Source organism: Flavobacterium sp. (genome assembly GCF_044369455.1).
Classification (GTDB): Bacteria; Bacteroidota; Bacteroidia; order Flavobacteriales; family Flavobacteriaceae; genus Flavobacterium.
This window is the reverse complement of sequence record NZ_JBIPLW010000006.1, coordinates 57672-115053: the sequence shown is the minus strand read 5'-3', so window position 1 is coordinate 115053 and position 57382 is coordinate 57672. Positions and strand designations below refer to the sequence as shown.

Here is a 57382-nt window from a genome sequence, read left to right as displayed (position 1 = left end):
TATTCTATTGATGTTTAATCGAGGCTGCCCGTTTTTTAGCATTTCTTTTTCGGGTGGTGTGGCAAGAATAGCTCCAACGGTAAATAATCGATCTTGCACTTCGATCAAAACATTTTTGTATAGCTGATTTATTTCTTGGTCTCGAATTAGTCCAATGTGTGAATTCAGTTCATCGACTGTGCCATAACTTTCGATACGGATATGGTGTTTTGGTACCCGTGTTCCGCCAAAAAGTGCAGTAGTACCAGTGTCGCCTGTTTTAGTATATACTTTCATTTTGAATTTTAGATTGAAGATTAACGATTTTTGATTTCAGAATTTGTACAAAGGTAGCAAAAATACAAATGGCTGATTAACTAGCCCTGATGGGAGTGGCACCACGCCTGACGGCAGGCAGGCTAGTATAACGGACAGCGGGAACCTGCCTGACGGCAGGAAGGTAAAGATTACTGATAATGCCCAAGCCTATCGCTTCCAATCTTAATTTATAAATGATCCGGATTTGGATTGTCACTTTCAATCATGCCATCACGCAAACGGATGATTCGATGCGCATATTTGGCGATGTCTTCTTCGTGGGTTACTAGGATTACTGTATTACCATTTTTGTGGATATCGTTAAAAAGGTTCATGATTTCGATAGAAGTTTTACTATCTAAGTTTCCGGTTGGTTCATCGGCTAAAATGATGGAAGGCTTGTTGACTAAAGCTCTGGCAATGGCTACACGCTGGCGTTGTCCGCCCGAAAGTTGATTGGGTTGATGGTCCATTCTGTCGGCGAGGTTTACTTGGGTCAATACTTCTGTAGCGCGTTCACTTCTTTCGGTTTTAGAATATCCAGCATAAATCATAGGCAGCGCTACATTATCTAAGGCAGTTGTTCTCGGTAACAAGTTGAAAGTTTGAAACACAAAACCAATTTCTTTGTTCCTAATTTCGGCTAAATCATCGTCATGCATTTGACTCACGTCTTTTCCGTTCAATATATAACTTCCAGAAGTTGGTGTGTCTAAACAACCCAAAAGATTCATTAAGGTAGATTTTCCAGAGCCCGATGGTCCCATGAGTGCCACATATTCGCCTTTGTTGATTTGTAAATCGATGCCTTTTAGAACGTAAATTGTTTCTTCTCCAAGTTGGAAATTACGTTTTAGGTTTGATATGTTTATTAAAGGTTTTGGCATTGTATTTAAGATTAATGATTTTAGATTTCTGAACGAAAGATAAGTATAATTTTGATGTTCTTTGTTACAATATTTATACTCTTATCACAAAATGTTCTTTCTTTTGTTCCACTCTAAAAAAAACAATTCCCCATTGAAAAGTATCGATAGTTACAGTAACTTTCGGGTGCTGTTGAATTTTTTCCCAAGCTTCTTCCATTTCGATTGACCAATGAATATCATCAAAAATCCATACAGTTTCGTTGGTTATTGTTGGCAATAACATTTCGAAATAATCAAGAGTAGCTTGTTTGGAATGGTTGCCGTCAAAGTAGATAAGCTGGAAGCTGGAAGTTGGAAGTTGGAAGTTTTTAAGGTAACTTGAAAATTCAGTATTTATGCATTCAACATTTTTGAATATTGTCCCGAAACTTCTGGATTGTAATTGCAATTGACATTGATAAAGAGTATTTGGGCAACCTTCAAGTGAAGTTATTTTTGACGTTTTATTCCCGAGTGATAAAGCTGTTGTCGCCAATCCTAATGAAGTTCCGATTTCTAGAATGGTTGAAGGTTGAAAATAGTTAGTAATTCTGAATAATAATTCGGCTCGTTTTGGAGAAATCCCAGCTGTTTTGGCAATTTTAGCAATTTGTCTTTTGTTGCTTTTAAAAACCTTGGAACCTGCGCCAAAATCAGTAACTTCAATTGTATTTTTATTTTTTAAAAGGGAATTCCGGTAGTTTTTTAAAATAGTATATTCTGGATATTGCTTCTTGTCATAAAAACATTTGGTCACCAAATTAAACACAAACGGCGAATGTACTCCGTGTTCGTTTTTGGAGTTCCAAAGGAAGTTTAAATATGATTTTATTATTTTTAACATTAAGGAATTAAGTTTTTTCATTAAGTTTAGTTAAGCTTAATGATTCTTATCTTGCTTAACTTCTTAATGTTTAATTTAACTTTCCATTTTTGAAGAAAGTTCAAACCAACGTTCTTCTTTCACTTCCATTTTTTTGATGATAGCTTCCAATTCTTTGGCTTTTGCCGTTATATCAGCATCAGCCACTTTACCTTCGGCAAATAAATTTTCTATTTGTTTTTTCTCGTATTCTAAATCCTTGATTTCGCGTTCAATTTTGTTGAACTCTTTTTGTTCATTAAAATTTAAACCCGTTGAAGCGGTGTTGTTTTGTTTCCATTTTACTTTTTCGGTTGAAACATTAGATAATCCTTTTGGCTCAGCCGAATCTTCATAAGCTCTAAAATCAGAATAATTTCCGGGGAAATCTTCAATTTGTCCTTCGCCTCTAAAAATGAATAAATGATCTACAATCTTATCCATGAAATAGCGGTCGTGTGAAACAACTAATAAACATCCAGGATAATCCAATAGGAAACTTTCCAATACATTCAAAGTCACAATATCCAAGTCATTCGTTGGCTCATCCAGAATTAAAAAGTTGGGATTTTGTATTAAAACCGTACACAAATACAAGCGTTTTAACTCGCCACCACTCAATTTTTCTACAAAATCATATTGTTTTTTTGCATCAAATAAAAAGCGTTCCAATAATTGAGAAGCCGAAATAATTTTTCCTTTCGTTAACGGAATATATTCGCCATATTCTTTGATAATGTCAATCACTTTTTGTCCCGGTTTTGGATTGATACCACTTTGAGTGTAGTAACCAATTTTTATAGTATCACCAATAATTACTTTGCCCGATTCAGGAAGTATTGTTTTGGTCAAAATATTCAAAAAAGTCGATTTTCCAGTTCCGTTTTTACCAATAATACCAATGCGTTCACCACGTTGAAAGTCATAAGTAAAATTGTCAAGAATGACTTTGTCTTTAAATTTTTTATTGATTTTGTGTAGCTCAATAATTTTACTTCCCATGCGTTCCATATTGATTTCAAGCTCGACGACATTCTCTTTTCTGCGGCTTTCAGCAACGGCTTTTATTTGGTAAAAATCATCTTGCCTCGATTTTGATTTGGTGGTTCTTGCTTTGGGTTGGCGTCGCATCCACGCCAATTCTTTTACGAAAAGGTTTTGTGCTTTATCAATAGTCGAGTTTTCCATAGCAATGCGCTCTTCTTTTTTTTGCAAATAATAGGAGTAATTGCCTTTGTATTGGTACAGTTTTCCGTTGTCGAGTTCGATGATTTCGTTACATACACGTTCCAAAAAGAAACGGTCGTGTGTAACCATGAATAAAGTGATGTTTTCTTTAGCAAAATAACTTTCTAGCCATTCAATCATTTCTAAATCCAAATGGTTTGTTGGCTCGTCCAAAATCAATAAATCGGGTCGATTAATTAGAATTATTGCCAATGATAAACGCTTTTTCTGACCTCCAGAAAGACTTTTTACTTTCAGTTTTAAATCGTCGAGTTTAAGTTTTGATAAAATTTGCTTGAACTGCGTTTCAAAATCCCATGCATTGTAGCGATCCATTTCATCAAAAGCCAATTGGTATTTTTCCTCTTCCGAAGTTTCGGGATTGAGGTTTTCGAGCGCTTTTTCGTAGCGTTCAATCACATGCAGAATTTCGTTATCCGAAGCGAAAATACTTTCCTCAATTGTGAGTTCATCCTGCAGATTGCTTTTTTGTGACAAAAACGCCATTTTCAACCCTTTTCGCAGTACCACTTGTCCGGTATCGGGTTCGTCTTCGCCATTGATGATGTTCATGATACAGGTTTTTCCCGAACCATTTTTGGCTATGAAGGCAATTTTTTGGTCTTTGTTGATACCGAACGAAATGTTTTCAAACAACGTTCTTTCGCCAAAGGATTTTGATATATTTTCTACAGAAAGGTAATTCACGGGTAACAATTTTTTTGCAAAAGTAGAGTATATTTGTCAAATGCAACTATCCATAATCATCCTTAATTACAATGTACGCTACTTTTTAGAGCTATGTGTTTTGAGTGTGCAAAAAGCCATTCAAAACATCGATGCTGAAATTATTGTTGTTGATAATAATTCTTCCGATGATAGTTGCGATATGATGAAGCAACGTTTTCCGAACATCAAACTCATGGAAAACGCAGCAAACTTGGGCTTCCCAAAAGGAAACAATATCGGAGTGAAAGAAGCCAAAGGCGAATTTATTTGTATTCTAAATCCCGACACAGTAGTGGCAGAAGATACATTTCAAAAAGTGCTGGCTTTCGCCAAAAGTCAAACTGATTTAGGAATTGTAGGCTCCAAAATCATTGACGGAACCGGAAACTTTTTACCTGAAAGCAAACGCGGCATTCCGACACCTTGGATAGCTTTTACAAAAATATTTGGGTTGTACAAGTTATTTCCGAATTCATCGCTTTTTAATAAATATTATGCCCAGCATTTAGCTGAAAACCAAACTGGAAAAGTTGATATTCTTGTTGGCGCCTTTATGGTTATGAAACGTGAATTGTATAATGAACTTGGTGGTTTTGACGAAAACTGTTTTATGTATGCGGATGATATTGATTTGTCATACAGAGCGTTGTTACTGCAAAAGCACAACTATTATTTCCACGAAACGACTGTCATACATTACAAAGGAGAAAGCACTGTTAAGGATGCTACCTATATGAAACACTTCAGAGAGTTCATGAATTTTTTTTATGCTAAACATTTTAAACGGTCGCTGTTTTTTAATTTGATGGCTAGATTTGGCGCTTTTTATTTTTCGATAGTTAAACTTTTTCAAGCCAAAACCACAGTAAAAAAATCGCCAAGTAAGTATATCTTAATTTCTGAAAATGAAAGGGTAAGAGAAAAACTAGAGAGTAAACTTCAAAATAATATTGAAAGAACCATTTTAGAAAATGGAAAAATAGTATTTTCGCAATCGATTTCGAAGAAGGAAAATATAGAGGTAATTCTAGATACAAACTATCTGAGTTTTACCGATGCAATTTCTTTTTTCGAGACAAATAAAAACAAGTCGTTTACATTTAAACTGTTACCAATGCAAAGCAATTTCATCATTGGGAGCAATAGCAGTAACGATAGAGGAGAAGTAATTAATTTCTAGAAAAACACATTAATAGCTTTTTCTTTTATTAATTTTGCAGACGAATTGAAAAACACAACTTTAGTATATACATATGGCAAAGTTTGAATTGAAATTACCTAAAATGGGTGAAAGCGTAGCGGAAGCAACGATTACAAATTGGCTTAAAAAAGTAGGTGAAAAAATAGATGCCGATGAAGCTGTTTTAGAAATCGCTACCGACAAGGTTGATAGTGAAGTGCCAAGTGAAGTTTCCGGAGTTTTATCTGAGATTTTATTTCAGGTGAACGATGTGGTCAAAGTGGGTCAAACGATTGCTATTATTGAAACGAATGCCGAAGCTTCGGCAGGAAGTCCGTCAGTTGAAAGTAGTGCTGTCCCATCAAGCGCTTCCGAAGTTTCGGGAGACATGCCTGCTGTAACTGAAATTACTAAAACAGTAGAAACTGCCCAAGCTACGGTAGCTCCAGCCGCTTTTATTTCCGAGAAGTCGGAAATCAAATCATCCGATAGATTCTATTCGCCTTTAGTTAAAAATATTGCCACTGCAGAAGGAATTTCTCTAGGGGAATTGGAAACAATCACTGGTTCAGGAAAAGACGGAAGAGTTACTAAAGAAGATATTTTAAATTATATAAATAACAGGGGAAGTCAACCAGATGTTGCTGCTCCAGTTGCTGCTCAACAAGCAGTTGCTTCAGTAACTCCATCTACTCAAGCTGTTCCTGTTTCGGTAAACGGTGGTGACGAGATTATTGAAATGGACCGTATGCGTAAACTGATTTCAGGGTATATGGTCGCTTCGGTACAAACATCCGCACACGTACAATCATTTATTGAAGTTGATGTTACCAATATTGTCAAATGGAGAGATCGTGTTAAGGTAGCTTTTGAAAAGCGAGAAGGTGAAAAACTAACGTTTACACCAATATTTATGGAAGCTGTAGCCAAAGCAATTAAAGATTTCCCAGGTATAAATATTTCGGTTGATGGTGACTTTATTATTAAACGCAAAAATATTAACCTTGGAATGGCAGCGGCTTTACCCAACGGAAACCTAATTGTTCCTGTAATAAAAAATGCGGACCAGCTAAATTTGGTTGGAATGGCCAAAGCGGTAAACGATCTAGGAAACCGTGCAAAAGCCGGAAAGCTAAAACCAGATGATACCCAAGGCGGAACGTATACAGTTACAAACGTTGGAACATTTGGTTCTGTATTCGGAACACCAATCATCAATCAGCCGCAAGTTGGGATTCTAGCACTTGGTGCGATTCGAAAAGTACCCGCAGTTATTGAAACTCCCGATGGTGACTTTATTGGTATTCGTCAAAAAATGTTTTTGTCGCACTCGTATGATCACAGAGTGGTTGATGGTGCATTAGGAGGAAGCTTTGTAAAACGCGTAGCCGATTATCTGGAAGCATTTGATGTGAATAGAGAGTATTAGATTTAGAATAAAAATAATTCAAAAAAATACCTGCAATTTATTTTGTCAGGTATTTTTTTTTTTTTTTGCTTTGTAAAAATTTTCTGTTATGAAACACAATTTACTTTTTACCGTTATTTTTATTTTATTGCTACAGATTTGTTTTTCACAAACAGTTGTATTAGATCCAACTTTTGGAACTGGAGGAAAAGTTGTTAACTCCTCAATTACAAGTGGTCAGGTAATTCAATTACAAAGTGATGGGAAAATAGTTTCTTGTTATCTTTCCAATTATTCTACCTCGGGTAATATACGTTTGACAAGATTTAATATCGATGGGAGTATTGATACTTCTTTTGGAATTAATGGTTTTGTAAATTCAATTTTATATACTCAAGTTGGTGGATTTAATATGATTAAGATACTAAGTAATGATAAGATAATTATTACTGGGAGTTTATTTAATTTAGGAAATGGAGGTCATAATTTTGCAACAACAAGATATAATAGTGATGGAACCCTTGACACCTCATTTGGAGTAAATGGTTATGCTGTGACAGATTTCGGAGCTATTAATGGAGATTGGTCTAATACTATAGAAATTCAGAATGATGGTGCTCTATTAATCGGTGGTTATGTTGGTCAAAATGGCAATGATGCAGCTATTGTTAGATATTTGTCAAATGGTGTGTTAGACAATTCTTTTGGTATTAACGGTAAATTAACCTTTAATTTTGGAACAAATACAATCCCTTTTTCAAGTGGAATGTCAAGCGATTCCGTTGTTTCTATTAGGGTAAATACTATAGGAAAAGTAATTTTGGGTGTTTTTACTGACGTTAACGAATCGTTAGAAGGATATGCTAATTTTGGATTTATTTGCTTAAATCAAAATGGAACTATAGATACAAGTTTTGGGAATAATGGAGTAAAAGTGGTTGATTTTGGAGACAAGGATGAAATATCTAATATGCAATTAACTGCGGATAATAAAATTATTGCATCTGGATATCATGGGTATACAGTTGGAGGTAGTAATTACATAAATATACCATTAGTTAAACTTTTAGAGAATGGTAATTATGATAATAGTTTTGGAATTAATGGTAAAGTTATAACTAGTAAGGATGGAACCAATACTTATGATAGAGTTTTTGATTTAAAATTGCAAAATGATGGTAAAATAGTATGTTTTGGTGGAACACCAAATATTGAATTAACTCATGCTAATTTTTTATTAATACGATTTAATGAGAACGGTTCAATCGATACTACATTTAATACGAATGGATTTGTGACTGTCGATTTCAATTCCACAAATGATTATGGTTCAAGTTTTATAATTCAAAATGATGGAAAATTTTTGTGCGCAGGTTCTATTGATTTCAATATTGGTGCTTTGGCACGTTTTGAATATTCTAATTTGTCTAATTCCTACTTCGAAAACAAATCCTTTTCAGTCTTCCCAAATCCATTCTCACAATCCATTACAATAGAAAGCAAAGCGATAAATCTTCAAAATTCCACTATCGAACTCTACGACATCAGCGGCAGAAAACTTTCAGATTTTGCAATAGAAAGTAATAATTCTACTATCCAAATGGATGCAAATTTATCAAAAGGAAATTATTTTCTAAAAATTACTAATGAAGGTATAATGGAAACTATTAAGATTGTAAAGCAATAGTATGTTTTAGTTATTAAAACTTAACCCCGATTATTGAATCGGGGTTTTTGTTTCACTTTCTTTGGTTACATCTTCTTTTAAAGAAATAACTGTTTTATCTTTAAACCGGTATTCTCCTTTCTTATATATTTCTTCATTTGATAAAATGATTTCATACGTATAGACGCCTTTTGGCAAATCGAAAAAACATTCTTTACTGTCTTTTTGAATAACGAGTTCTTTTTTTATTTCATCACCATCATCTGATTGTTTAGTAATGATAAGCTTTATTTTGTCGTTCATTTTATTTTTGACACAAACACTTTCCACAGTTGGGCTATTTGGATTTTTCTTAGAGGAAGCAAAAATGGTTATCAATCCACCTACTAAGATTTCACTTCCTTTAACTATTGCAGTTAAATCGGATTGAGCATTTGAAATCATAGGTAAAAACAATAAATAAGCTAATACCGAATTAAATTTTGAAGTTACTTTACGTTTTGCAATTGGTTCCATGATGAAATAAATTAAGGTTACGTAAAGCTGTTCATATTTTTTTCTTTTTTAGATACTGTAAAGTTGCTTTAAGAATAAGATTATTCCTAAAAGTAAACTTATAAATTTTAAAATAGTTCTTTTATTATTTTTAGTAGACAACAATAAATATAATAACAAGACTTATAACACAATAAAGTTGTAATTGTCACGTTATTAGGATGTAATAAAAAACATCTAATAGTTTCTACATATGACTACAGGAACCAAAATTCGTTATCTCAGAGAGAAAAAAAGATTGTCTCAAGAAGAATTAGCCTATCTAGTAGGAGTGAGTCAAGTTACTATTGGGAATTGGGAACAAGGAAAAAGCATCAGACATGAGTTTTTAAAAAATCTGGCTAAGGCACTTGCGGTTTCTACTGATTTTTTATTAGAAGAAATGCAAAGCACAAACGGTGAATCGGAATCAAAAAATCAAATCGATGCAAACGATTTAGAAATCTATTTTAGAACTCCGAACAACTTTTTTGATGATTTAAATAAAAAAATGGATATAATTATCAGTCAATTCGGGAATTATAAATAAATTTTTTACGAAATATATTGTTTTTCAATCCTTTAGAATAAATCGTTTTTAGATAAAAAAAATAAAGTAATCGACCAACGTTAACTTCAATATTTTATATTTGCTGACTAACTATATGTAATGGAATTAAAATTAAACAGACCCATTTGCTTTTTTGATTTGGAAACTACAGGTATTGATGTTGCCAAAGATAGAATTGTCGAAATCTCTATATTTAAAGTATTTCCAAACGGAAATAAAGAAAGCAAAACGTGGTTGGTGAATCCTACCATTCCAATTCCAGCATTTGCCACAGCTGTTCACGGAATCACGAATGAAAAAGTGGCCAATGAACCAACATTTGCAGCGCTTTCAGGACAAATTCACAACATGATTAAAGACTCTGATTTGGCTGGATTTAATTCGGATCGATTTGACATTCCATTGCTAGCCGAGGAATTATTGCGTGCTGAAGTCGATTTTGATATGAAAAATAGGGTGTCGGTAGATGTGCAAACCATCTTTCACAAAAAGGAAGAAAGAACATTAAGCGCCGCCTATAAGTTTTATTGTAATGAAAGTCTGGAAAATGCGCACAGTGCCGAAGCAGATACCATGGCAACTTACGAAATTTTAAAAGCACAATTAGACCGTTACGAAGATTTAGATAACGATATGAAATCACTTTCTGAATTTACTACCCGAAAAAAAGCAGTCGATTTTGCAGGATTTATAGCATTAAATCCAGAGGAAAAGGAAATCTTTACTTTCGGTAAACACAAAGGCGCTTTGGTTGATGAAGTTTTTGATAAAGAACCTGGATATTTTGGCTGGATACAAAATGCTGATTTTCCATTATACACCAAGAAAGTTTTAACTGGAATCAAATTAAGAAAATTGAATACAAAATAGTTTGCAGTAATTTGTGTTTAGTAAACAGACTGATCACTAAAAACTGAATACTGAACACCTTAAAAATGAAGATCATCTGCATCGGAAGAAATTACGTGAATCACATTGCGGAGCTTAATAATGAGCGACCGGATGAACCTGTAATTTTCTTAAAACCAGATACGGCAATTTTACCTAAGAAAACACCTTTTGTGATACCTGAATTCAGTAATGAAATTCATTATGAAATTGAGATTTTGGTTAAAATAAACAAAGTTGGAAAATATATTGATGCCAAATTTGCGCACAAGTATTATGACGAAATAGGATTAGGAATAGATTTTACCGCAAGAGATGTTCAAAATAAACTGAAAGAAAAGGGATTGCCATGGGAAAAAGCGAAAGCATTTGACGGTTCAGCGATTATTGGTGACTTTCTTCCGAAAAATAATTTTAGTTCAACAGAAAATATTACTTTTGAATTAAAGAATAATGGTACAACTGTTCAAAAAGGGAATACAAGTCGCATGTTGTGGAAAATAGATGAAATAGTTTCCTATGTTTCGCAATATTTCACCTTAAAAAAAGGAGATGTCATTTTTACAGGAACTCCCGAAGGCGTTGCCAAGGTGAGTCCGAATGATGTTTTAGAAGGATTTATAGAAGATAAAAAAGTATTAAGATTACACATAAAATAATGGCAATAAACTACAACTTAGCAAAAGTTTACGCACTTTCAGACAATGATCCTGAGTTCGTAATGCAAATTATCACACTTTTTGTGACGGAACTTCCTGAAGATGTGAAACAAATAGATTTAGGTATCAAGACAAAAGATCATAAACTAGCATATGCTTATGCTCACAAAATAAAACCAAGTCTAGATTTACTGGGAATGACCGTGGCGCATCAAGAAATTCTCGAAGTAGAAGCTTGGACAAAAGCAGAAGGAAAGCGGAAAGAAATTGTGGATACTTTTGCAAGCGTTCAAAGTCAAATTGACAAAGCTATAAAAGAAATAAAGAAAGATTTCGATTTGTAAAACATTGTAACGAATGGTTCTGGAGCAATCTGTAATGGTAGTTCCCGCTTTTAGTTATAATTTCTTCGAGGATTCACAGAAAAAGTAAAGCATTCACCGAATATCCCTAACGTAATGTTTTCATTAAGAGGTAATCGTGGCTAATTAGTTGGCCATTTTCTTTCTGTAAACAAATAATATTACTTCATGAAAGCAACCATAGTAACCATTGGCGACGAAATTCTAATCGGGCAAATCGTTGATACTAATTCAGGTTACATAGCCAAAGCATTGGATAAAATTGGTGTTCAAACCCATGAAATGCTTTCTATTTCTGATGATAAAAATCACATTTTAGATACGTTTGCTTCCTTGCAAGACAAAGTCGATTTGGTTATCATTACGGGAGGTTTAGGACCAACAAAAGATGATATAACCAAGAAAACGTTTTGTGATTATTTTGAGGATGTCTATTTGAGAAATCAAGAAGTAGAAGATCATATCGTTGCTTTATTTGCTAAGTTAAATTTTACTCCAACCCAAGTAAATAAAGACCAAGCGTTATTGCCTTCAAAAGCACAAGTTTTAAAAAATAACTACGGAACGGCAGCTGGAATGTGGATGCAAAAAGGGAAGACAATTTTTGTCTCGATGCCTGGCGTTCCTTACGAAATGAAAGGTATTGTAAATGAAGCTTTAATTCCTAAAATTGTTTCCGAATTCAAAAGACCCTACATAGTTCACAAGACAATTCTAACCTATGGACAAGGAGAAAGCATGGTTGCAGAGCGAATAGAAGATTGGGAAAATCAACTTCCAGACTTTATAAAATTAGCCTATCTACCAAGCCCGGGAAGAGTGCGTTTGCGACTAACAGCTCGTGGAGAAAACGAAGAAGTTCTTAAAAAAGCGATTCAAGAAAATGTACAATCATTGACCAAAATATTAGGAGATATTATTGTTGGTTTTGATGAAGACGAAACAATTGAGGTAGTCATCGGGAGGTTATTGCAAAAAGCAGGAAAAACAATTGCCACTGCCGAAAGTTGTACAGGCGGAAAAATAGCTCAGATGTTAACTTCAGTTACGGGTGCTTCCAATTATTTTAGAGGAAGTGTAGTAAGTTATGCTACCGATACTAAGATTTCAGTGCTTGGAGTTGAGGCACAAACCATTGAAAAATTTTCAGTGGTGAGTGCTGAAGTTGCGGAGGAAATGGCTTTGGGAATTCAAAAACTAATGAAAACGGATTACGCAATTGCAACAACGGGAAATGCTGGACCAAATAAGGGAGACTCAGATACTGAGGTTGGGACTGTATTTATCGCTTTGGCAACTCCAAATGATGTTATAATTCAAGAATTTAATTTTGGCCAACCTCGTGAAAAAGTGATCGATAGAACAGCAAATAAAGCAATGGAACTATTGCAGAAAGAAATTTTGAAAAATACTTTTAGCTAAGATTTGAATGTTAATAAACTTGTTCAAAAAAATCATTCTTTTCTACCAATAAAAAACAAATAAAAAAAAACAAAAAATCTGCGAATATTTTTTTGTTACAATGATTTATTTTCCTTAAGTTTGCACCCTCGAATTGAATAACGATAAAAGATAAGTATAATGTCAAGAGTTTGTGACCTTACAGGTAAAAGAGCGATGGTAGGAAATAATGTTTCTCACGCTATGAACAAAACTAAGCGAAAATTTTCTGTTAACTTAGTTAAAAAACGTTTCTATCTTGCTGAAGAAGACAGATGGATTACTCTTAGAGTAGCTGCGTCTACAATTAAAACAATTAATAAAAAAGGTTTGGCTTCAGTATTGAAAGATGCAAAAGCGAACGGATTTATCAAATAATTCCAAACCGTAAAAAATAAAGCAAGATGGCAAAGAAAGGTAATAGAATACAAGTTATTTTAGAGTGTACTGAGCACAAAGGCACTGGTCTTCCAGGAACTTCTCGTTACATTACAAATAAAAATAAAAAAAATACTCCAGATAGATTAGAGATTAAAAAATTTAATCCAATTTTGAAGAGAATGACTGTTCACAAAGAAATTAAATAATTAGGAATTTTTATTTTTAAAAAAATTTCAAATAATCAAATATCCGTTAAGGACTTAAAGATATAAAACCATGGCAAAGAAAACCGTTGCAACATTACAAACAGCTTCAAAGAGATTAACCAAAGCTATTAAAATGGTTAAGTCACCGAAATCAGGTGCCTATACTTTTGTTGAAAGCATTATGACACCAGAAGAGGTAGATAGTTTCCTTCAAAAGAAATAATTCACAGAACTCTATATATCTAAGCTACTTTCATTCGGAAGTAGCTTTTTTATTTTTATATTTGTTCCGCCTGTAAGAAATTGAAAGGCAGTCCGTAAATTTTTGAATCTCCAAACCCAAACAAATGAGTTTTTTCAAAAGAATATTCTCCTCCGAAAAGAAGGACTCGAGCCTAAGCGAAGAGGCAAAACAAACCTTAGACAAAGGACTTGAAAAATCAAGTACTTCATTTTTATCTAAACTCACTAAAGCAGTAGCTGGTAAATCTAAAGTTGATGACGAAGTATTAGACAATCTAGAAGAAGTTTTGGTTTCATCTGATGTAGGTGTTAACACTACTTTGAAAATTATTCAAAGAATTGAGGAAAGAGTTGCCCAAGATAAGTATTTGGGAACCGAAGAACTTAATAGAATTCTTAGAGAAGAAATTGCGGGATTACTTTCTGAAACCAAGTCAGGCGAAGAAACCGAATTTACAATTCCAGAAAACAAAAAGCCATACGTAATAATGGTCGTAGGTGTCAATGGTGTCGGTAAAACGACTACGATAGGAAAATTAGCCAATCAATTTAAAAAAGCTGGTTATAAGGTTGTATTGGGCGCTGCTGATACTTTTCGTGCGGCAGCAATTGATCAATTGCAAATTTGGGCTGATAGAGTAGGTGTTCCTTTAGTCAAACAACAAATGGGTAGCGATCCTGCTTCGGTAGCATTTGACACGTTACAAAGCGCAGTTACTCAAAATGCAGATGTCGTAATTATTGATACTGCGGGTCGTTTGCATAACAAAGTGAATTTGATGAACGAATTGACCAAAGTAAAACGTGTCATGCAAAAAGTAGTAGAAGAGGCACCTAACGATGTTATGTTGGTTTTGGATGGCTCAACAGGTCAAAATGCTTTTGAACAGGCTAAACAATTTACAGCTGCTACAGAAGTAACTTCGTTGGCAGTTACTAAACTTGATGGAACCGCAAAAGGTGGCGTTGTCATTGGAATATCAGATCAGTTTCAAATTCCAGTTAAATATATTGGAGTTGGAGAAAAAATTGAAGATTTACAAGTTTTTAATAAATTTGAATTTGTAGATTCGTTTTTTAAATAAAATAATATGACTAAAGTTTTATCCTTTTTTAGAGAAGCATCCCCAATAAAATTAATCTTAATAAGTTTAATTATAGCTGCAATAAGCTATTTTATTCAAAAGCCATTACCTAATATTTTTATGGGTTTGCGACTCATTTCTTTCATTCTATTTGTTTATGGAACAATTCGATTGCTTAACAAAAAATAGACAAACACAGAATTTAAAATGAAAAAAATAAGGGTGTTGTGTTTTGTTCTTTTATTGATTTCTTGTCATACTAGCGTTAAAAAAGAAGATCTTAAAAAGCTGAATGGCTATTGGGAAATCAAACAGGTGACTTTAGCTGATGGTAGCACTAAAGATTACAAAATCAATGAGACAGTAGACTTTTTTGAAATTAAAAATAATAATGGTTTTCGTCAAAAAGTAATGCCTCAGTTTGACGGTAAATTCAAAACAAATGGTTTCAAAGAACTCATAAAAGTTATAGAAAAGGATAATGCTTTTTTCATTGAATACACTACGAAATACGGTAAATGGAAAGAAGAAATTATTGCTATTGAAGATTCCATTCTAGTGTTAAAAAACAAAGGAAATTTAGAATATACGTATAAAAAATTCAAACCATTCTCATTCAAATAATACAGATAATAGTTAGTATAAATGGCCAGACGAGTTAGCAACGAAGGTTCTATTGGAGATGTTTTAAAAGAGTTTATTGAAAAAAACAAGCTCCAAGAAGGCATGGATAAAATCGATGTTGCTGCAGCATGGAAAACGTTGATGGGCAATGGCGTGAATCGTTACACAAAAGAAGTTGTTTTAAAAGGAACAACACTTTATGTTTATTTGACTTCGGCAGTTGTACGGGAAGAATTGAGTTATGGTAAACAGAAGATTATCAAAATGATAAATGATGAAATTCGAAAAGAAGTAATAAAAGAGGTAATATTACGTTAAGTATTGATTTCTAAATTTTTAATATAGTCTTCATATTCATAAAAAAACACTTCAAACTGAGACATTGTTTTGTGAAAAAAGTCGAAAATCTCAGGCCAATACTTTTTATTGTTCAAGCTAACATCTAATTTTTCTATCCATATTCGGCTTATAATTTTACCGCTTTCGAGATAAAAATTGCGCTCCAAAATAGCTTCGGGAAGATACTCTTCAATCAGAATATTTTTTAGAGATTCTATTTTTTCAAAATAAATTTTACGTTTTTCTTCTTCTTTTGGTTCAATATCTAAGAATACTTGCGCTTTTTTATTGTCGATGTAAAATTTGAACGTAACGTCTTTTATCTTAGTGTCATACAACAACCATTTTCTAGGATAAGCCGAAGCAAATGCGGTCCAAAATTCTTTTTTTATCAGTAACGCTTCTTCCTTGCTGTACATTTTAATGTGCTTAAAATTTGAAAACTATGATTTTTGAGGTAACTTTATATTTTAAACTTTCTTCATGGACTTCAATGAGTTTCTAAAATATACTCCAAAAATACTAAATGTTGAGCTTCCAGCAACGAATGCACATTCGAAAATGGTTCCGCCCAACAGGGCTGAATTATTAAAGAATACCGACTTTGCTATAGTTTCCCCAAAAAAAGCGGCAGTAATGATGCTATTTTATCCAAAAAATTATCAAACGCATTTAGCACTAATCCTACGAACTAGCTACAACGGTGTGCATTCGTCTCAAATTGCATTTCCGGGTGGTAAAGTAGAAAATGATGATATTGATTTACAACACACAGCATTAAGAGAAACACATGAAGAAATTGGTATAGCTTCTAATTTAATTAATGTAGTTAGATCATTTACTGAAGTGTATATACCTCCAAGTAATTTTATGGTGTATCCTTTTATGGGTTATAGCACTAATGAATTGAAATTTACTTTACAAGTAGATGAAGTAGCTGGAATGGTTGAGTTTCCTTTAGTGGATTTTTTAGATGATAAAATATTGAAATCCAAAACAATGAAAACTTCATATGCTGGTAGCATTGATGTACCTGGTTTTCAAGTGAACGACCATTTTATTTGGGGAGCCACAGCGATGATTTTGAGCGAATTGAAAGATGCTATAAAAATGGTTTTATAAGTATAAGTTTTTGTAGATTTGACACCCGAAAACAATGAAATATTAAATTTTAATTATGGGTTTATTAAAAAGAAATCCTTTTGGTCATATACTCTTTATCAAAAAATGGTTGATTCGTATTTTTGGCATTGTAACACATCGAAGATACAGAGGATTTAACGAATTACATATAGAAGGCTCAGAAATTATAGCGTCTTTACCAGATAAAAATGTACTTTTTATTTCCAATCATCAAACCTATTTTGCAGATGTAGTTGCGATGTTTCATGTATTTAACGCCAGTCTATCAGGACGACATGATAGCATTAAAAACGTGGGTTATTTGTGGCAGCCGAAAATGAATATTTATTATGTTGCTGCAAGTGAAACAATGAAATCGGGATTGTTGCCTAGGATTTTAGCTTATGTGGGTTCTATTTCGGTAGAAAGAACTTGGCGTGCCGGTGGAAAAGATGTAGATGAAAAACGTGAAGTGAATCCAAATGACACAGAAAATATTAGAATTGCATTAGAAGATGGCTGGGTAATTACGTTTCCACAAGGAACTACAAAGTCGTTTAAACCCGTCCGAAAAGGTACTGCACATATTATCAAACAATACAAACCAATGGTTGTGCCTATTGTAATTGACGGATTTCGTCGTTCTTTTGACAAAAAAGGACTGCGCATGAAAAAGAAAAACATTCTACAATCTTTTATCATCAAAGAACCTTTGGTAATTGATTATGAAAACGAATCGATTGAGCAAATTGTCGAAAAAGTAGAATACGCCATTGAACAACATCCTTCGTTTTTAAAAGTAATTCCAGCCGAAGAAATTGAAGAGCAAGAACGATTGCATAAACTTCGTGAATGGAATGTGGCTAAAAAAGACACAGGCAAAGAGAAATTAAGTAGATAATTTCTCAATAGCGAATTATTTATTTTACTATTGGCTCAACTTTATATCCAGCTTTAGATAATAAATTTATTATTCCCATTTCACCACCCAGATGCGCAGCGCCTACACCAAAAAATGTAGGTTTGTTTTTGGCAATTGCTTCAATTTTCGCAATCCAATTACGGTTTCTATTATCGAGCATAATCTCACCAAATTTTGATGTAATTACATTGTCAGATTTTTTAGAGAAATTAATAATCGCTTCAATATCTTCGGATTTATAGACGCTAAGCATTTCATTAATTTCTGCTTTGTCACGTTTCAAATCACTTTTTGCCGTTTTGATTAATTCGTTCATTTGCACTTGATATGGAACTTGATCAAAAACATCCAATTGAAATGTAACGGTTTCTAAACCAATAACTTCTTCTTTTTGATCGGAGGCTATTTTCATTAATTCGGTTTCAACCGATTGCATTTCACAATCGAGCATTTTCGGATACAGCATAGCTGAAATCATAAATGGTTTCACAGTATTTATCATTTCGGCAGAAAAACCAAGGTTGGAAGTTATAAATGCATCCACTGTTTTATAATCTTCCTCTGACGCTAATTTTTTCATTGTTATGCCATCTTTCATCATTACTTGAGACATCATTTCTGTTTGCATATTCGGATCATCCATGTCAAGTTCAAGGCAAAGCTGGTTGGTTTTATCTAATGCTGTTTTTACCTTTTGAGGCAATGTTGCATCACATGATATATGAATAGTTCCATATATATAAGAAGGTTCCGAAAGTCCATTACCCGAAATTTTCCAAAGTAATGATTTTGAATTGTTTTGTGCTGTGATTAAATTGCTTAGCGAGATAGCAATTAATAGAATTATTTTTTTCATATTTTTATAAATCAATTTTCTTTAATTCTTTGTAATTTGTATTTAATTTCCTCAGTAAAATACCATATAATATCCGATAGAATAGCCAAAATAAACCCACAACGATAACGCAAGTTAGTACCATAACTCCAAGTGTAATTAGCAAAGTATGGTAATTGCTTTCATGCGATATTTTATCTTTTAATAATGCCATTTTTGGATTATAAACAAAAGCAATGGCAAAGCCTGCAATAAGGCTCAATACAATCATAGTTAAATTATACCAGACATAATATTGAACTATTTTTCGAGTTTTTAAGATGTCTTGCATTAATTGTTTGGTAGAAGATGTAGTTGAAATCTTAATGTAGTTTTTATAAAAACAATAGATAAAACAAAAAATTACAGCATAATTAAAAAGGGTCAATGCTTTTAAATAAACAATCGTATTTTCAGCGTGCTGTTTTTTCATATAATCATCAACATTATAGCAAACACTTATGGCTGTCCAGAATAACAACTCAATGATACTAATAATCAAAATCCATTTTACAATTGATGATGATTTAGTATGTAGCATTTTATAGATTTCTACTTCCGAAATTTGTTCGTTTTTGTAGGTGTCTTTTTGCCACGCTTTTTTTAATAAATCCAACTCTTCCATAATCCTTAAGGATTTAATATTTTTTTTAATTTCCCTTTTATTCTATTCATTTTCACACGGGCATTTACTTCGCTTATACCTAATGTTTCGGATATTTCAGTATAATCCTTATCTTCTAAATACAAGAACACAAGCGCTTTTTCAATGTCGTTTAACTGCTGTACTGCTTGATACATTAACTTAATTTGTTCCTCTTCTTCAAAGTTGTATTCGTCTTGAGGTAAAAAATGTTTTTGTCCTTCATAGCTTGTTGTAGCAACACTTCGGGTACTTTTTCTGTAAAGCGTAATCGCGGTATTTAATGCCACGCGATAGGCCCATGTAGAGAATTTAGAATCTCCTCTAAATTTCGGGAATGCTTTCCATAATTGAATGGTAATTTCTTGAAACAAATCTTTATGTGCATCTTCATCATTGGTATACAACCGACATATCTTGTGGATAATGTTCTGATTGTCCTTTAATTGTTTTACAAATATTTGTTCTAAGTTGTCACTCATAGCCGAGTTAGTAGAGAATGGATGGGTTTTGTTACATTTACAAAACTACATATTTTTAAATGCAATTTCAAGCTTCTTATTTTCTTATCTTTGCCGTTCAAAATTGACAAGTATTCAAGATGGAAATAGGATATTATAATACACTCAAGATAGCTCGCGAAACTAAAGTTGGACTTTTTTTAACCGATGGCAAGGATGATGTATTGCTTCCGTTAAAGTATGTTCCAAAGGAATACAATGTAGGCGATGAACTAATCGTATTTGTTTATCTTGACCATGAAGAACGACCTGTGGCAACCACCTTGGAACCTTATATTTTGATGGATGAATTTGGGTTACTTCGAGTGAATTATGTCAATCAATTTGGTGCTTTTTTAGATTGGGGTTTAGAAAAAGATTTGTTTGTTCCGTTCAAAGAACAAGCGAGACCAATGGAAAAAGGAAAACGCTATTTGGTTTTTGCCTATATGGATGAAAAAACAAATAGATTGATGGCTTCCAGCAAAACCAATCAGTTTTTGAAAAATGATGAACTTACTGTAGCTGTTGGCGATGAAGTAGATTTAATCATTTCACACATTACCGAAGTGGGAATTAATGTTATCATCAACGACATTCATAAAGGATTGCTATACAAAGACCAAGTCTATGATGAAATCCGAACTGGCGATAGAATGACGGGCTATATCAAAGCCATTCGCCCTGATAATAAGATAGATGTTACGCTACATAAATTTGGTTACCGAAATGTTGAGCCAAATGCAGAAAAAATACTTGATGAGCTTAGAGCCAGTAGAGGTTTTCTTCGATTAAATGACAACAGCGATCCAGAAGACATTAAAACCGTTTTAAAGATGAGTAAAAAAACATTTAAAAAAGCAATTGGAGCGCTTTACAAAGAAAAACGAATCGAAATTAAAGACGACGGAATTTACTTAGTAACCGAATAATTATTCTTGACATTCGGTTTCAGGAGGAAGTGGTTTTTCTATTTCGGTTTTCTTTTTATAAAAAACACTACTTACCATACTCAAAGTAGCATAAGGTCGGTTGGAATATTTATTTCCCAAACACACTACTGTTACCGTATCTTTTCTAACCGGAACGAAGGACGTATTATTGCCGTGCCACCAACCATTGTGGTACATCATTTTTTCTCCGTTGGGTGGTAAAAAACGCATGCGCATTCCCAATCCATAATCTTTAATGGGTTTTTTCACCTTGCCTGAACTATAGCCAAAATAGGCTTCTTGCATAAGTTCTGGATTTATGAAATCAGGTGAATAAGTTCCTAAATCAAATTTTACTATATCTCTCGGAGTGGAATAAATATTTTTGTCACCATATAAATTATCAAACTGATCCCAAGGAAAAATGGTATTTCCCCTATATGATTTAGATGCTGTTTCTCTGTCGGTAGCATAATTAAAAACATACGTATTAGTCATTCCCAAAGGTTTGAAAACCAATTCTTGCATGGCTCTTCGGTAGTTTAGACCTGTTGCTTTTTCTATGATTAACGCTAAAATTATATAGTTGGTATTGCAATAATCAAAATGAGTATCATTTGGAGTCACTAAACGGAATTTGTTTTGCACTAATAAATTTAAAACATCTTGATTACTCAGTATTTTACGTCGATCCCATCTTTTTTTCATTAATCCCGAAAAGTTGGCATAATGTTGCAAACCGCTTCTATGATTAAGTAATGTTCGGATCGTTGTGTTTTTATACGGAAAACTGGGAAGCCAATCGGTTACTTTTTGATCCAGCATAATGTTGTCTTGCTGAACCAATCTTAAAATTGCCGTAGATGTCAAAACTTTACTTACTGAAGCTAAGTGAATAGGAGTAGAAGCTGTTATTTTTTCTTTTGTTTTTGTATTTGCATATCCTCTATAATCTTCATAAAGCACACGTCCATTTTTAACAACAATAAAACCACCACTGTAATAAGGCGAATTAATAAATTTATTATAAAACGAATCAATCTTAAATCTTTTTTCAGTGATGTAGATATCAGACACCTTTCCCATTTTCAATGGAAAAGCAGATTTGATAAACAAACTATCTTCGGTTTTGGAGTTTGAAAAGCCATTTCTACTTGATCCAGTTTTTGGGCTGGAAAAGTAACATAATGTAGATAAAAAAATGGATAACAAGCTAAACTTCATAATCAATTAAAGTATACAATAATACCAATTATTACCCGAAATAAAACCCCATTATTCATAAAAGTTTTACACTATTTATCAAAAATAATAAACCTGACGAGTTACAATTTACAAGTCAGGTTTTGGGCAAAAAAAGTGGTTAATTTATTTTTTAGAAAGCTACTTTAATAGGAAGTGTATATAGTGTTCTCACTTTTTCACCATCCAAATATCCTGGAGACCATTTTATTTTTATTGCTCGTAAGACTCTGATTGCTTCTTTTTCTAATGCTTTATCGGAACTTCTCAAAACTCGGATATCAGTCATAGAACCATCTTTTTCAATTACAAAAGCCATAATTACACTAACGGAACTTGAACTGTTTTCGATTTCAGACTTTTCAATAGAATTGCCAACATATTCATAGAATTTTTTAATGCCACCCGGATATTCGGGTAATCTGTCTAATAGGTTTGTTGTGATGGTTTTATTTTCATCACGGCCATTATTGTTTGAAATTGTTGACGTTCCAGTAGTGCTTCCAGAAGTTGTTAACGTTAATCCAGTAGTGCTTGTTGCATTTGCATTAGTATCACTTGGATTTTCTTTTAACTCTTTGTTTGTTTTTATTACATCCAGATTATCCTCTGGTTTTACTAGAGTTACATTTTTTAAATCTTTTTTTTCGATATCCTTTTTTGTTTCTTCTTTTTTTAAAGGAGCAATTGCTTTTTCTTTTTCAGGTTCTTCATTTTTAGGTAGATTAAAATCTGAAAGCGTAATAATGGTTTCCTCATTTTCGAAAGATAGTACCGCAGGCTTCTCCCCAAAAGAAGAAAGCAACAACCAAAAACCAATTAATGAGAAAATAAATACAATGCCAATAATAAATGCTAACAATGAAGTTCGAGGGTTTTCTTGGCGTAATTGATACGCACCATACGCTTTGTTTTTGTCTTCAAAAACTAAATCGGTCCAATTTTTTTCATAAATACTAACGTTTGACATAATTCAATGGTTTAAAAGTTAAGTATCTATGTTACATACGCGAGGGGATTTTATTATATAACGACAGAAAGATCAGAAAAGTATATCTTTTGGAATTATTTTTTGAATAGAAAAGTGAAAAACCCTTAAAATAGGGGATTTTCTATACAAATTGTAACAAAAAAAATTACTATTTTTTGTTTACAATGATTTCTGCCAAAAGTTTTTTAGCGCGAAGTAATTTTATTTTAACGTTGCTTAAAGGCTCATTTAATTGCTCAGCAATTTCTTGATAACTCATTTCCTGAAAATAACGTAGCTGAATAACTTCTTGATAATGAGGTTTTAGTTCTTTTATAAACTGTAATAATAAAGATAAATTCTGTTCCGTAATTATCGCATCTTCAACAGTTGGTGATGTGTCGACAACATTATAAGCTTGCTGGTCTTCTTCATCGGTGATTTCCACAAAAATGGTAGACTTCTTTTTTCGAAGCATGTCAATATGTACATTTTTTGCAATAGCAATAAGCCAAGTGTTAAACTGAAATTCGGGATTGTAAGTCGCTATTTTATCAAAAGCTTTAGAGAATGTTTCAATGGTAATATCTTCCGAATCGGTTTCGTTTTCGGTTCGTTTGAGCATAAAACCGTATACGTCATTCCAATAATGGTCGAGCAAAAAAGTAAAAGCAACTTGATCGCCTTTTTTAGCACTTTCTATGTATGTGATTACTTCCAATGTACTGGTTTATTGAAAGTATTGGTAATGAAGATATTTAACTGTGTAAAAATTAAAATAATTTCTATGATTGGAAACCAGTACATTACGTCTTTTTCTTTCAGTTTTCCGGCTGCAAAACCCATAGTAATCCATGCAAAAATATAGCGAAAACCAATGATACTCAAAACCGCAATCCATTGAAATTGGAAAACTAACAATAGTATCGATAATAAAAGAAATAACAATTGCGAGACATAGAATATTGCCAATTGATTTTGATCAAAAAGTTTATAATGTTTGGCAGTCGAAACGTGACGCCGTTTTTGGGTAAACCAATCTTTAAAAGAAGTTTTTGGTTTAGAATACGTAAAACTATCAGGTAAATAGCATATTGTAGTGTTTTTTGCTTCTGCAGCTTGATTAATGAACAAATCGTCATCTCCAGATCGAATTTTCATATGGTCCATAAACCCACGAACCTTGAAAAATTCTTCTCTTTTGTACGCTAAGTTTCGACCAACTCCCATGTAGGGTTTACCTAGTTTTGCCCAAGAAAAATACTGAGTAGCACTTAATAATGTTTCGAAACGAATGATTTTATTTAAGAAAGAACCACCAATTTTTTCATAAGCTCCATATCCTAAAACAATGGTTTTTTCTTGGGTGAATTGAGAACTCATATTGGTTATCCATTCTTTTGAAGCAGGAATACAATCGGCATCTGTAAATAATAAATATTCGTATTTAGCGGCTTTAATGCCAAGGGTTAAGGCATATTTTTTATTTCCCCAAAAAGCTTCGTTATTTTCAACCTTTACTAGTTTAATATCGGAATGTAGTTTTTCAAATTCTTCGAAAACTTCTAATGTATTGTCGGCTGAAGCATCATCAATTAATACAATTTCAAATTGCGGATAATTTTGGTCAACAAGAAGTGGAATTAATTTTCGAACATTTTCTTCTTCATTTTTCGCACATACAATTACAGATATAGGAATTCTTTTAGGTGCGGCAGCTTGCGCTTTAGTAAATGAAAATTTACCAAAAACTACAATATAATAGATAAATTGAACAAAAACAACTGCAATAAACAAACAGAAAACGGATAATAACATAATGCTTTTTCAACTTTAAAAAGGTTTGCAAATGTAGTTATTCTTATAGCAATACGCAACTCAAAATTAACATTTTACTGTCGATTCTTTTTCATTTCCTTAGCTACTTCAATCGACTGATAATCATCGGATTTTTCGAGTTTTGAAATGATGTTTTTGTAGTTTTTATCATCCCGATTTTGAGATAATTTTTTCTTTGCTTCGATAGAAGTTATTGCTATTTCAAAGGAAACAATTCCTCTTGCTTGAAGCATCGTTTTTTTGGATAACGCTTCAACCCGAACTGGGTTCTCTGATTTAGCTTCGTATTTATTAACTAATCTTTTTAAAGCTTCTACGGTTTCGTCGTGCGTGTGGAGTTGTACTTTTCCATATACATGAACCGCAAGATAATTCCATGTTGGCACATTTTCATGATCATACCAAGAAGAAGAAATATACGAATGGGCACCCTGAAAAATTACTAATACTTCATCATTGGTTTTAAAACCTTCTGTTTGAGGGTTTTCTTTAGAGACATGTCCAACCAAAATTTGTCTTCCCTCTTTTTCTTCTAATAGCAACGGAATATGCGTTGCCCATAGCTTTCCTTCCGTTTGATTGACCAAAATTCCAAATCCATTTTGATGGATGAAATTTTGAATGTCTTCTTGGTTTTCGTTTTTATAGAGTTTTGGGATGTACATATAAGCGATACGTTAAAAGGGATAAGGCATACGTTTACTATAAGTTTTTAGAGAACTCATCCCTTTTCTCTAATTCCTTTTCACTCTTTCTAAATCACATTGACCTCTGCTTCAATAGCAATTCCAAATTCTTTTAAGATAGTATCTTGAATGTCTTTTGAAACATTTAAAATTTCTTGCCCAGTGGCATTACCATAATTGACCAACACCAATGCCTGATTTTTATGTATTCCGGCATCACCAAAACGCTTTCCTTTAAAACCCGCTCTTTCAATCAGCCAGCCTGCTGGAACTTTTACTTCTGTTGCCGAAACTACATAATGTGGCATTTCGGGATGTAATGCATGAATTTTATCGAAATCAACTTTTGATATTATTGGGTTTTTAAAAAAACTTCCGCTATTTCCCAATGCTGCCGGGTCGGGTAATTTGCTTTGTCGAATGGCAATTACGGCATTAGAAATATCTTTTAAGGTAGGAGTGATTACGTTTTGTTTATCTAATTCTTTAGTAATATCGCCGTAAGACGTATTGATTTTATGATTGCTTTTTGTTAATTTAAAAACAACAGAAGTAATGATGTATTGATCTTTAACTTCGTGCTTAAAAATACTTTCGCGATACCCAAAATGACACGCTTCTTTAGTAAATGTTTTCATTTCTTGAGTGGCAATATTCATAGCTTCACAAGAAGCAAAAGTATCTTTGATTTCGGTTCCATAAGCCCCAATATTCTGAACTGGAGTAGTACCAACATTGCCGGGAATAAGCGACATGTTTTCTAATCCGCCAAAATTTTGATTGATAGTCCATAGTACGAATTCGTGCCAATTTTCACCAGCCATACTTTCAACCCAAACAAAATCGTTATCTTCTTTTACCACTTTTTTGCCCTTTAAATCAATGTGAATGACTAATGCCTCAATATCTTGTGTTAACAGCATATTGCTTCCACCTCCTAGAATGAATTTAGGTTTAGCTAGATTTTCTTTTACTATGGTTTTTAATTCCTCTGTAGTTTTAACAGCAACAAATTGCTTGGCTTTGGCTTCGATACCAAAAGTATTGTATTTTTTTAGGGAGAAATTGTTAAGGATGTTCATTTTTTTAAAAACTATCTGACCACAAAAGTAATTCAAAAGAATTTTTAAACGAACTTGTTATAATAATTTTTTTGCCATTTATGAAGCATGAAAATTGGCATAAAATAAGGCAAAATTTTGGTATTTCCTTTTCTTACTTCAGCAACCAATTTGCTTCCATCAATATTTTCTAAAAATGGCATTTCAAAAATTGGACTTTTGGCGAAATGATCTAATTCCTGAACGAATCTCGGAAATTTCAGCAAGTAACTACCCCAAGGCGCACTTAGTCCAATCTTTCTAAAATCGATTATCTCTTGAGGAAGTTTATCTTCCATCGATGTTTTCAGAATAAATTTTCCTTTTTTACCAGTAAATAGCCATTCATCCTCTAATGTTCCTAAACCAGCAATTAATCGTTGATCTAAAAATGGTTCCCTACATTCTACAGAAGTTCCCATGGTGCATCGGTCATTTCTATCCAATAAAGAACACATATAGGTATGTTGGTCAAAGTACAACGCTTGCCGTTGGAGGTTTTTTGGATATAATTCTTTAGCTTCTTTAAGTAACTGATATCTGTATTCGTTTATAGGCTTGATTTTATTTCCGTAAAGACTATTAATATCTTCAGGATATATATTAGAACCATTAAAAATTATCAAATCAGGATTGTTGTCAATTTTAGAATAGCGCAATAATTTATCGTATCTCGGATTTTTATTAAAGGTTTCAATACTACTGATTTGAGAAATTACTTTTAGTAATGTAGGATTTTTCAATGCTTTATATCGGACATAACCACCCATTAATTCATCGGCACCTTCACCAGAAAGTAACACTTTTACTTTAGGTTTCGCTAATTTGGCAATTGCCAAAAGATGGGGCTCGTTTAGATGCATTATTGGTTCATCTTGGAAATAGGATGTTTCGATTAGATTTTGATACAAATTTTCATTTTCTAATTTGGTGTGATTAAAAGTATATCCGTACTCTTCAGTTATATTTTTTGCCAAGTGATATTCATTATGCTCTTCTTCAGAAAAACTAATGTTGAAGGTTTCAATATTTTTATAGTTTTGATGGTATAATGACGTTAATATAGAACACGAATCCAAGCCACCACTTAGCAAAACTCCGACAGGAACATCACTAACCATGCGCAATCTAACCGATTCAAAGAAGGTTTCTTCAAACCATTCTTTTGGATTGATAATTTTAGAATGATTTTGAATTTGTTCTTTTAAATTCCACCATCGAGTCGTTTTGCTTTTTCCATCTTCATCAATAACTTTATAATGTCCAGGAAGTAATTTTTTAACATGGCTAAACAAGGTTTCTTCACCAGCAACAAAACGATTAAAAATGTATTCCTCCATGCCATTTTCCGATATAGCAATTGGAACTCCAGCAGCAAAAAGTGCTTTTTGTTCAGAGGCAAAGTATAAGGTATTTTTATAAATGCAGTAGTACAAAGGTTTTACACCCATTCGGTCGCGGCAAAGTGTAAGTTTCCTTTCAACAGTATCCCAAATAGCAAAGGCAAACATTCCGTTTAAACGTTCGAGCATATCCATGCCGTAGAGTTCATAAAGTTTAAGTAAAACTTCGGTGTCAGACCCCGATTTTAAATCGATCCCTTTACTTTTTAATTCGGGGTAAAAGGATTGATAATTATAAATTTCTCCATTAAAAACGATGATATAACGACCATTATCGGAAATAAATGGTTGATGCCCTGCTGAAGATGTATCGATAACTGATAATCTTCTGTGTCCTAATCCAATGGTATTATCTATATAAATACCTGCATCATCTGGACCACGATGTTCCAAAATGTCACGCATTTTTAACAGTTGATTTTGGTCAACTTTTTTATAGTTTAAATGGAAAATTCCATTAATTCCGCACATAAATTTAAGTGGTAGTTGATTTAATTGTTATTAAATCATGATAAGCTTCCGCAATTTTTTTCATATTATTTCTGTAGTTGGCCTTTTCTTCGACAAGTTTTCGATTTTCTGTTATCGATTTTTTTGTAAAATCAGTATTGTGAAATGCCCACTCCAATTCTTCGGCTAATCTAATGTGATTTTCTGATTTTACAAGTATTCCGTTTACTTTTTCTGTTATCCAGCTTCTATTCCCCGGTAAATCACTTACAATAGGAAAACATCCACAGGCCATCGCTTCAAATAACGATGCAGAAACTCCTTCGGTTAGAGGCATACTGATATAAAAGTTTGCCATTTTTAAATATTTTGGAATATCATTGTTGTTAATTCTGCCAATAAAGTCAACATCATTATGTACACCCAACTCTTTTACTAAAAGTATTAGTTTTTTTAATTCAATTCCATCACCTATAATAGTTAGTTTAAATGGTATGTTTTTTTGTTTTAGAATAGAAAATGCTTTTATAATTGTATCATGTTTGTATTCAGGTTGTAATGCTCGAGTGACAATAGCCTGAATCATGGAATTATCGGAAACTTGGTTGAATTCAAACGATTCTAAGTTAATACCTTTAGGTATAATCATTACTTTAGACATATCTGCATTGCATTCTTCCATATTTTTTGCCATTACAATTCCCCATGCATGAATGATATCTGCTTTTTTGAATGCATGATCTTGTAGCATTTTTTTGAATATATATAGTGGTGAACTGTGTGGCCATAAATCAGTAATGCCTTGTTGGGCAATTGCAATGGGTTTAATTCCAGAAATGGCGGCCAAATACCCATAACTCGTTGTTCGTTCTGCAATTACCATATCGGGATTAAAGTTTTTTGCAATACTTTTTATGGTGATAATGGCTTTGGCTAATTCAAAAAGTCGTTTAATTCTATTGACACCGTTGCTATTTGTTTTCAATTCCCAGGTCACAATTTCAAAGTCGCCAAATTCCTTGAGACCATTCATCCAGGTAATGGCATCAGCACGATAGGTTTCGCCAAGAAATAGAATTCTTTTTTTTGACATTTGATTATTCTTCAGTTTCTAAAGCTCTTTTTAAAAAGTCATTCATCGGTTTAAGGACAATTAATTTATGAGCTACCATTTTACTAAAATCGGCATCTGTAAATAGTTTATCATCAATTTTTTGAGAAGCCGTAAAGCTTTTGAGTTTCAAAAATTCAATTGCAGGATGATTAGGGTCAAAATCTTTTGGTGCTTTTTTCAGGGTGTTGTTTTCATCGCTACTAAGAGAAACAAATTCTGTTTTAAATTTTTTGTTAGTAACAATTGCTTCTAAATCTTCATAAAAAAATGCAATTTCTTTTCTGATTTGTTTCAATTCATTGGGTTCAGGGCACCAAACACCACCCGCAATAAAAGAATTTCCTTTTTCAAAATGAATATAATAACCTGGACTATTTTTTTTGAATTTATTTTGGGTAAACCAAACACCCATATTGGTTTTATAGGGTGACTTATCTTTAGAAAAACGGATATCACGATTGATTCTGAATGTACAATTTTTCACCTCCAAAGGATCTAATGTTTTATCCAATGGTTTCATTTCAGCCAAAATAGAAGCTATGAAATTATGGTAGTCTTTTTTGTAATTGTCATACCTTTTCTTGTTGGCGTGCATCCATTCGGTATTGTTATTGGCTATTAAATCTTCGAGAAATTGAAGCGCTTCTTTAGTAATCATAATTATAAATGTTTACGTAATTCTTCTTCCGAAATATAACCCACATTTCGCCAAACTTCTTTCCCTTTTTCATAAACAATGATTACGGGTAACCCGTCTAACTTAAGAAAATCTACTATGGTTTTGTTTTCATCTGCATCCAATTGAACAATTTTTATTTTATTCTTCATTTCGGTTTGAAATTTCAAAATGTATGGGTTCATTTTTTTACAAGGAGCACACCATTTAGCATTAAAATCGATCATCACCTTATCACTTGATTTTATGAGTTCAGCATATTCTTGATCACAAATTCCAATAATTTTTTCTGTTGGTTTTGCATTACCTGAGGCATTCCATTTCATGATGCCACCTTCAAGGTTATACACTTCATTAAAACCCAGTTCGGCTAATTTAGCGGCAGCTTGGGCACTTCTTCCGCCCACTTTACAATACACAAAAATAGGTTTTGATTTATCATAGGTACTTGCTTGAGAATCAAAATCGGCTCCATTCCAATTGACATTTATAGCATTTCCGATATGTTCAGTGCTATATTCTTCGGGAGTTCTAACGTCTAAAAGTTGTGGGTTTTCAGTCGATTTTAGTTTTTCTGAAAATGATTTTACATCGATAGTTTGGACTGATTTTGAAGATTGCCCTTGACAACTAATGAATAAAAATGAAAGTACTAGTAAAGAGAGTAAAGGTAACTTCATAGCTGAAAAAATTTATACAAAACTACAAATTTGAGGAATACTAAAGGTTAAAAATTTTATAACTCTGATGGGTCGTTTTTACTATGTTTTCGGTTCGTTCCGGATGTGTGTCCGAAATAAACAATTGTCCAAATTCGTCATTGTTCACCATTTCAATTATTTTACTTACCCGAAATTCATCAAGCTTATCAAAAATATCATCGAAGAGTAAAATTGGTTTTTCCCCACTTTGTTTTTTTACGAAATCGAATTGTGCTAATTTGAGGGCAATTAAAAATGATTTTTGCTGCCCTTGTGAGCCAAATTTCTTAATGGGATGACTATCAATCTCAAAAGATAAATCGTCTTTATGAACACCAACAGAAGTATATTGAAGCGCTCGGTCTTTTGTTATATTATGTTCTAATAAAGTCAGGGTATCCTTTTCGAACAAGTCACTTTGATACACCAACTGAACCGTTTCCGCAGCGTTGGTTATGTCTTGGTGGTATTGATTAAAAATCGGAATAAAATTGGCTAAAAATGATTTTCTTTTTTCAAAAATAGCTTGTCCTAAATGGCTTAATTGTTCATTATATATGGATAAAGTATCCATATCAAAAACATGATTTAGTGCAAAATATTTTAATAAAGCATTTCGCTGACTAATTATTTTTTGGTACTGAATTAATTGTTGTAAATAGGAACGGTCTAACTGCGAAATGACATTATCGATAAATTTTCTTCGGGTTTCACTTCCTTCAACAATTAAATCTCTATCGGCTGGAGAAATTATCACTAAAGGGATAAAGCCAATATGATCAGAAAATTTCTCATAAATTTTACCGTTGCGTTTCAAGATTTTCTTTTGTCCTTTTTTTAAGCTACACAAAATCTGTTCGGTTCTATCTTTTTTTTCAAATTCACCGTCAATCACAAAAAACTCTTCTTCATGCTTGATGTTTTGAACTGCTAGCGGATTAAAATAACTTTTTCCGTTTGCCAAATGATAGATAGCATCGAGAATGTTGGTTTTTCCAATGCCATTTTTGCCCACGAAACAATTGATTTTAGCATCGAATTCGAAGGTTACATCCGAAAAATTTTTATAATTAAGTAATGAAATTCGCTTTAAAAACAATTTGGTTTTTGTTTAAAATTAGTGGGTAAACGTCATATATATAACCGATAAATGAAAATTTAAAACCTTTAATATCCTGATATATAATAAAGACGTGCAAATTATTCAAAAATATCAACAAAAATAGCTTTTAAATAAGAATAAAAATTTTATTTTTGCGCACACTAAATTAAAAATAGATGGCAACTTTTAACAAAAGAGGATATAAAGCACCAAAAGAGAAAGCTGAAAAATTAGATAATAATTTTATTGAAGAAAATGTTAATGTTGATGCAAAAGACAGTACTACAGCAAAAGCATTTGATACTCTTGACCAAACAGCATCAAGAGCTGAAGATTTTGCAGCTAAAAATCAAAAAGCTATTATTGGTTTTCTTACCGTTATTGCATTAGCTACTGTTTCTTATTTGATGTATCAAAAATTTATCGCTGAACCAAAGCAAGAAGAAGCCGCAAGCGAATTGTTTGTAGCACAACAAAATTTCCAGAAAGCAGTTGATGATGCCACCGGAACAAAATCAGATTCATTGTTTAACTTAGTTTTAAAAGGTTCAGAAGGTAAATTTGGAGTGGTAAAAATTGCCGACGAGTATTCGGGTACCGATGCGGGTAACTTAGCAAACTACTATGCTGGAATTGCTTATTTAAATACTAAAAAATATGCTGAAGCAATAACTAGTTTAGAGAAATTTTCATCCGATGATATCATGTTAAGCACTTTAGCAAAAGGTGCTATTGGTGATGCTTATGCACAACAAAACAAGCAAAAAGAAGCGTTAGATTTTTATATTAAAGCGGCTGATGCCAGTAAAAATGATTTCACAAGACCTCTTTATTTATTAAAAGCAGGTAAAACAGCTTTTGCTTTAGGGAATAAAGCGGATGCGTTAAAATATTTTACCGATATAAAAGACAATTATGAAACTTCTCCAGAAGCGCAAAGTATTGATGCTTTGATGGGATTAGCTCAATAAATAGTAATCAGTATTCAGTGTTTAGTTGGCAGTTAATCTTGCTGAACACTTAAAACTGATGACTGAACACTGATATATAATGGCTACCGCTAACAAAAACTTATCCCCTTACGATAAACACACTATCCCAAACGCGAAAGATTTTCGGTTTGGGATTGTTGTTTCTGAATGGAATGAACACATCACCAATGGTTTGTATACTGGAGCCGAAGCTGCCTTATTAGACTGTGGCGCTTTGCCAGAGAATATTATACGCCAAAATGTTCCCGGTAGTTTTGAGCTTATTTACGCTGCAAATCAAATGATGAAATCAAGAGATTATGATGTAATAATAGTTATAGGTTCTGTAATAAAAGGTGAAACGATGCATTTTGATTTTGTATGCCAAGGGGTTACTAATGGTATTGCATTGCTTAATGCCGAAGGTGATATTCCCATTATTTTTTGTGTGCTAACCGATAACACCGAACAACAATCTATAGACAGAAGCGGTGGAATTTATGGCAACAAAGGAACCGAAGCCGCCATAGCTGCAATTAAAATGGCGGAGTTGAGAAGGAAAACTTATTTATAACAGTTAATACTTAATGTAATTCACAAACCTTTCGAACCCATGAAAGGTTTTATATTTTTACACAATTATTAACAACAAATCCCAATACTTTTTCCTTAAATTTGCTTACTTCGGTTAACCTAACACTGAACACTATTTACTGAACACTGAACACTAAAGAATGTCGAGCATAATTCAATTACTTCCCGATCATGTTGCCAACCAAATTGCCGCTGGAGAAGTGGTACAAAGACCCGCTTCTGTAGTTAAGGAATTATTAGAAAATGCCGTTGATGCTAAAGCTACCGACATTAAACTCATCATTAAAGATGCCGGAAAATCTTTGGTTCAGGTTATAGATAATGGTCTTGGCATGAGCATCACCGACTCCCGTTTGTGTTTTGAACGTCATGCTACTTCCAAAATCCGTCATGCCGAAGATTTATTCTCTATACATACCAAAGGGTTTCGCGGCGAAGCATTAGCCTCAATTGCAGCTATTGCTCATGTAGAAATGAAAACCAAACAAGACCAAGATGAATTGGGAACGCATATCATCATCGAAGGAAGTAAATTTGTATCTCAAGAACCAGTTGTTTTGCCAAAAGGAACGTCGTTTTTGATTAAGAATTTGTTTTTTAATATTCCAGCACGTCGCAATTTTTTGAAGTCGGAAACCGTAGAACAACGTCATATTGTGGATGAATTTCAGCGTGTAGCCTTGGCGCATCCCAATATTCATTTTACAATGTACCACAACGGAAGCGAGATGTTCAATTTACCCGCCTCAAATTTCAGACAGCGCATTGTCAATATTTTTTCGGGAAAAACAAATGAAAAATTAGTCCCCGTAAAAGAAGAAACCGAAATACTCAATCTACACGGATTTATAGGCAAGCCCGAATTTGCCAAGAAAAATAGAGGAGAGCAGTTCTTTTTTGTCAATAATCGGTTTATAAAGAGCGGTTATCTCCATCATGCGGTCATTGCTGCTTATGATGGTTTGCTTTCCGCTGGTGCACAGCCTAGTTATTTTCTATACTTAGAGGTACCACCGCACACCATTGATATCAATATTCACCCAACGAAAACCGAAATTAAGTTTGATGATGAGCATGCTTTATATGCCATTTTGCGCTCATCTATCAAGCACAGTTTGGGACAGTTTAATGTGGCTCCAGTACTAGATTTTGAAAGAGATTCGAACTTGGATACTCCGTATCAATATCAAAATAAAAAAGCGGATTATCCAACAATTCATGTGGATAGCAACTTCAATCCTTTTTCTGAGGATAGACCTAATAAATCGTTTTCCCTTTCCTCAAATTATAAAAAACCCGAGTCACAACCGAGTTGGGAAAGTTTGTATGTGGGTTTAAAACAAGCTGGACAAGAAATTGCCGAAATGTCTTTTGAGAACGAGTCAGTTACTTCTTCTTTATTTGACGAAACCGATGTGGAACAAGAAGTAAAAAGAACTTATCAAATTCATAAAAAATATATTGTCAGTCCAATAAAATCGGGCATGGTGGTTATTAATCAAAAACGAGCACACGAGCGTGTTTTGTATGAAGAATTTTTAACCAGCATGACAGTGCATCAGGCTTCTAGTCAGCAATTATTGTTTCCGTTGCAGTTGTATTTTTCTTCTGATGAAATTGAATTGTTGGCCGAATTAAAATCCTCTTTAGAAAACACGGGTTTTGTTTTTGAATCTTTTAACGATGATCATGTTTTGATTTCGGGTTTGCCTGTAAATGTTACCGAAAGTGAAATTTCTATCGTTTTGGAAGAGTTACTAAGTGATTTGCAAGATGGAATTCCGGATAGTAGTTTTTGCCAAAATGATACGATTGCCAAATCAATGGCGAAAAGTCTCGCTGTTAGAACGGGAACGTATTTAACTGAAAAAGAACAAGAAAACTTGGTTCACAACCTTTTTGGGTGCAGAGAACCCAATATGTCCCCATTTCAAAAACCAACTTTCATCACCATGAGTGTGGAAGATTTAGATAAAAAATTCAGTCTATGATGCGAATGACCGAAACTGTTAAGCAGTTACTGATTATTAATATTATATTTTATGTGGGTTCTAATATTAATGGTGATTTTGCTTACCATTTATTATCACAATATTATCCAGAAAACCGAAATTTCAGATTTTGGCAACCTTTAACAAGCATGTTTATGCATGCTCCTGTATATGGAAAAGGTAGCTCTGCCGGTTTAATGCACATTGTTTTTAATATGTTTGCTTTAGTATCTTTTGGGAGTGCTTTAGAGCACTATTGGGGAGCGAAAAAATTCATTTTCTTTTATATTTCTTGTGGATTAGGAGCATCACTTTTGTATACGGCAGTAAATTATTTTCAAATTCAATTTGCTTTAGAACAACTTTCAAGTTTGAATTTTTCTAAAAGCGATATTCAAATCCTATTGAGCGCAGATTATAGTAGTGTTTTTGATGAAAAGGGTCAAATGATAGCCAGTAAAGTAAAAACCATTTTAGATAATGCGAAGTGTACGCAGGAACAGTTTAATACTTTAGCTTCAGCGGTACAAACATTTCAATCTACTTCATTAGGCGCATCTGGTGCTATTTATGGATTGTTAACCGCCTTTGCTTTTATGTTTCCCAATGCTGAGTTGGCTTTACTTTTTATTCCAGTTCCGGTAAAAGCTAAGTATTTTGTACCTGGAATTATTGCAATAGATTTATTTTTAGGATTTAAAGGCAGTTCGCTTTTTGGAGCAGGCGGAACCGGAATTGCTCATTTTGCCCACATTGGTGGAGCTTTAACAGGGTTTTTAATGATGTGGTATTGGAAGAAAAATCAGTTTAATAAAAATCGTTGGAATTAGATTATGAGTAGTTTTAAAGAGGACTTAAAATTTCAGTATAGAGTAGGCGGCATTGCCAACAAATTAATATTTTGGAATATTGGCTTTTTTCTATTGTCTATTCCTTTGTTTTATCAGTTTAAATCAGGTGTTTTTGATTATCCTAATTGGTTGGCAGTCTCTTCTGAACCAAACATTGTGCTAACAAAGCCATGGACATTGATTATTTATGCTTTTTTTCATTATGCATTTAATCATTTGTTCTTTAACATGATTGCATTATATTTTTCATCAAGATTGTTTCTTACTTTTTTTACGCAAAAACAATTTATTGGATTATACATGTTGAGTGCTATTTTTTGCTCTTTATGTTTTATTTTAGTCTTTTATGTTTTGGGATGGCAATCAATGATGGTAGGTGCTTCAGGCGCAATAATGGCTTTGCTTATGGCTGTTACTACCTATCAACCATCAATGGACGTAAGATTGTTGTTAATCGGATATTTAAAACTTTGGCAAATAACTGCAACAATACTTTTGTTGAACTTTTTAGTAATGTTTATAGATACTGGTGGTTTTATAGCACATGTTAGCGGTGCTTTTTTTGGCTATATTTACATCAAACTATTGCAAAACGGAACCGATTTAAGTCGAATTGTAGATTCGGTATTGAGTTTATTTAGAAAAAAACAATCGACTCCTTTCAAAAAAGTGCATATAAACCCCAAAAAACCTGCCGTAAAACGAGGCACGAGCGGCAGCGAACTGGCGAAGCAAAGTAAAATTGTTGTTAAAGACAAAACGCAACAGCAGTTAGACGAAATTTTAGATAAAATAAGCCAATCAGGTTATGATAGCTTAACCAGTCAAGAAAAAGAGTTTCTCTTTAAAGCTGGGAAATAAAGAGTTGATGAAAAAATTATCGTGGTTTAATAAAGTCGTATTCGGATTCAATATAGTCGTTACTGTAGTGACTTTTATTGCTTATGTTTTACCGTTTTTGGCACCTAAAGTGTTTCCGCTTCTTTCGGTATTGACCTTAATTTTACCGTTGTTTCTAATTTTAAATGCCTTATTTTTTATGTATTGGCTTTTGCAGTTAAAGCGTCAAGTACTTTTATCTGGATTGGTTTTGTTACTCGGCATAACGTTCATTAATAAATTTTATAAATTTTCGTCAAGCGATATCGTAGAGGAAGAAAAAGATTTTACCGTAATGAGTTATAACGTTCGTTTGTTTAATCTTTTTGATTGGGTAGCGGATGATACTATTGGTAACACCATTTTGAGTTTTATCAACGAACAGAATCCGGATATATTGTGCATTCAGGAATATTCGGAAAATGCCAAAGTAGATTTAAGAGTGTATAAATATAAAGCCGTTTTTATGGATGGTAAACGAATTAAAACAGGACAAGCGATTTTTTCTAAGTATCCCATTTTTAATCAAGGTGATTTTAAAATTTCGACTGCTGGAAATAATATAATATATGCTGATATTAAAAAAGGAAAAGATACTATTCGAGTGTATAATATTCATCTACAATCTATCAAAATTTCTCCTGATGTAAATGAAATCTCTGAGCATGTTGATTCTATTAATCAGAGTAAATCTCAACAACTTTTTACGCGAATTCGAGATGCTTTTACCAAGCAAGAACAACAAGCAGAACTTTTAGTTAAACATAAAAATGACTCTAGGTATCCCGTGATTATTTGTGGCGACATGAATAACAGCCCGTTTTCGTATGTGTATCGCAATATAAAATCTGATTTGAATGATTGTTTTGTAGAAGCTGGAAATGGATTTGGTCAAACGTATAATTTTAAATATTATCCTGCCCGAATTGACTATATTTTCGCCAGCAAAAAAATGAAAGTCAAAAGCTTCACAACGTTTACTAAGTTCGAAAATTCCGATCATTTTCCGATAATGACGAGATTGAGTTTTATGGATTAGTTAGCGGTAATTTTAAACACAAATGAACATCATAGAAAACATGAAAAAAAAACTATCTTTATTGGTATTGCTTGTCTTAATGATCTCATGTAAGACCTACACTATCTCGCCAGAAAATTTCAAAAAACAAATCATTGACAGCACTGCAAATAGTCTGAAGGATGTAAAAGTTAATAATCCTATCTCACCATTTTCCAAAATAGAATATAAAGCTAACAGTTTAAAGTACTTGAATGTTTACGACAAAAATGGTTCTCTTTCATTTATGCAAAATTCCCCTTCCGTAGAAATTCGAGTAACACTCAGAAATGGTAAGCGAAAGATATTTTATCTTGATACAGTTACACTAGAAAATGACACATTGATTGGTGAAAAATCCAGAATATTAGGATTAAAAAACAAAGTGCCTTATAATGAGATTGTCAAAATTGAAGTTCAAGATGGTGGAAAAAAATATCAGTACGAATAGATTAAATAAAATATTTTTTTAAATCGGTACTTCTGATAAAAATAATAACTACCGCTAACAGTCTTTTTCACAACGGCTATTTTTATCTTTCTTAGTCGGAAATTGTCGAAGTGTTAGAAAGGTGTATAACACATCAGAATATCTCGAAACAAAATAATTAAAGTTTCTGTTTTCTTAAATAATCCAACGCATAGCGTCCTTCATTAAACAACAAATCCAAAATAGATAGATTGTTTAAATAACCGTGTTTTTCGCCAAAAACCTGGGTGTACGAATCAAATACAGCGGTGTCTTTTTTTCCGTTTATTAGATTTCTATAATCGGTTTTATCTTCCACTTGATGGAAATATTCAAGGGTTTCGACATAATCAAATTCCAATTTCAAGCATTTAGAGACAATTGACATCGTTTCGAGATTTAAGTCCATTAAAAAGGTATGCTTCTTTTGAAAAATGGGTACAATAGCATCTTCAAAATATTCAAAAAAAGGTGAAGTTCTATAAGCCGCTTCTAAGGATTTAAAATGCTGTTTTTGCCAATCAAAAGCCGTTTCCAATTTAACGTTTTTCATTGATTGGTGCTTTTCTTTACTATGTTTTATGGGAACGTTTAATAACTGAATGCCATTTGGACTGTAAATATACATTCGGTTACGGTTGGTTTGTTTTTGAAAATGATCATCCATTTCAAAAGTCACTAATTCACTTTGGGCAATGGCCACAAAATGACTGATAGATGGGAAGTAGCTTGGATGGATGAGGATGTTCATTTTGGTTTGTAAATGGTTTAAAGTTGTTTAATATGGTTTAAGGTTGTTTTGCGAAAACGGTCACAATTTAAACTTTTAAACAACTTTAAACTCTTAAACTATAAACATTTAAACTTTACTTGCTTTTTTCTTTTTCCAAAAATAATCTCCCACAAAATATAGGGCTAATAAAAACAAGAAGTATTTGAAATACGATTGTGGTTGTCCTTCACCATTAACCGTTGTGAATAGTCGGTCCCAACGGATTTTATTAATCCCTTTTCCGTTACTATCCCAACTCATCCAAATAAAAACGGGTTTTCCAACGATATGGTTTTCAGGAACATAGCCCCAATAACGACTGTCTTCAGAGTTGTGACGGTTGTCACCCATCATCCAGTAGTAGTTTTGTTGAAAGGTATACGTTGTAACTTTTTTGTCATCTACATAAATATCATTTCCAACAACTTTTAAATCATGTTTTTCATAAACCGAAATAATTCTTTTGTAAAATGGTAGTGTTTGAAGATTTAAGGCTACTGTTTTGCCCGCTTCTGGAATGTAAATTGGTCCAAAGTTGTCACCATTCCAATTTGGATTATGCGTAAAAATATTTGATTCACCTTGTTTACTCACTATTTGTGTAACCGATTTAATGCCAGTTACCGTTCTTAAAGTAGCAGCGCCTTCTTTGGTTAAAGCTCTTAAAAATAAAGTATCTCTTGTTTCAGATTTAAATCCGCCACCATCTGTAGAACCCACTTGATTTAATAAATACTCAAAGTCAATATCAGTGTTGTTCATATCATAAGTTACCGCATAACCAAATTGTGGTTTCGCTCTTTCAGGTAAAATTAATTCCTTTCCATTGATATAAACGGTTCCATTTTTAATTTGCAGAGAATCACCAGGAGTTCCTTGACAACGTTTCACATAATTTGATTTTTTGTCCACAGGTTTTAAAATGCTTCTTCCTGAAGTGTCAAAGAATTTATAAACCGTATCGGCTGGCCAGTTAAAAACAACGATTTCATTCTTTTGCGGTTTTTCAAAGCCAGGAAATCTAAAATACGGTAGTTGAGGCCAACTTAAGTAGGATTTTGTTTTTACTAAGGGTAAAGTGTCATGTACCATTGGAGCAGCAACGATTGTCATAGGTGTTCGTGCACCATAATGAAATTTACTAACAAATAAGAAATCACCAATAAGCAATGATTTTTCTAATGAAGAAGTTGGAATCGTATAGGGTTGCATTACATACGTGTGTACTAAAGTTGCCACTACAATAGCAAAAAGTAATGAACTAACGGTATCTCCCGTTTTGGTTTTGGCAACTAAGCTTCTGTCAGCAATGTATTTAACCTCTTGTGTATAATTGATATAATAAATATAAAGTCCACAGGTAAAAATGCCTAACAAAGTATCAGTAGTGGTGTTTTTTCCAAAACTTCTTAAGGTTTCTACCCAAACCACTGGGAACATAATTAAGTTGATTATGGGAATGAATAGGAGTATAGTCCACCACGTTGGTCTGTTGATGATTTTCATTAATACAATGGAATTGTAGACTGGAACAAAAGCTTCCCATCTTTTTCTTCCTGCTTTTTCATATAATTTCCATGTTCCAAGGCCATGAATGATTTGTACGATTAAGATAAATAGTAACCAGTGAAATAATGACATGATAACGAGTTTAAAAGTTGAGTATAAGTTTTAAGTCTTGCTTATTTGTTACAATTTTAAGATTTATTTATGTAAATCCAACACATCTTTCATAGTGAAAACCCCTTTTTTTCCAATAATCCATTCGGCAGCAATGATGGCACCTAAAGCAAAACCTTCGCGGTTGTGAGCTACATGTTTAATCTCGATAAAATCAACATCAGAATTGTAGAAAACACTGTGGGTTCCGGGCACATCGTCAATTCGTTTTACATCTATAAATACGTCATCTTCTTTTGGGTTTTCAATCGCCCAATTATTTTTATCAGAATGATTGATAATTGCATTTGCTAATGAAATGGCAGTTCCGCTTGGTTTGTCGAGTTTTTGGGTATGATGAATTTCTTCCATCGAAACCGTGTAATCTTTGAATTTTGCCATCATCTTAGCTAAATAATCATTGAGTTCAAAGAACAAATTGACACCTAGACTAAAGTTTGAACCATACAAAAAAGCCGCATTTTTTTCTTGGCAAAGTTTTTCGATTAAATGATAATTTTCCAACCAACCCGTTGTTCCGGAAACTACTGGAATACCCAGATTAATAGCTGCCGAAATATTATCAACAGCAACATTTGGCGCACTAAAATCGATTGCTACATCAGCTGAAGACAAGCCATCAAAGGTGTTGAATTCTTCTTTTTTAAGAACAATTTCATGCCCTTTTTCCAATGCAATTCTTTCGATTACCTTGCCCATTTTACCATATCCTAATAGCGCTATTTTCATTTAGAATTTGTAATTAAAAGTTAGACCTAGATTCGGCTTGTAATCGATATCGTTCATATACACATCGGGTTGAAAAGATAGTTTATCACTCACATTGAACTGAATTAAGTGTGCATCAACATTAGCATCAACAATATTTAATATGTAAAAACCTATCGTTACCAAAAGTGATAAATCTCTATTTCGTTGGTAAAAACGTTGGGCTTGAATTAATCTCGAATCATCAAGATATTGATACTGATCATCATTAAATCCAGCTAATCTTCGTTTGTACGCATCGCGATAGCTGTTGTATTTTTTATTATTGTCGATATAAAAATACATACTAGTTCCTATAGCAGCATATACGATTGGGATTTTCCAATATTTTTTATTGTATGCCTGACCTAAACCAGGCAATAAAGCCGAATAGAATGCGGCTTTCGAAGGGCGAAGCGGGTCAATTTCTTTGGATTTTAGCGTGTCTTTTGCTTTTATAGCATCACCAATTTCCTGTGAAAAAATCGATTGATTTCCAAATAGAAGAAATAGTAAAACTATGTAGAAGGCTTTATTCACTATCCTTTTATTAATTTGATAATGCGGTTGAAATCTTCTTCTGAATGAAATGGAATGGTAATTTTTCCTTTTCCATTTCCGGCCACTTTTACGTCAATTTTAGAACCAAAAAAGTTTACAAATGCTTTCTTTTGCGCGTCATCTACTTGGAATGTAGTTGCTTTTTTGGTAGCTTTTGTTGAAGCAGGTTTGATGCTATCCTGATAATTTTTTACCAAAGCTTCGGTCTCACGTACCGATAGATTTTGGCTTACAATTTTTTGATAAATATCCGTTTGAACTTCTTGATTTTCGATATTGATTATGGCGCGACCATGTCCCATACTAATAAATCCATCTCTAATTCCAGTTTGGATAACAGGGTCTAACTTAAGCAATCTTAAGTAGTTAGAAATTGTAGAACGTTTTTTACCAACACGTTCACTCATTTGTTCTTGGGTGAGTTGAATTTCATCTATAAGACGTTGATAGGATAGTGCAATTTCGATTGGGTCTAAGTCATGACGTTGAATATTTTCAACCAGTGCCATGAGTAACGACTCATTATCATTTGCAATTCGGATATACGAAGGAATAGTATTTAAACCTACTAACTTGCATGCACGCAAACGACGTTCGCCCGAAATTAATTGGTATTTATTAAAGTCTAATTTACGAACAGTAATGGGTTGAATTAATCCTAATTCTTTGATTGAAGAAGCCAATTCTTGTAAAGAATCCTCATTAAAATTGGTTCTCGGTTGAAATGGGTTGATTTCGATTGACGCAATGTCCAATTCGATGATATTGCCCACAACTTTGTCTGCGTTTTTATCACCGATAGATTTTATATCATTTTCGGGATCTTTCAATAAGGCAGATAATCCTCTTCCTAAAGCTTGTTTTTGAATCGCTTTTGCCATAGCTTAATTACTATTTTTTTTGATAATTTCATGAGCCAAACTCAGATAATTGCTTGCACCTTTGCTGGTTGCATCGAAGTTAATAATGCTTTCCCCAAAACTTGGTGCTTCGCTTAATTTCACATTTCGTTGAATAATGGTTTTGAATACCATATCGTTAAAATGCTTCTGAACTTCTTCTACCACTTGATTAGACAAACGCAAACGCGAGTCGAACATGGTTAATAAAAGTCCTTCAATATCTAAATTGGCATTATGGATTTTTTGAACACTTTTAATCGTGTTTAACAACTTTCCTAAACCTTCCAAAGCAAAATATTCACATTGAATTGGTATCACCACACTATCAGCAGCGGTTAGAGCGTTTAATGTTAGTAAACCCAAAGATGGCGCACAATCAATTAAGATATAATCGTAATCGTCCTTCACACTTTCTAATGCTTGTTTTAGCATGTACTCGCGGTTTTCTTTATCAACCAACTCAATTTCAATAGCAACCAAATCAATATGTGATGGAATTACCCAAACATTTGGAGCACTGCATGTAATTATAGCTTCTTTTGGAGTATTACTGTGTTCCAAAATTTGATAGGTACCAATTGCTACATTTTCCACATCAATACCCAAACCAGAACTAGCGTTGGCTTGTGGATCAGCATCGATTAAAAGCACTCTTTTTTCTAAAACTCCCAGTGATGCTGCAAGGTTTACAGAAGTTGTTGTTTTTCCAACACCGCCTTTTTGATTGGCAATAGCAATGATTTTACCCATGTATTTTTTGTAGATTTTGAGCGGTAAAAATACAATTATTTATGGCTTTGGCAACGGAATTTTGTTAACATTCTTGTAAAGTTTTTAGAGGAGTGTTCAGTCTTCAGTGGTAAGTGTTCAGTAATCTGACTGCCAACTAAAACCTGCCAACTGACCACTATTATTTACTTCCCTTATTCTTTATCATTGCCTCAAGCATATCCCACATTTCCTGTGGAATTTTTTCTAAGAGATTGAATTGACCTGCGCCCTGTAACCATTCGCCACCATCAATAACAATGACTTCACCATTGATATACGCAGAGAAATCAGAAACCAAATAGGCAGCCAAATTGGCTAATTCTTGATGGTCGCCCACACGTTTCAACGGAACTTTCTTAGACATGTCAAATTTTTCGGCCAAATCGCCCGGCAACAATCGATCCCAAGCGCCTTTGGTAGGAAACGGACCAGGTGCAATGGCGTTCATTCGGATGCCGTATTTTGCCCATTCAACCGCTAAACTTCGGGTCATAGCCAATACTCCGGCTTTGGCAGTAGCACTTGGAACTACATAGCCAGATCCTGTCCAAGCATAGGTAGTTACGATATTCAACACATTGCAATTGGTTTGTTTTTCAGCAATCCAATGTTTGCCAAAAGCCAAGGTACAGTTTTTGGAACCTTTTAAAACGATATCAATAATGGTGTCAAAAGCATTGGCAGATAATCTTTCGGTCGGAGAGATGAAGTTTCCGGCTGCATTGTTAAGTAATACATCCACTTTACCATAGGCTTTTAAAGTTTCAGCAAGCATCGCTTCTACTTGATCGTAATAACGCACATCGCATTGAATAGGCAGACACGTTCCTCCAGTTGCTGCTTCTAATTCGGCTGCAGTAGTTTTTAGTTTTTCTAAATCACGAGAGGTTATGGCTACTTTGGCACCAAGTTCTAAGAAATATTGGGTCATGGCTTTGCCTAGACCACTTCCGCCACCTGTAACTACAATAACTTTATCGGACAACGCATTATCGCGAAGCATTTTTGCTGAAAAATTCATAGGGTTTTATTTTTAGTAAAGATATAATTTTAATTATAATTTTCGCAATTGTTCTGCCGCTTGGAGCAACATAGCGTCATCTTTAGCAAAGCAAAAACGAATGCTTGAATCGTTGCAAAGATTCCTTCGGTGGCACTGGCAATAATTAGAATTTCATCTATTGGATTTACGGCTCTTTGATACGATTGTTGGGTACGTAGTGCAACCGTATCTAAAAGTGGCGGATAACCGCTCATTGGCGTGTATTGCGGCACGTTATCAGATGCCAATTTGGCTACAATATCCGGTAAGCGCTTATCAACTGCAAAGGTTGGAAAACCCTGTGATCGATTTATGGCATTGTGTTGGGCAGCCATTTTTGATATTATGGAAAAAATGCTCGTTCCGATAGTGGGAAGCTTTAACATCGCTACTAATTGAAAAATAAAAGTACAAAAAAAGCACCTCAAACAAGGTGCTTTTATATATCGGGCTATTTTTTTATTCTTTTTTTGGATCTACATTTTTATCAGAAGCCGACATGTCTCTAATGCAAACATATTTACCTTCTCTTTTTTCAAATACGGCAATAAAATTTCCTGTATATAAAGGAGTACTTGTGGAATCGGAGACACGGTAGTTTCCAATTTCTACTACCTGAATTCCGTCAGCTGATGGAAAAATTTCATTGACTACAAAGGCAATTTGATAGCCTTTCGGGAAATTAGCCAAATCTTCTTTAATCGATTTTTCAATAGCGGCCTTACCTACTAAAGGAGGTTTGTTTTGACTAAAACTACTCGCATCTGCGGCATAATATTCTTCTGCCTTTACGCTACGTTCGTTAAACATTTCAGCCATTTTATTTTCGATGGCTTGTATTTCATTTTTGATTTGCTCTTTGTCAATGACTACCTCTTCCGTTTTTGGTTTGCAGCCAATAACTAATGCTAAAATGGTCACAACAACGACACTGTTTAAAATCTTGTTTTTCATATAATGGTTGATTTAAATGGTTTATTTTTAATTGCATTACATAATTTAGGGCATATAAATATAATAATAAAATGTTTAAACTGTGCAAGTGTTTTCAAATTTTATTATTGATTTTTTGATTTGTGATGGTGATTCTTGGCAAATTAATGTTGGGACTCTGTTTCTTTAACTAGTTGTCACAAAAATGTTCGTATTGAAAATTTTGTGACAAAAAATGGCGCAAAAAAAATGTTTTAAAAAAAATTGTGACAAAAAAATTTAAAAAGTTGCTTGTTGGTTGATTTAAATATGAGATTTTGCGGAGCTGTATTGTTATTTGCCACACGAAAGGATTGCGGTAGCGGTGAGATTAAGAACAAATAAGAGTAAATTTTACAAGTAACTAACGCACTTCAATATAAAAGCATATAAAAACAGTAACACTGCGTTACTGTTTTTTTTTGGTTTAAGTGTAGTGCAAAAAAAATGTTTTGAAAAATTATGATACAAAAAATGTAGCATAAAATACGTTTTGAAAAATTATGATACAATAAGTGTAGCATAAAATACGTTTTGAAAAAAAATGCCACAAAAAGTTTGGCAAAATTTTTTGCTTTGAAAAAATTGCCACAAAACAAAATTGATATAAAGTTACTTGTTGGTTGATTTAAATATGAGATTTTGAGGAGCTGTGTTGTTATTTGCAATACGAAAGGATTCGTTTAGTAGCGGTTAGTTTAATTACAAAATTAATGAATCAAATTTTTCAGTTTCTATTAAACTTGAAATTGAATTGTCCTTTTTGTGTTTAGCTACTAACAATCTATTATTATTTGTATAAAAACATTTACCATTTAATAATTTAAAATTATTCTCAACCAATTCTTTTGCTTCACTTTTGGAAAGTTGTTTTTCGAATATCTCAAAAGAAGATTTAGTAGAATCATTAAAGAATGCAACAAATTGTTTTCTGAATTTTGATTTAGTAATATCTCTAAATTCTAAAATTTTAGTATCACTAAAAGAAGAATATGACTTTAATACATATAGGAAATTTATTTTATATTGATGTACAAACAAAGTGTCTCTATCAAATAATCTATCTTCAAAATGGAATGATTTAATTGGTTCTACTTTTTTTGGAATTAAATGATGTTCTTCAAAATCGTGAACATTTTCTATATATCCATAAATGAAAAAGTTTGGAGTAATGTTATATCCTTCTGTTATTTCATCTCTATATCTAATATTCTCTTTGTAGAAATCATTTTTATTTAGTAAATCGATGTTAAATTGAATTACATTTTTAGCATATGTAAATTGTTTGTATTTAGATAATTTACCTGCTTCTTTACCTGATTTGTAATATTTAGAATCACCAATATAGAAAATGTCTGATGTATCAATTAATGATTTATAATCAAAAATATGGTCAATTATTTTGCCATCATCATTGTATTTTAATTCATCTAATGATACGCTATCAACTTCTTTCTTTTCGTCTAATTTGTCAGAAAATAGTTTGTCAACCATATCTTCAAATACTATGTTATAGTTTCTTACTGATATGAATTCTTCTTTTTTCTTTTTACTACTACTTGTGTCTGTTTTAGAAAAATAAAGCTCACACAAAACATACATTCTTTTTAAAGTGTCTGAGAAATAACGGTACTTTATTCTCTTTAATTTAGACAAACCATTCTTTTGTAGTTTTTCAAACTTTTCTCCTTTAATAAGGTTATAACTTGGATCAATTTTAAGATGTAATTGATGTTCTTTATTAAAATGATTTAAAATTGAAAAGAAATAGGTTAGTAACTCTTCTTCAGTATTTACAACTTTCTTTTTGTTATTAATTTCAATATAAATAGGCATATTGTTTGAAGAAATAAGTGGTAAAGATTTTCTAATGGTTTTGTCCCATTTAGGTTTCTTTACTTGATTAGATTTATATTCAATATGCTTATATAGAATTGTGTTTTTGTTCTTTTTGTAAAAGTTTACAAAGCTTAAAAGCAAGTCTAAATAAGAATATTCTAAATCGCCAAGATTTGTGTTTAATTCAAATGCTAAAGAAGACTCAATAATTGAAGTGTCTTTTATTCTCCTTTTATATTCGGTAAGACTATTATAGAAATAAACTAATAACTTTCGTATCCAGTTGTATTTTTCGTCATGTTTGAAAGTTTCTAATTTTTCGAAATTATATAAATCATCAGTAGAAATGTCAAAAACAGTTTGATTTTCTCCGTCATCAATCATAAAGACTTTAGGTAACATGTAAACTAGTTCTTTTTTTTCAAAAGAATGATAATATCCTACCGAAATTATTTTGCCAACATTTCCGTTTTGATTGTAAAATTTAGGATCGTCAAAAACAAATTTTAAGTCGTCAATTGAATAATCTTCGCCTTCGATTAGAATTTTCATTTAAACAATAGTTGGTTCAATATTTACTGCTTTTAAAACTTTTAGAATTTCAGTTTTACCATTAGTTTTAATAGGAAAGAAATCTTCATAAGAGGTTCCTTTTTCAAATATAGAATCTGAATTGTCCTCATCTTTAAAAACATCATTCCATAAATAGAAAATAGCTTTGTTTACAAACTCTTTTAAAGTGATTTCTTTAGAATCCGATTTTATAAAATAGTTCCCAATACATTTATCCATACCAAGATTTGGATTTGTCTTGATAACTGCATTTACATTTTTAATGAAATTAATCCATTCAAATGTATTTGAATCGTCAATGATTACTTTATATCCAAAAGATTCATTTTCTGGAATATCATCATAACAAATAGGAATATATTCCCAATCCCATCTTCTTTTAAAAGCACTATCCATTGGAAAAAGGGATTGGTCAGAAGTATTCATTGTGGCAAGAATAGAAAGGTTAGGAGGGAGTTTTAAACCATTTCTTATTCCATCTTTATTAGTAAGCACTTTATTCAAATGCTCTTTTAATTCGTTTGATGGAGATACAGTATAATTACTATTCCTATCTAATAGTTGAAAAATATCGCCAAAGATTTCAGCACAGTTTCCTCTGTTGATTTCTTCTATAGCTAAGTAATATTGATTATCTAAATCATTCCATGCTTTAGAATAGATATTAGTAAAGGCTTGTGGAACAAATTCATAATGAACTTCGTGTTCAGTGTATTCTTCATCATCTTTGTCTGTGTACATAACATCTTTAGATATAGGTCTATAACCACCAACAAAAGAGGCATGGTCAAATTCAGGATGGAATGTTATTCTTTCGTAGAATTGTGAACTTAATATTTTTAAAACTTCATTAACTTTATGAGATTTTCCAGTACCTGGGGCACCATAATAAATTATTTGTTCTGTTTTCTGTAGTGGCGATGAATTATTATCTTTTCCTTTTGAAATTAATCTAAAAAGATTATCATCTTTTATTATTTCTAAATTGTTATTAGTAATTGAAGCTAAGTATTTATTGAAATTTAGCAGGCTTAATCCTCGAGAGTCAGAATTCCATTGGGTAGTAAAATATGAATATTCATTATCTAAAATTGTAATTGCTTCTTCAAAGTATCTTTTAGTATTACTAGATTTTAATTTACTAATTTCTAGTGGTTTGTCAAAAATTGCAAAAATTATTTCAAATCCAAAAAAAACTGGGATTGTTAGACCTTTATATTTTCGATCCTCAATAATGCTATCTTTAATTTCATGACCTCTAAAAACAGTTTCTTCTCCATATTCATTTAAAACATATCTAAATGATTCAAATATTATATTTCTTAAGAATTTATCTTCAATTAAATAAGTCTCAACTTCATTAATATCTATAATAGATTGTTTTAAATATAACTCATAATCTTTCTGTAAAAGATCATTTAACTCTTGATGCTCACTTAATGTATAAGCTAAATCAGCAATATAAGATTGAGAATTATTAATTACACTAGCTAAACTTAAAATTGATGACACATAATAATCTGTTCTATCGATAGTTTTACTTCCAAACCACCATTCGTAATCAGTTAAAAATCGTCTAAATCTATCAGCGGTTGTATTATCTTGAAATTCTTTAATTATTTTGTTTTCCGTTTCAGAATCAATTATTTTATTATCTCTGATTGAGTTAATTGTAGCTTTATCAATTCGTAATTCGTTAACTTTATCCTTGTAAATTTTTAATGCTGATATGTATCTATTAAAAAATGATGCAATTACAAACCATTGATTAGGTACAATTATTAATAAATTTGTTGCAGTAGAAACTACTGAAGTGTAATTATAAAAAGTAATATTGTAATAAGGAAGTAATTCTTTGAACTTTGATTTGAATTCAATTGAAAAAATAAACTCTTTTTTATCATAATCATCACTTCTTCGTTTAGCTTCTAATGCTAATTTGTTTAAATCTTCCAACATGTTTATAGTAATTGTTTTTTAATTTCATTAAAGACAGTTTGTATCACAGGAACGGAAACACTATTTCCAAATTGTTTGTATGCTTGATTATCAGAAACTGGAATTACGTAATTTTTTGGATAACCTTGTAAATTGGCAGCTTCTCTTGGTGTTAGTTTTCTAGGGTTTTTATCTTTTTGCTCAATTAATATTTCGCTTCCGTCTTTATAATATCTTGCAGATATTGTGCTAGTATATTGTGCGTTTTTGTCAAAAGAAGAAAAACCAAATCCATTTCCTTTTTCTTTATGTTCTTTTCTTCTTCTTATATGTCCTTCATACAATCTATCTGATATTGTATATTTTTCTTCTGGATTTTTAATGAGGATATCTCCAACTTTAGTATGTTTAATTTTAAATAAATCATCTTTTTCATAAATAATGTTTTCTTCAAAATCAATACCTAAAGGAAACTTAAAAGTTTTATTTTTATCTTTTAACCAAGCAACAATAAATATTCTTTCACGATTTTGTGGGACTCCAAAATTTTTGGAATTCAAAATTTCAGTTTTTACTTCGTAGCCTAAACTATTTAGAGTTTTAACAATTGTTTTTAAAGTATTTCCTTTATCATGATTTTTTAATCCTTTGACATTTTCTAAAAATATTACATCAATAGGATTTTTACTTTCAATCCTTCTATTTATTATATCCGCAACATCAAAAAATAAAGTTCCTCTAGTGTCTTCAAAGCCTTTTTTTAATCCTGCATGAGAAAATGGTTGACATGGGAAACCACCACAAAGCACATTAAAGTCATTTGGAATAAATGATTTTGTGCTTTCTTTAGTAATATCTCCGAAAGGAGTTTCTCCAAAATTTGCACGATAAGTTTTCTTTGCATATTCATCCCATTCAGATGTAAAAATACATTTTCCACCTAAATTTTGCAGAGCCAATCTAAACCCACCAATTCCAGCAAATAAATCAATAAATTTAAATGTATAATTTTCTGGAGTAGGGAAAGGAACGTTTTCAACTTCAAAAAGCAGTTGTTGTATGGCTACATCAGAAACAAAAGATAAATTTTCTTCACGATTTTTATATTCAATTATTTGATTTAAATATTCTATAGCATCTTTTTCAAAATAAGATTTTACTCCATTTCTATAATTGTGTAAATAATGAGTTAACACAGCTTTTCTGTTATCGTCTTCTTCAAAAAAGCTAATTTTAAATTTTTTACCGTCAAATTCATCGATTGATATTTTTTCTTTCATTTTCATTTCTTAAAACTTTTATCACTGAAGAATGTTGCAAAATCAGTTTCTAATCCATTAATAACTTTTTCGATTATTTCAATCGAAGCATTTCTTTTTCCTTTTTCTATATCCGAGATATAGTTTCTGTCAACGTTCGAAATATTAGCTAATTGCTCAATAGAGAAGCCTTTTTCTTCTCTTAGTACTTTTACTTTTTGTCCGAATTTTTCTTTAATATTCATGTGTTTAAATTTAAAATGATGCTTACAATTGACCCGCCTACGATAGTAAGCATAGTTAGGTACTTGTCAACAAAGTTTTCAGATAGGTACAAACAAAAAAAACACCCACTTCACAGCGGGTGTTTCTACCAAACTATAAACTCTTTTATTTCGTAAACGGGCTCTCGTAGTTAAGTACCGTTTTGAAATGGTTGACCACAAAAGCATGCTCTTCGGGTGGTGACATTTTTACGGCTGTCTTGGTTTCTATTTTGAGGTGGTCGTATTTGTGTTCTTCGCGGATGAGGTTGTATAACTCAGTTTTTGCGGTGGTAGGACCAAAGAGGAGGATTTCGTCATACTCTTTAAGAATAGTGATAAGATTTTTATAATAGTCTTTTAGATGTTGGTTCTCTTTGTGGTGCAACAAACTTTCACTGTGTTGCACGCCTTCTTGGTTGTCTAATCCTTTGAGGTCTGATTTTACCGTTGTTGCTTTGAGTTCTTCCGTATTATATTCGATCACACGGGCGGTGGTATGGTCTAACCAAATGCCGACTTTTTTTGTTGCTTTCATTTTCTTTGATTTTAACGATTAGTAAATTAGTCTTCTGAGTGAACAGACGGCCAATTTTTGTACTTTAAAGTTACGAATTATTGGTGGGAAAAGCGAGGGCAATGGGTTTTATTTTGGGAGTGGTATACCTTTTTAAACCTGACAGGTTTCAAAAACCTGTCAGGTTTGTGAGACTAAATTCCTAAAAATGTCTCAATTGCAAAATAATTCCTTTTTTGTTTATGGACATTTTTAAAATTCTCAACGTCGGTAAACATTTCTAGTACTTCTTTGCGTTTTATTTTTGTTGGCTTGTCTGAAAGGCATGTTATATAGGAACTCCATGGATATTCCAATGGATGTTCACATATATTGTGATGAACGGGATTGTTATGAATGTAGGTGATGAGGTTTTGGAAATAACTTTCATTTTCGATGAGCTTTCTTTTAAAAGGCCTTTCGAACATTGGACCATGTCTATGATTACTTTTATTAAATGCTTTGGTATAGGCATTAAATAAATTTGAAAAGGATTGAGAGGGTAAAATTTTCTTTTCGGTAGTTATTTTTTCAACGTCTTTAATTCTTACTAAAAAGTGAAAGTGATTTTTCATTAAACACCAAGCAAAAGTTTCTGCAATTGGGTCAATGTGTTTGTCGTACAGTTTTAAGAAATATTCGTAATTACTGTTTTCATTGAATATGACATCACTGTTTATACCACGGTTATAAATGTGATAAAGTTTCCCGTTTTTAAGAGGTTGAATTGTTTTCATTGTTTAGACTTGACAGGATTTTAAAACCTGTCAGGTCTAGCGAAAATAGTAATGAAATTTTTAATAGTGATACACTTAAAGTGTACATTTTAAATAAAAAACACCCACTGTAAAGTGAGCGCTTGTTGTTATGGATTCCCGCCTCCGCGGGAATGACAAATAGGTTAATCTTCCAACAAAACTTCTAAGATACTAATAGCGGCTTCACTTATCTTAGTGCCAGGGTAAAAACAGCAAACACTTCGGAATCTCTTGGGGCGGCTTCGACAAAATGTTTTCCAATGCTTCGACATTTTGTCTACCGTATTGGCAACAAAAAAAATCCCTCGAGGGAACATCAAACCTGACAGGTTTCAAAAACCTGTCAGGTTTGGTTAGTCTTGCAATAACACTTCTAAAATACTAATGGCCGCTTCACTTATCTTAGTACCAGGGCCAAATACTGCAACGGCTCCGGCATCAAACAAGAATTGGTAGTCTTGTGGCGGAATAACGCCACCCACGATGACCATGATGTCTTCGCGACCGTAATTTTTTAATTCTTCTATCACTTGAGGAACAAGTGTTTTATGTCCGGCTGCTAGTGAGGAAACGCCTAGAATATGAACATCATTTTCTACGGCTTGCTTGGCGGCTTCGGCTGGCGTTTGAAATAATGGACCAATATCCACATCAAAACCCACATCGGCATAACCCGTAGCAACTACTTTGGCACCACGGTCGTGACCGTCTTGTCCCATTTTGGCAATCATAATACGTGGTCGACGTCCTTCTTTCTTCGCGAAAGCGTCGGCTAATTGTTTGGCTTTTTCAAAGCTTTGGTCGTTTTTGATTTCTTTACTATACACGCCGCTGAAACTTCTAATTTGTGCTTTGTATCTGCCAAAAACTTCTTCGAGCGCATCACTGATTTCACCTAGTGTGGCTCTGTTTCGGGCAGCTTCTATGGCTAAAGATAGTAAATTATCGTTTGCATTCTTAGCACAATCCGTTAATTTTGCTAAGCATGCTGTTACTTTTTCAGTATCACGTGACGCTTTTATCTGTTGCAATTGTTCGATTTGTTGCTTACGAACCATATCGTTATCCACATCTAAAATCTGCAACGGATCTTCTTTATCCAAGCGGTATTGGTTCACGCCTACGATAATATCTTGGCTGCTGTCAATTCGAGCTTGCTTTCGAGCTGCGGCTTCCTCAATGCGCAATTTTGGAATTCCAGCTTCGATAGCTTTGGTCATGCCGCCTAATTCTTCTACTTCTTCAATGAGTTTCCAAGCGTTTTGGGCAATTTCATTGGTTAAACTTTCTACATAATAACTGCCTGCCCAAGGATCAACCGTTTTGCAGATTTTGGTTTCTTCTTGTAAAAATATCTGAGTATTTCGTGCAATTCGAGCCGAAAAATCGGTGGGTAATGCAATGGCTTCATCTAATGCATTGGTGTGTAAGGATTGCGTTCCACCAAAGGCTGCAGCAGCGGCTTCAATGCACGTTCGTGCCACATTGTTAAACGGATCTTGTTCGGTTAAACTCCATCCCGAAGTTTGACAATGCGTTCGTAAGGCCAACGATTTTTCGTCTTGTGGGTTGAATTGTTTTAAAAGTTTTGCCCACAACATTCTGCCCGCGCGCATTTTGGCAATTTCCATAAAATGGTTCATACCAATCGCCCAAAAGAACGAAAGGCGAGGAGCAAACGCATCGATTTTCATTCCGGTTGCTAATCCGGTTCGAATGTATTCTAAACCATCAGCTAAGGTGTAGGCTAACTCTATATCTGCCGTAGCTCCCGCTTCTTGCATGTGATAGCCTGAAATAGAGATGGAATTGAACTTTGGCATGTTCTTGCTGGTATATTCAAAAATATCAGCGATAATTTTCATGGAAGGAGTTGGCGGATAGATATAGGAATTACGCACCATAAACTCTTTCAAAATGTCATTCTGTATGGTTCCAGATAATTTCTCAGGAGAAACACCTTGTTCTTCGGCAGCTACAATATAGAACGCCATAATAGGTAAAACGGCACCATTCATAGTCATAGAAACCGACATTTCGTCGAGCGGAATTTGATCGAATAGAACTTTCATATCTTCCACCGAATCGATGGCAACACCTGCTTTTCCGACATCGCCAAAAACGCGTTCGTGGTCAGAATCATATCCTCGGTGTGTAGCCAAGTCAAATGCTACTGATAATCCTTTTTGTCCTGCAGCTAAATTTCTTCTATAAAAAGCATTGCTTTCTTCAGCTGTTGAAAACCCAGCATACTGACGAATTGTCCAAGGGCGACGCACATACATCGTGGCATACGGACCGCGAAGGTTAGGGGCAAAGCCGGCTCCGAAACCAATGTGTTCGAGATTTTCTATATCTTTTTCAGAATAGGATGGTCTAAGTTCGATTCCTTCAGCAGTAAGAAAGTTTTCTTTTTCTTGCTTCTTGCCTCTTGCTTCTTGCTTCTTTATTTTTATATGTTGGATGTTTTTTCTCATAGCTTAATCTTCTTGAGATAAACGTTCTTGTTCTATTTTCTCTGCCAAACGCTTTTCTATAATCGGTGTGATTAACGTTTTACGTGGATTTTGTTTCACAAACGGATACAATTCCAAATCGTGTTTCATTTTGTCGTTTTTGTTTGGGTATTTGTTGGTTCCCAACAAAATTTCTTTTCCGCTATCAAACAGTTCTTGTTCTTTGGTAGCGCTTTCACTGATTTTCTTTTGGATGTTGCCTTCGATGAGTTGTGTAATTAAACCACCTTTAACTTCAATTTCTTTGAAAAGCGTCAATGCTTTTTCGGCTAACTGTTCAGTAAGAGATTCGATGTAATACGCACCATCAGCCGGATTACTAACTTTATCAAAATAGCTTTCGTGTTTTAATACCAATAATTGATTTCTAGCAATTCGATCACCAAACTCATTGTCTTTGTGGTACAAACTATCATAAGGCAAATTAGCAATACTATTGGCACCACCTAGAATAGCCGACATGCATTCGGTTGTGGTTCGCAGCATATTTACGTTGTAATCGTATACCGTTTTATTGCGTTTGGTTGGCGTTACAATAATATGACAATCAAAATTGTGATGGTATTCTTTAGCTAGAGTATTGAATAATAATCGTAATGCTCTCAGCTTGGCAATTTCAAAAAAGTAATTGGTTCCAACTGTAACTTCAATAGTAATAGGTTGGTTGCAATTTTTAACTCGGTTAAAATATTCATTAACATGAGCCAAAGTATACGCCAGTTGTTGTACGCAATTGGCACCTGCATTTTGGTAAATTCCGCTATTTATGGTCAAAAAAGGAATTGTTGCTTTTTGTGAAATACTATTTAATTTTTCAAAATCGTTCTCTACGTTTTGAAACCAGTTACCGTCTTTGGCTAATTGACCAATTGGGTCAATTTGAATGTGGCATTTAGCCTGACTTTTTGTAGCAAATGCCTCGATTTTATTGACGAAACCGATGGAAAGGAAAGGCAAATAAAAAAAATAGTGTGTTTTTTCTAAAGGAAGATTTTGCATTAAATCTTCAATAGAAACCGTATCATTTTCTATTGTAAAACGGATACTTTCGGCACCACGATTTAAAGTATCTAATGCTCTTTTATTAGAAAGCGCTACATCATGCACATAGATATTTTGCAAAATGGAGAAACTGTTTTTTGCAGTGTTGATATCAAATTTTGCTGCCTCTTCATCATTATGATAAAATGGTTTTACCTTAATACCTTCGGGACTTTCCCAAACCAAGGTGTCATTATAATCAGCACCTTTAAGTTCGTATTGAATTTGCTGTTTCCATTGTTTGGAAGAAACAGGTTCGAATGCATCAAATAAATTTTCGGTCATACTAGTAGCTTATAATGATTTTGAATCTGATTTTTCATCTTTAATAGAATCTCCTTCAAATTCTATGATATAGATGTCTTCGCTGTCGCGTTTCATATAGTATTTTTCACGTGCGTATTTTTCTATCTGATCAGGATTTTTAAGAAGTTTGATATTTTCATCATCCTTGTGAATTTCGTCCTGATAGTATTTTTTATTGTCTTCAAGTTC

The 57382-nt window shown here is 33.1% G+C and carries 62 protein-coding genes (2 of these 62 only partly in view); 24 read left to right on the top strand and 38 right to left on the bottom strand.

Annotation, left to right across the window (positions count from 1 at the left end; all coding sequences use genetic code 11):
• The 4 genes from ACIQ2L_RS07695 to ACIQ2L_RS07680 form a co-directional block, all read right to left on the bottom strand.
• Positions 1-276 carry the 5' end (the start) of a cob(I)yrinic acid a,c-diamide adenosyltransferase gene (locus ACIQ2L_RS07695; protein WP_396157601.1) on the bottom strand. 294 nt of this gene lie to the left of the window's left edge, so only the first 276 of its 570 coding nucleotides appear in the window; it begins with the start codon at positions 274-276; its stop codon lies beyond the left edge, outside the window.
• Between the two features lie 209 nt (positions 277-485).
• Positions 486-1184 (bottom strand): ABC transporter ATP-binding protein, encoded by a 699-nt coding sequence (locus ACIQ2L_RS07690; protein ID WP_396157600.1) that lies wholly within the window; start codon positions 1182-1184, stop codon positions 486-488.
• Positions 1185-1257: 73 nt separating this feature from the next.
• Positions 1258-2049: an O-methyltransferase gene (locus ACIQ2L_RS07685; protein ID WP_396157702.1), complete on the bottom strand. Its 792-nt coding sequence runs from the start codon at positions 2047-2049 to the stop codon at positions 1258-1260.
• 75 nt (positions 2050-2124) lie between these two features.
• The gene (locus ACIQ2L_RS07680; protein ID WP_396157598.1) at positions 2125-4002 is read right to left on the bottom strand and encodes an ABC-F family ATP-binding cassette domain-containing protein; all 1878 of its coding nucleotides are present in this window, start codon (positions 4000-4002) and stop codon (positions 2125-2127) included.
• Between the two features lie 40 nt (positions 4003-4042).
• Between ACIQ2L_RS07680 and ACIQ2L_RS07675 the strand changes: the two genes are divergently transcribed.
• The 3 genes from ACIQ2L_RS07675 to ACIQ2L_RS07665 all read left to right on the top strand — a co-directional run bounded on the left by ACIQ2L_RS07675 (position 4043) and on the right by ACIQ2L_RS07665 (position 8298).
• Positions 4043-5203 carry a glycosyltransferase family 2 protein gene (locus ACIQ2L_RS07675; protein ID WP_396157597.1) on the top strand — a complete coding sequence of 387 codons (1161 nt, stop codon included), beginning with the start codon at positions 4043-4045 and terminating at the stop codon, positions 5201-5203.
• A 73-nt stretch (positions 5204-5276) separates the two neighbouring features.
• On the top strand, positions 5277-6632 hold the full coding sequence (locus tag ACIQ2L_RS07670) for a dihydrolipoamide acetyltransferase family protein (RefSeq protein WP_396157595.1): 1356 nt from the start codon (positions 5277-5279) through the stop codon (positions 6630-6632).
• 88 nt (positions 6633-6720) lie between these two features.
• A complete protein-coding gene (locus ACIQ2L_RS07665) occupies positions 6721-8298 on the top strand; it encodes a T9SS type A sorting domain-containing protein (protein WP_396157594.1) in 1578 nt (525 codons plus the stop codon).
• A gap of 30 nt (positions 8299-8328) precedes the next feature.
• Here the strand turns inward: ACIQ2L_RS07665 and ACIQ2L_RS07660 are convergent, their stop codons facing one another.
• Positions 8329-8793 (bottom strand): hypothetical protein, encoded by a 465-nt coding sequence (locus ACIQ2L_RS07660; RefSeq protein WP_396157593.1) that lies wholly within the window; start codon positions 8791-8793, stop codon positions 8329-8331.
• A gap of 232 nt (positions 8794-9025) precedes the next feature.
• Here ACIQ2L_RS07660 and ACIQ2L_RS07655 point away from each other — a divergent pair, with 232 nt between their 5' ends.
• The 11 genes from ACIQ2L_RS07655 to ACIQ2L_RS07605 all read left to right on the top strand — a co-directional run bounded on the left by ACIQ2L_RS07655 (position 9026) and on the right by ACIQ2L_RS07605 (position 15588).
• The gene (locus tag ACIQ2L_RS07655; protein WP_396157592.1) at positions 9026-9361 is read left to right on the top strand and encodes a helix-turn-helix domain-containing protein; all 336 of its coding nucleotides are present in this window, start codon (positions 9026-9028) and stop codon (positions 9359-9361) included.
• 120 nt (positions 9362-9481) lie between these two features.
• Complete coding sequence (locus tag ACIQ2L_RS07650) at positions 9482-10252, top strand: exonuclease domain-containing protein (protein WP_396157590.1); 771 nt, start codon at positions 9482-9484, stop codon at positions 10250-10252.
• Between the two features lie 65 nt (positions 10253-10317).
• On the top strand, positions 10318-10929 hold the full coding sequence (locus ACIQ2L_RS07645; protein WP_396157589.1) for a fumarylacetoacetate hydrolase family protein: 612 nt from the start codon (positions 10318-10320) through the stop codon (positions 10927-10929).
• On the top strand, positions 10929-11273 hold the full coding sequence (locus ACIQ2L_RS07640; RefSeq protein WP_396157588.1) for an Hpt domain-containing protein: 345 nt from the start codon (positions 10929-10931) through the stop codon (positions 11271-11273). The genes ACIQ2L_RS07645 and ACIQ2L_RS07640 overlap by 1 nt, the downstream gene beginning before the upstream one ends.
• 186 nt (positions 11274-11459) lie before the next feature.
• Positions 11460-12713: a CinA family nicotinamide mononucleotide deamidase-related protein gene (locus ACIQ2L_RS07635; protein ID WP_396157587.1), complete on the top strand. Its 1254-nt coding sequence runs from the start codon at positions 11460-11462 to the stop codon at positions 12711-12713.
• Between the two features lie 159 nt (positions 12714-12872).
• On the top strand, positions 12873-13109 hold the full coding sequence (rpmB, locus tag ACIQ2L_RS07630) for a 50S ribosomal protein L28 (protein ID WP_396157586.1): 237 nt from the start codon (positions 12873-12875) through the stop codon (positions 13107-13109).
• 26 nt (positions 13110-13135) lie between these two features.
• On the top strand, positions 13136-13318 hold the full coding sequence (gene rpmG, locus ACIQ2L_RS07625) for a 50S ribosomal protein L33 (protein WP_035126304.1): 183 nt from the start codon (positions 13136-13138) through the stop codon (positions 13316-13318).
• Positions 13319-13388: 70 nt separating this feature from the next.
• Positions 13389-13541, top strand: a complete 153-nt coding sequence (locus ACIQ2L_RS07620) for a DUF4295 domain-containing protein (protein WP_396157585.1) — start codon at positions 13389-13391, stop codon at positions 13539-13541.
• 124 nt (positions 13542-13665) lie between these two features.
• The gene (gene ftsY / locus ACIQ2L_RS07615) at positions 13666-14646 is read left to right on the top strand and encodes a signal recognition particle-docking protein FtsY (protein WP_396157584.1); all 981 of its coding nucleotides are present in this window, start codon (positions 13666-13668) and stop codon (positions 14644-14646) included.
• Between the two features lie 207 nt (positions 14647-14853).
• On the top strand, positions 14854-15270 hold the full coding sequence (locus tag ACIQ2L_RS07610) for a hypothetical protein (RefSeq protein ID WP_396157582.1): 417 nt from the start codon (positions 14854-14856) through the stop codon (positions 15268-15270).
• A 21-nt stretch (positions 15271-15291) separates the two neighbouring features.
• On the top strand, positions 15292-15588 hold the full coding sequence (locus tag ACIQ2L_RS07605; RefSeq protein ID WP_396157581.1) for a DUF721 domain-containing protein: 297 nt from the start codon (positions 15292-15294) through the stop codon (positions 15586-15588).
• Here the strand turns inward: ACIQ2L_RS07605 and ACIQ2L_RS07600 are convergent.
• Positions 15585-16028, bottom strand: a complete 444-nt coding sequence (locus ACIQ2L_RS07600; RefSeq protein ID WP_396157580.1) for a DUF4268 domain-containing protein — start codon at positions 16026-16028, stop codon at positions 15585-15587. The genes ACIQ2L_RS07605 and ACIQ2L_RS07600 overlap by 4 nt on opposite strands.
• A 64-nt stretch (positions 16029-16092) precedes the next feature.
• Between ACIQ2L_RS07600 and ACIQ2L_RS07595 the strand changes: the two genes are divergently transcribed.
• Together ACIQ2L_RS07595 and ACIQ2L_RS07590 are read left to right on the top strand one after the other, a co-directional pair.
• Entirely contained in the window at positions 16093-16731 is a 639-nt protein-coding gene (locus ACIQ2L_RS07595) for an NUDIX hydrolase (RefSeq protein ID WP_396157579.1), read from the top strand.
• A 55-nt stretch (positions 16732-16786) separates the two neighbouring features.
• Positions 16787-17632 (top strand): lysophospholipid acyltransferase family protein, encoded by an 846-nt coding sequence (locus ACIQ2L_RS07590; RefSeq protein ID WP_396157578.1) that lies wholly within the window; start codon positions 16787-16789, stop codon positions 17630-17632.
• Between the two features lie 19 nt (positions 17633-17651).
• Here the strand turns inward: ACIQ2L_RS07590 and ACIQ2L_RS07585 are convergent, their stop codons facing one another.
• From ACIQ2L_RS07585 to ACIQ2L_RS07575, 3 genes are read right to left on the bottom strand one after another with little or no spacing between them, the layout of a single operon-like run.
• Complete coding sequence (locus ACIQ2L_RS07585; RefSeq protein WP_396157576.1) at positions 17652-18509, bottom strand: TraB/GumN family protein; 858 nt, start codon at positions 18507-18509, stop codon at positions 17652-17654.
• Positions 18510-18513: 4 nt separating this feature from the next.
• On the bottom strand, positions 18514-19152 hold the full coding sequence (locus ACIQ2L_RS07580) for a hypothetical protein (protein ID WP_396157574.1): 639 nt from the start codon (positions 19150-19152) through the stop codon (positions 18514-18516).
• A 5-nt stretch (positions 19153-19157) separates the two neighbouring features.
• On the bottom strand, positions 19158-19652 hold the full coding sequence (locus ACIQ2L_RS07575; RefSeq protein WP_396157573.1) for an RNA polymerase sigma factor: 495 nt from the start codon (positions 19650-19652) through the stop codon (positions 19158-19160).
• A gap of 119 nt (positions 19653-19771) precedes the next feature.
• On the opposite strand from ACIQ2L_RS07575, the gene ACIQ2L_RS07570 reads away from it, so the two are divergent.
• Entirely contained in the window at positions 19772-20602 is an 831-nt protein-coding gene (locus ACIQ2L_RS07570) for a S1 RNA-binding domain-containing protein (RefSeq protein ID WP_396157572.1), read from the top strand.
• Here ACIQ2L_RS07570 and ACIQ2L_RS07565 read toward each other — a convergent pair whose 3' ends face one another.
• The 11 genes from ACIQ2L_RS07565 to recF all read right to left on the bottom strand — a co-directional run bounded on the left by ACIQ2L_RS07565 (position 20603) and on the right by recF (position 31882).
• On the bottom strand, positions 20603-21688 hold the full coding sequence (locus tag ACIQ2L_RS07565) for a serine hydrolase domain-containing protein (RefSeq protein ID WP_396157571.1): 1086 nt from the start codon (positions 21686-21688) through the stop codon (positions 20603-20605).
• A gap of 289 nt (positions 21689-21977) precedes the next feature.
• A complete protein-coding gene (locus ACIQ2L_RS07560) occupies positions 21978-22814 on the bottom strand; it encodes an energy transducer TonB (RefSeq protein ID WP_396157569.1) in 837 nt (278 codons plus the stop codon).
• 169 nt (positions 22815-22983) lie between these two features.
• Positions 22984-23535 (bottom strand): RNA polymerase sigma factor, encoded by a 552-nt coding sequence (locus ACIQ2L_RS07555; protein ID WP_396157568.1) that lies wholly within the window; start codon positions 23533-23535, stop codon positions 22984-22986.
• Positions 23526-24632 carry a glycosyltransferase gene (locus ACIQ2L_RS07550; RefSeq protein WP_396157567.1) on the bottom strand — a complete coding sequence of 369 codons (1107 nt, stop codon included), beginning with the start codon at positions 24630-24632 and terminating at the stop codon, positions 23526-23528. The genes ACIQ2L_RS07555 and ACIQ2L_RS07550 overlap by 10 nt, the downstream gene beginning before the upstream one ends.
• A 74-nt stretch (positions 24633-24706) precedes the next feature.
• Positions 24707-25318, bottom strand: coding sequence for an FMN-binding negative transcriptional regulator (locus ACIQ2L_RS07545; protein WP_396157566.1), 612 nt, complete (start codon positions 25316-25318; stop codon positions 24707-24709).
• Positions 25319-25407: 89 nt separating this feature from the next.
• Positions 25408-26421 carry a UDP-N-acetylmuramate dehydrogenase gene (murB, locus tag ACIQ2L_RS07540; protein ID WP_396157565.1) on the bottom strand — a complete coding sequence of 338 codons (1014 nt, stop codon included), beginning with the start codon at positions 26419-26421 and terminating at the stop codon, positions 25408-25410.
• A 44-nt stretch (positions 26422-26465) separates the two neighbouring features.
• Positions 26466-28313: an asparagine synthase (glutamine-hydrolyzing) gene (gene asnB / locus ACIQ2L_RS07535; RefSeq protein WP_396157564.1), complete on the bottom strand. Its 1848-nt coding sequence runs from the start codon at positions 28311-28313 to the stop codon at positions 26466-26468.
• Between the two features lie 4 nt (positions 28314-28317).
• A complete protein-coding gene (locus ACIQ2L_RS07530; protein ID WP_396157563.1) occupies positions 28318-29385 on the bottom strand; it encodes a glycosyltransferase in 1068 nt (355 codons plus the stop codon).
• A 4-nt stretch (positions 29386-29389) separates the two neighbouring features.
• Positions 29390-30064 (bottom strand): DUF2461 domain-containing protein, encoded by a 675-nt coding sequence (locus ACIQ2L_RS07525; protein ID WP_396157562.1) that lies wholly within the window; start codon positions 30062-30064, stop codon positions 29390-29392.
• A 2-nt stretch (positions 30065-30066) separates the two neighbouring features.
• Positions 30067-30762, bottom strand: a complete 696-nt coding sequence (locus tag ACIQ2L_RS07520; protein WP_396157560.1) for a rhodanese-like domain-containing protein — start codon at positions 30760-30762, stop codon at positions 30067-30069.
• 40 nt (positions 30763-30802) lie between these two features.
• Complete coding sequence (gene recF, locus ACIQ2L_RS07515) at positions 30803-31882, bottom strand: DNA replication/repair protein RecF (protein ID WP_396157559.1); 1080 nt, start codon at positions 31880-31882, stop codon at positions 30803-30805.
• A gap of 179 nt (positions 31883-32061) precedes the next feature.
• Here recF and ACIQ2L_RS07510 point away from each other — a divergent pair, with 179 nt between their 5' ends.
• From ACIQ2L_RS07510 to ACIQ2L_RS07480, 7 genes are all read left to right on the top strand, one after another.
• Positions 32062-32856, top strand: coding sequence for a tol-pal system YbgF family protein (locus tag ACIQ2L_RS07510; RefSeq protein ID WP_396157558.1), 795 nt, complete (start codon positions 32062-32064; stop codon positions 32854-32856).
• Between the two features lie 79 nt (positions 32857-32935).
• On the top strand, positions 32936-33430 hold the full coding sequence (ribH, locus tag ACIQ2L_RS07505; RefSeq protein WP_396157557.1) for a 6,7-dimethyl-8-ribityllumazine synthase: 495 nt from the start codon (positions 32936-32938) through the stop codon (positions 33428-33430).
• Between the two features lie 160 nt (positions 33431-33590).
• Complete coding sequence (gene mutL, locus ACIQ2L_RS07500) at positions 33591-35441, top strand: DNA mismatch repair endonuclease MutL (RefSeq protein WP_396157556.1); 1851 nt, start codon at positions 33591-33593, stop codon at positions 35439-35441.
• On the top strand, positions 35438-36271 hold the full coding sequence (locus tag ACIQ2L_RS07495) for a rhomboid family intramembrane serine protease (protein ID WP_396157555.1): 834 nt from the start codon (positions 35438-35440) through the stop codon (positions 36269-36271). The genes mutL and ACIQ2L_RS07495 overlap by 4 nt, the downstream gene beginning before the upstream one ends.
• A 3-nt stretch (positions 36272-36274) precedes the next feature.
• A complete protein-coding gene (locus tag ACIQ2L_RS07490) occupies positions 36275-37153 on the top strand; it encodes a rhomboid family intramembrane serine protease (RefSeq protein ID WP_396157554.1) in 879 nt (292 codons plus the stop codon).
• Positions 37154-37160: 7 nt separating this feature from the next.
• Entirely contained in the window at positions 37161-38210 is a 1050-nt protein-coding gene (locus ACIQ2L_RS07485) for an endonuclease/exonuclease/phosphatase family protein (protein ID WP_396157553.1), read from the top strand.
• A 40-nt stretch (positions 38211-38250) separates the two neighbouring features.
• Positions 38251-38679 (top strand): hypothetical protein, encoded by a 429-nt coding sequence (locus ACIQ2L_RS07480; RefSeq protein ID WP_396157552.1) that lies wholly within the window; start codon positions 38251-38253, stop codon positions 38677-38679.
• 157 nt (positions 38680-38836) lie between these two features.
• Here ACIQ2L_RS07480 and ACIQ2L_RS07475 read toward each other — a convergent pair whose 3' ends face one another.
• The 18 genes from ACIQ2L_RS07475 to ACIQ2L_RS07390 all read right to left on the bottom strand — a co-directional run.
• Positions 38837-39448 carry a WbqC family protein gene (locus ACIQ2L_RS07475; RefSeq protein ID WP_396157551.1) on the bottom strand — a complete coding sequence of 204 codons (612 nt, stop codon included), beginning with the start codon at positions 39446-39448 and terminating at the stop codon, positions 38837-38839.
• Between the two features lie 108 nt (positions 39449-39556).
• On the bottom strand, positions 39557-41110 hold the full coding sequence (gene lepB / locus ACIQ2L_RS07470) for a signal peptidase I (RefSeq protein ID WP_396157550.1): 1554 nt from the start codon (positions 41108-41110) through the stop codon (positions 39557-39559).
• Between the two features lie 63 nt (positions 41111-41173).
• On the bottom strand, positions 41174-41878 hold the full coding sequence (gene dapB / locus ACIQ2L_RS07465; RefSeq protein WP_396157549.1) for a 4-hydroxy-tetrahydrodipicolinate reductase: 705 nt from the start codon (positions 41876-41878) through the stop codon (positions 41174-41176).
• Positions 41879-42436, bottom strand: a complete 558-nt coding sequence (locus tag ACIQ2L_RS07460) for a DUF5683 domain-containing protein (protein ID WP_396157548.1) — start codon at positions 42434-42436, stop codon at positions 41879-41881.
• Positions 42436-43338, bottom strand: a complete 903-nt coding sequence (locus tag ACIQ2L_RS07455) for a ParB/RepB/Spo0J family partition protein (protein ID WP_396157547.1) — start codon at positions 43336-43338, stop codon at positions 42436-42438. Before ACIQ2L_RS07455 ends, ACIQ2L_RS07460 begins: the two co-directional genes overlap by 1 nt.
• Before the next feature lie 3 nt (positions 43339-43341).
• Positions 43342-44109, bottom strand: coding sequence for a ParA family protein (locus ACIQ2L_RS07450; RefSeq protein WP_396157546.1), 768 nt, complete (start codon positions 44107-44109; stop codon positions 43342-43344).
• Positions 44110-44269: 160 nt separating this feature from the next.
• Positions 44270-45151: an SDR family oxidoreductase gene (locus ACIQ2L_RS07445; protein WP_396157545.1), complete on the bottom strand. Its 882-nt coding sequence runs from the start codon at positions 45149-45151 to the stop codon at positions 44270-44272.
• A gap of 29 nt (positions 45152-45180) precedes the next feature.
• Entirely contained in the window at positions 45181-45507 is a 327-nt protein-coding gene (locus ACIQ2L_RS07440) for a hypothetical protein (protein ID WP_396157544.1), read from the bottom strand.
• A gap of 124 nt (positions 45508-45631) precedes the next feature.
• Positions 45632-46126, bottom strand: a complete 495-nt coding sequence (locus tag ACIQ2L_RS07435; protein ID WP_396157543.1) for a YybH family protein — start codon at positions 46124-46126, stop codon at positions 45632-45634.
• A gap of 720 nt (positions 46127-46846) precedes the next feature.
• A complete protein-coding gene (locus ACIQ2L_RS07430) occupies positions 46847-48535 on the bottom strand; it encodes a hypothetical protein (RefSeq protein WP_396157542.1) in 1689 nt (562 codons plus the stop codon).
• Positions 48536-50515, bottom strand: a complete 1980-nt coding sequence (locus tag ACIQ2L_RS07425; RefSeq protein ID WP_396157541.1) for an AAA family ATPase — start codon at positions 50513-50515, stop codon at positions 48536-48538.
• A 2-nt stretch (positions 50516-50517) separates the two neighbouring features.
• The gene (locus ACIQ2L_RS07420) at positions 50518-51774 is read right to left on the bottom strand and encodes a DNA cytosine methyltransferase (protein WP_396157540.1); all 1257 of its coding nucleotides are present in this window, start codon (positions 51772-51774) and stop codon (positions 50518-50520) included.
• Between the two features lie 2 nt (positions 51775-51776).
• Positions 51777-51998 (bottom strand): helix-turn-helix domain-containing protein, encoded by a 222-nt coding sequence (locus tag ACIQ2L_RS07415; RefSeq protein ID WP_396157539.1) that lies wholly within the window; start codon positions 51996-51998, stop codon positions 51777-51779.
• Positions 51999-52143: 145 nt separating this feature from the next.
• A complete protein-coding gene (locus ACIQ2L_RS07410) occupies positions 52144-52554 on the bottom strand; it encodes a hypothetical protein (protein WP_396157537.1) in 411 nt (136 codons plus the stop codon).
• Between the two features lie 173 nt (positions 52555-52727).
• Entirely contained in the window at positions 52728-53309 is a 582-nt protein-coding gene (locus tag ACIQ2L_RS07405) for a transposase (RefSeq protein WP_396157536.1), read from the bottom strand.
• A 374-nt stretch (positions 53310-53683) separates the two neighbouring features.
• Positions 53684-55807 (bottom strand): methylmalonyl-CoA mutase, encoded by a 2124-nt coding sequence (gene scpA, locus ACIQ2L_RS07400; protein ID WP_396157535.1) that lies wholly within the window; start codon positions 55805-55807, stop codon positions 53684-53686.
• Positions 55808-55810: 3 nt separating this feature from the next.
• The gene (locus ACIQ2L_RS07395; RefSeq protein ID WP_396157534.1) at positions 55811-57172 is read right to left on the bottom strand and encodes a methylmalonyl-CoA mutase subunit beta; all 1362 of its coding nucleotides are present in this window, start codon (positions 57170-57172) and stop codon (positions 55811-55813) included.
• 9 nt (positions 57173-57181) lie between these two features.
• On the bottom strand, positions 57182-57382 hold the 3' portion of the coding sequence (locus ACIQ2L_RS07390) for a septum formation initiator family protein (protein WP_396157533.1). It continues 153 nt past the right edge of the window; the window shows 201 of its 354 coding nt (coding positions 154-354); the start codon falls outside the window, past its right edge; its stop codon occupies positions 57182-57184.

What these genes read in the sequence shown, in the direction of transcription:
- ACIQ2L_RS07580 (WP_396157574.1), bottom strand. Translation starts at nt 19,152, where the DNA reads ATGGAAGAGTTGGATTTATTAAAAAAAGCGTGGCAAAAAGACACCTAC.
- ACIQ2L_RS07690 (WP_396157600.1), bottom strand. Translation starts at nt 1,184, where the DNA reads ATGCCAAAACCTTTAATAAACATATCAAACCTAAAACGTAATTTCCAA.
- ACIQ2L_RS07485 (WP_396157553.1), top strand. Translation starts at nt 37,161, where the DNA reads ATGAAAAAATTATCGTGGTTTAATAAAGTCGTATTCGGATTCAATATA.
- scpA (WP_396157535.1), bottom strand. Translation starts at nt 55,807, where the DNA reads ATGAGAAAAAACATCCAACATATAAAAATAAAGAAGCAAGAAGCAAGA.
- ACIQ2L_RS07655 (WP_396157592.1), top strand. Translation starts at nt 9,026, where the DNA reads ATGACTACAGGAACCAAAATTCGTTATCTCAGAGAGAAAAAAAGATTG.
- ACIQ2L_RS07590 (WP_396157578.1), top strand. Translation starts at nt 16,787, where the DNA reads ATGGGTTTATTAAAAAGAAATCCTTTTGGTCATATACTCTTTATCAAA.
- mutL (WP_396157556.1), top strand. Translation starts at nt 33,591, where the DNA reads ATGTCGAGCATAATTCAATTACTTCCCGATCATGTTGCCAACCAAATT.
- ACIQ2L_RS07600 (WP_396157580.1), bottom strand. Translation starts at nt 16,028, where the DNA reads ATGTACAGCAAGGAAGAAGCGTTACTGATAAAAAAAGAATTTTGGACC.
- ACIQ2L_RS07490 (WP_396157554.1), top strand. Translation starts at nt 36,275, where the DNA reads ATGAGTAGTTTTAAAGAGGACTTAAAATTTCAGTATAGAGTAGGCGGC.
- ACIQ2L_RS07605 (WP_396157581.1), top strand. Translation starts at nt 15,292, where the DNA reads ATGGCCAGACGAGTTAGCAACGAAGGTTCTATTGGAGATGTTTTAAAA.
- ACIQ2L_RS07395 (WP_396157534.1), bottom strand. Translation starts at nt 57,172, where the DNA reads ATGACCGAAAATTTATTTGATGCATTCGAACCTGTTTCTTCCAAACAA.
- ACIQ2L_RS07675 (WP_396157597.1), top strand. Translation starts at nt 4,043, where the DNA reads ATGCAACTATCCATAATCATCCTTAATTACAATGTACGCTACTTTTTA.
- ACIQ2L_RS07475 (WP_396157551.1), bottom strand. Translation starts at nt 39,448, where the DNA reads ATGAACATCCTCATCCATCCAAGCTACTTCCCATCTATCAGTCATTTT.
- ACIQ2L_RS07405 (WP_396157536.1), bottom strand. Translation starts at nt 53,309, where the DNA reads ATGAAAACAATTCAACCTCTTAAAAACGGGAAACTTTATCACATTTAT.
- ACIQ2L_RS07665 (WP_396157594.1), top strand. Translation starts at nt 6,721, where the DNA reads ATGAAACACAATTTACTTTTTACCGTTATTTTTATTTTATTGCTACAG.
- ACIQ2L_RS07610 (WP_396157582.1), top strand. Translation starts at nt 14,854, where the DNA reads ATGAAAAAAATAAGGGTGTTGTGTTTTGTTCTTTTATTGATTTCTTGT.
- ACIQ2L_RS07550 (WP_396157567.1), bottom strand. Translation starts at nt 24,632, where the DNA reads ATGTTATTATCCGTTTTCTGTTTGTTTATTGCAGTTGTTTTTGTTCAA.
- ACIQ2L_RS07450 (WP_396157546.1), bottom strand. Translation starts at nt 44,109, where the DNA reads ATGGGTAAAATCATTGCTATTGCCAATCAAAAAGGCGGTGTTGGAAAA.
- ACIQ2L_RS07530 (WP_396157563.1), bottom strand. Translation starts at nt 29,385, where the DNA reads ATGTCAAAAAAAAGAATTCTATTTCTTGGCGAAACCTATCGTGCTGAT.
- asnB (WP_396157564.1), bottom strand. Translation starts at nt 28,313, where the DNA reads ATGTGCGGAATTAATGGAATTTTCCATTTAAACTATAAAAAAGTTGAC.
- ftsY (WP_396157584.1), top strand. Translation starts at nt 13,666, where the DNA reads ATGAGTTTTTTCAAAAGAATATTCTCCTCCGAAAAGAAGGACTCGAGC.
- ACIQ2L_RS07430 (WP_396157542.1), bottom strand. Translation starts at nt 48,535, where the DNA reads ATGAAAATTCTAATCGAAGGCGAAGATTATTCAATTGACGACTTAAAA.
- ACIQ2L_RS07560 (WP_396157569.1), bottom strand. Translation starts at nt 22,814, where the DNA reads ATGTCAAACGTTAGTATTTATGAAAAAAATTGGACCGATTTAGTTTTT.
- ACIQ2L_RS07455 (WP_396157547.1), bottom strand. Translation starts at nt 43,338, where the DNA reads ATGGCAAAAGCGATTCAAAAACAAGCTTTAGGAAGAGGATTATCTGCC.
- ACIQ2L_RS07495 (WP_396157555.1), top strand. Translation starts at nt 35,438, where the DNA reads ATGATGCGAATGACCGAAACTGTTAAGCAGTTACTGATTATTAATATT.
- ACIQ2L_RS07410 (WP_396157537.1), bottom strand. Translation starts at nt 52,554, where the DNA reads ATGAAAGCAACAAAAAAAGTCGGCATTTGGTTAGACCATACCACCGCC.
- ACIQ2L_RS07620 (WP_396157585.1), top strand. Translation starts at nt 13,389, where the DNA reads ATGGCAAAGAAAACCGTTGCAACATTACAAACAGCTTCAAAGAGATTA.
- ACIQ2L_RS07445 (WP_396157545.1), bottom strand. Translation starts at nt 45,151, where the DNA reads ATGAATTTTTCAGCAAAAATGCTTCGCGATAATGCGTTGTCCGATAAA.
- ACIQ2L_RS07595 (WP_396157579.1), top strand. Translation starts at nt 16,093, where the DNA reads ATGGACTTCAATGAGTTTCTAAAATATACTCCAAAAATACTAAATGTT.
- ACIQ2L_RS07645 (WP_396157589.1), top strand. Translation starts at nt 10,318, where the DNA reads ATGAAGATCATCTGCATCGGAAGAAATTACGTGAATCACATTGCGGAG.
- ACIQ2L_RS07415 (WP_396157539.1), bottom strand. Translation starts at nt 51,998, where the DNA reads ATGAATATTAAAGAAAAATTCGGACAAAAAGTAAAAGTACTAAGAGAA.
- ACIQ2L_RS07640 (WP_396157588.1), top strand. Translation starts at nt 10,929, where the DNA reads ATGGCAATAAACTACAACTTAGCAAAAGTTTACGCACTTTCAGACAAT.
- ACIQ2L_RS07575 (WP_396157573.1), bottom strand. Translation starts at nt 19,652, where the DNA reads ATGAGTGACAACTTAGAACAAATATTTGTAAAACAATTAAAGGACAAT.
- ACIQ2L_RS07585 (WP_396157576.1), bottom strand. Translation starts at nt 18,509, where the DNA reads ATGAAAAAAATAATTCTATTAATTGCTATCTCGCTAAGCAATTTAATC.
- ribH (WP_396157557.1), top strand. Translation starts at nt 32,936, where the DNA reads ATGGCTACCGCTAACAAAAACTTATCCCCTTACGATAAACACACTATC.
- ACIQ2L_RS07425 (WP_396157541.1), bottom strand. Translation starts at nt 50,515, where the DNA reads ATGTTGGAAGATTTAAACAAATTAGCATTAGAAGCTAAACGAAGAAGT.
- ACIQ2L_RS07545 (WP_396157566.1), bottom strand. Translation starts at nt 25,318, where the DNA reads ATGTACATCCCAAAACTCTATAAAAACGAAAACCAAGAAGACATTCAA.
- ACIQ2L_RS07520 (WP_396157560.1), bottom strand. Translation starts at nt 30,762, where the DNA reads ATGAAGTTACCTTTACTCTCTTTACTAGTACTTTCATTTTTATTCATT.
- ACIQ2L_RS07480 (WP_396157552.1), top strand. Translation starts at nt 38,251, where the DNA reads ATGAAAAAAAAACTATCTTTATTGGTATTGCTTGTCTTAATGATCTCA.
- ACIQ2L_RS07565 (WP_396157571.1), bottom strand. Translation starts at nt 21,688, where the DNA reads ATGGGAAAGGTGTCTGATATCTACATCACTGAAAAAAGATTTAAGATT.
- ACIQ2L_RS07650 (WP_396157590.1), top strand. Translation starts at nt 9,482, where the DNA reads ATGGAATTAAAATTAAACAGACCCATTTGCTTTTTTGATTTGGAAACT.
- ACIQ2L_RS07510 (WP_396157558.1), top strand. Translation starts at nt 32,062, where the DNA reads ATGGCAACTTTTAACAAAAGAGGATATAAAGCACCAAAAGAGAAAGCT.
- rpmG (WP_035126304.1), top strand. Translation starts at nt 13,136, where the DNA reads ATGGCAAAGAAAGGTAATAGAATACAAGTTATTTTAGAGTGTACTGAG.
- ACIQ2L_RS07435 (WP_396157543.1), bottom strand. Translation starts at nt 46,126, where the DNA reads ATGAAAAACAAGATTTTAAACAGTGTCGTTGTTGTGACCATTTTAGCA.
- dapB (WP_396157549.1), bottom strand. Translation starts at nt 41,878, where the DNA reads ATGAAAATAGCGCTATTAGGATATGGTAAAATGGGCAAGGTAATCGAA.
- ACIQ2L_RS07670 (WP_396157595.1), top strand. Translation starts at nt 5,277, where the DNA reads ATGGCAAAGTTTGAATTGAAATTACCTAAAATGGGTGAAAGCGTAGCG.
- murB (WP_396157565.1), bottom strand. Translation starts at nt 26,421, where the DNA reads ATGAACATCCTTAACAATTTCTCCCTAAAAAAATACAATACTTTTGGT.
- ACIQ2L_RS07660 (WP_396157593.1), bottom strand. Translation starts at nt 8,793, where the DNA reads ATGGAACCAATTGCAAAACGTAAAGTAACTTCAAAATTTAATTCGGTA.
- ACIQ2L_RS07570 (WP_396157572.1), top strand. Translation starts at nt 19,772, where the DNA reads ATGGAAATAGGATATTATAATACACTCAAGATAGCTCGCGAAACTAAA.
- ACIQ2L_RS07420 (WP_396157540.1), bottom strand. Translation starts at nt 51,774, where the DNA reads ATGAAAGAAAAAATATCAATCGATGAATTTGACGGTAAAAAATTTAAA.
- lepB (WP_396157550.1), bottom strand. Translation starts at nt 41,110, where the DNA reads ATGTCATTATTTCACTGGTTACTATTTATCTTAATCGTACAAATCATT.
- ACIQ2L_RS07525 (WP_396157562.1), bottom strand. Translation starts at nt 30,064, where the DNA reads ATGATTACTAAAGAAGCGCTTCAATTTCTCGAAGATTTAATAGCCAAT.
- rpmB (WP_396157586.1), top strand. Translation starts at nt 12,873, where the DNA reads ATGTCAAGAGTTTGTGACCTTACAGGTAAAAGAGCGATGGTAGGAAAT.
- ACIQ2L_RS07635 (WP_396157587.1), top strand. Translation starts at nt 11,460, where the DNA reads ATGAAAGCAACCATAGTAACCATTGGCGACGAAATTCTAATCGGGCAA.
- ACIQ2L_RS07685 (WP_396157702.1), bottom strand. Translation starts at nt 2,049, where the DNA reads ATGTTAAAAATAATAAAATCATATTTAAACTTCCTTTGGAACTCCAAA.
- ACIQ2L_RS07440 (WP_396157544.1), bottom strand. Translation starts at nt 45,507, where the DNA reads ATGGCTGCCCAACACAATGCCATAAATCGATCACAGGGTTTTCCAACC.